The 55,361-nt window shown below is 65.1% G+C and carries 58 protein-coding genes (1 of these 58 running past the window's edge); 17 read left to right on the forward strand and 41 right to left on the reverse strand.

Translation table 11 applies throughout. From position 1 onward, the window contains the following. Positions 1–18 precede the first annotated feature (18 nt). From grpE to rnk, 3 genes are all read left to right on the forward strand, one after another. Positions 19–666 (forward strand): nucleotide exchange factor GrpE, encoded by a 648-nt coding sequence (grpE, locus tag N511_RS0118425; RefSeq protein WP_027680625.1) that lies wholly within the window; start codon positions 19–21, stop codon positions 664–666. Positions 667–679: 13 nt separating this feature from the next. Beyond that, positions 680–1,105: a thioredoxin family protein gene (locus N511_RS0118430; RefSeq protein WP_027680626.1), complete on the forward strand. Its 426-nt coding sequence runs from the start codon at positions 680–682 to the stop codon at positions 1,103–1,105. 329 nt (positions 1,106–1,434) lie between these two features. Then, positions 1,435–1,842: a nucleoside diphosphate kinase regulator gene (gene rnk / locus N511_RS0118440; protein ID WP_027680627.1), complete on the forward strand. Its 408-nt coding sequence runs from the start codon at positions 1,435–1,437 to the stop codon at positions 1,840–1,842. A 12-nt stretch (positions 1,843–1,854) separates the two neighbouring features. On the opposite strand, the gene N511_RS0118445 is transcribed toward rnk, so the two are convergent. Next, positions 1,855–3,150 carry a phospholipase A gene (locus N511_RS0118445; RefSeq protein WP_027680628.1) on the reverse strand — a complete coding sequence of 432 codons (1,296 nt, stop codon included), beginning with the start codon at positions 3,148–3,150 and terminating at the stop codon, positions 1,855–1,857. A 264-nt stretch (positions 3,151–3,414) separates the two neighbouring features. On the opposite strand from N511_RS0118445, the gene dnaK reads away from it, so the two are divergent. The 3 genes from dnaK to N511_RS0118460 all read left to right on the forward strand — a co-directional run bounded on the left by dnaK (position 3,415) and on the right by N511_RS0118460 (position 8,700). After that, positions 3,415–5,367 carry a molecular chaperone DnaK gene (gene dnaK, locus N511_RS0118450; protein ID WP_027680629.1) on the forward strand — a complete coding sequence of 651 codons (1,953 nt, stop codon included), beginning with the start codon at positions 3,415–3,417 and terminating at the stop codon, positions 5,365–5,367. A gap of 135 nt (positions 5,368–5,502) precedes the next feature. Continuing rightward, complete coding sequence (dnaJ, locus tag N511_RS0118455; RefSeq protein ID WP_009241427.1) at positions 5,503–6,651, forward strand: molecular chaperone DnaJ; 1,149 nt, start codon at positions 5,503–5,505, stop codon at positions 6,649–6,651. A 150-nt stretch (positions 6,652–6,801) separates the two neighbouring features. Next, positions 6,802–8,700 carry a bifunctional chorismate-binding protein/class IV aminotransferase gene (locus N511_RS0118460; protein WP_027680630.1) on the forward strand — a complete coding sequence of 633 codons (1,899 nt, stop codon included), beginning with the start codon at positions 6,802–6,804 and terminating at the stop codon, positions 8,698–8,700. Here N511_RS0118460 and N511_RS0118465 read toward each other — a convergent pair. From N511_RS0118465 to N511_RS0118505, 9 genes are read right to left on the reverse strand one after another with little or no spacing between them, the layout of a single operon-like run. Then, positions 8,644–9,342, reverse strand: coding sequence for an ABC transporter ATP-binding protein (locus N511_RS0118465; RefSeq protein ID WP_027680631.1), 699 nt, complete (start codon positions 9,340–9,342; stop codon positions 8,644–8,646). The genes N511_RS0118460 and N511_RS0118465 overlap by 57 nt on opposite strands. Continuing rightward, a complete protein-coding gene (locus N511_RS0118470; RefSeq protein ID WP_027680632.1) occupies positions 9,339–10,046 on the reverse strand; it encodes an ABC transporter permease in 708 nt (235 codons plus the stop codon). The genes N511_RS0118465 and N511_RS0118470 overlap by 4 nt, the downstream gene beginning before the upstream one ends. Positions 10,047–10,057: 11 nt before the next feature. Continuing rightward, positions 10,058–10,876 carry a 3-methyl-2-oxobutanoate hydroxymethyltransferase gene (panB, locus tag N511_RS0118475; RefSeq protein WP_027680633.1) on the reverse strand — a complete coding sequence of 273 codons (819 nt, stop codon included), beginning with the start codon at positions 10,874–10,876 and terminating at the stop codon, positions 10,058–10,060. Between the two features lie 60 nt (positions 10,877–10,936). Next, positions 10,937–11,581, reverse strand: a complete 645-nt coding sequence (locus N511_RS0118480; protein ID WP_027680634.1) for a deoxynucleoside kinase — start codon at positions 11,579–11,581, stop codon at positions 10,937–10,939. Between the two features lie 29 nt (positions 11,582–11,610). Next, complete coding sequence (gene folK, locus N511_RS0118485; RefSeq protein WP_004631694.1) at positions 11,611–12,126, reverse strand: 2-amino-4-hydroxy-6-hydroxymethyldihydropteridine diphosphokinase; 516 nt, start codon at positions 12,124–12,126, stop codon at positions 11,611–11,613. Continuing rightward, complete coding sequence (gene pcnB, locus N511_RS0118490) at positions 12,123–13,685, reverse strand: polynucleotide adenylyltransferase PcnB (RefSeq protein WP_027680635.1); 1,563 nt, start codon at positions 13,683–13,685, stop codon at positions 12,123–12,125. The genes folK and pcnB overlap by 4 nt, the downstream gene beginning before the upstream one ends. 11 nt (positions 13,686–13,696) lie before the next feature. Continuing rightward, positions 13,697–14,371: an HAD family hydrolase gene (locus N511_RS0118495; protein WP_027680636.1), complete on the reverse strand. Its 675-nt coding sequence runs from the start codon at positions 14,369–14,371 to the stop codon at positions 13,697–13,699. A 51-nt stretch (positions 14,372–14,422) separates the two neighbouring features. Then, positions 14,423–15,124 carry a DnaA regulatory inactivator Hda gene (hda, locus tag N511_RS0118500; RefSeq protein ID WP_004631704.1) on the reverse strand — a complete coding sequence of 234 codons (702 nt, stop codon included), beginning with the start codon at positions 15,122–15,124 and terminating at the stop codon, positions 14,423–14,425. 58 nt (positions 15,125–15,182) lie between these two features. Further along, the gene (locus tag N511_RS0118505; RefSeq protein WP_027680637.1) at positions 15,183–16,253 is read right to left on the reverse strand and encodes an AI-2E family transporter; all 1,071 of its coding nucleotides are present in this window, start codon (positions 16,251–16,253) and stop codon (positions 15,183–15,185) included. 164 nt (positions 16,254–16,417) lie between these two features. Here N511_RS0118505 and purM point away from each other — a divergent pair, with 164 nt between their 5' ends. Further along, entirely contained in the window at positions 16,418–17,473 is a 1,056-nt protein-coding gene (gene purM, locus N511_RS0118510; protein WP_027680638.1) for a phosphoribosylformylglycinamidine cyclo-ligase, read from the forward strand. Between the two features lie 72 nt (positions 17,474–17,545). Here the strand turns inward: purM and N511_RS0118515 are convergent, their stop codons facing one another. The 9 genes from N511_RS0118515 to mutL all read right to left on the reverse strand — a co-directional run bounded on the left by N511_RS0118515 (position 17,546) and on the right by mutL (position 25,079). Beyond that, the gene (locus tag N511_RS0118515; protein ID WP_027680639.1) at positions 17,546–17,995 is read right to left on the reverse strand and encodes a hypothetical protein; all 450 of its coding nucleotides are present in this window, start codon (positions 17,993–17,995) and stop codon (positions 17,546–17,548) included. Positions 17,996–18,033: 38 nt separating this feature from the next. Then, entirely contained in the window at positions 18,034–18,315 is a 282-nt protein-coding gene (locus tag N511_RS0118520; protein ID WP_037027142.1) for an Ada metal-binding domain-containing protein, read from the reverse strand. Next, complete coding sequence (gene ada / locus N511_RS0118525) at positions 18,312–19,397, reverse strand: bifunctional DNA-binding transcriptional regulator/O6-methylguanine-DNA methyltransferase Ada (RefSeq protein ID WP_027680641.1); 1,086 nt, start codon at positions 19,395–19,397, stop codon at positions 18,312–18,314. The genes N511_RS0118520 and ada overlap by 4 nt, the downstream gene beginning before the upstream one ends. A gap of 113 nt (positions 19,398–19,510) precedes the next feature. Then, positions 19,511–20,161 carry a DNA-3-methyladenine glycosylase family protein gene (locus N511_RS0118530; protein ID WP_027680642.1) on the reverse strand — a complete coding sequence of 217 codons (651 nt, stop codon included), beginning with the start codon at positions 20,159–20,161 and terminating at the stop codon, positions 19,511–19,513. Between the two features lie 15 nt (positions 20,162–20,176). Next, positions 20,177–20,833, reverse strand: coding sequence for a DNA oxidative demethylase AlkB (gene alkB, locus N511_RS0118535; RefSeq protein WP_027680643.1), 657 nt, complete (start codon positions 20,831–20,833; stop codon positions 20,177–20,179). Between the two features lie 10 nt (positions 20,834–20,843). Then, positions 20,844–21,584 carry a 2OG-Fe(II) oxygenase gene (locus N511_RS0118540; protein WP_027680644.1) on the reverse strand — a complete coding sequence of 247 codons (741 nt, stop codon included), beginning with the start codon at positions 21,582–21,584 and terminating at the stop codon, positions 20,844–20,846. Between the two features lie 79 nt (positions 21,585–21,663). Further along, positions 21,664–22,191 carry a GNAT family N-acetyltransferase gene (locus N511_RS0118545; RefSeq protein ID WP_027680645.1) on the reverse strand — a complete coding sequence of 176 codons (528 nt, stop codon included), beginning with the start codon at positions 22,189–22,191 and terminating at the stop codon, positions 21,664–21,666. Continuing rightward, on the reverse strand, positions 22,188–23,165 hold the full coding sequence (gene miaA / locus N511_RS0118550) for a tRNA (adenosine(37)-N6)-dimethylallyltransferase MiaA (RefSeq protein ID WP_027680646.1): 978 nt from the start codon (positions 23,163–23,165) through the stop codon (positions 22,188–22,190). The genes N511_RS0118545 and miaA overlap by 4 nt, the downstream gene beginning before the upstream one ends. A 6-nt stretch (positions 23,166–23,171) precedes the next feature. Beyond that, positions 23,172–25,079 (reverse strand): DNA mismatch repair endonuclease MutL, encoded by a 1,908-nt coding sequence (mutL, locus tag N511_RS0118555; protein WP_027680647.1) that lies wholly within the window; start codon positions 25,077–25,079, stop codon positions 23,172–23,174. Positions 25,080–25,204: 125 nt separating this feature from the next. On the opposite strand from mutL, the gene N511_RS0118560 reads away from it, so the two are divergent. Further along, entirely contained in the window at positions 25,205–25,849 is a 645-nt protein-coding gene (locus N511_RS0118560) for a VTT domain-containing protein (RefSeq protein WP_037027145.1), read from the forward strand. Positions 25,850–25,852: 3 nt separating this feature from the next. On the opposite strand, the gene N511_RS0118565 is transcribed toward N511_RS0118560, so the two are convergent. Together N511_RS0118565 and murJ are read right to left on the reverse strand one after the other, a co-directional pair. Next, positions 25,853–26,698, reverse strand: a complete 846-nt coding sequence (locus N511_RS0118565; RefSeq protein WP_027680649.1) for a SirB1 family protein — start codon at positions 26,696–26,698, stop codon at positions 25,853–25,855. Continuing rightward, positions 26,698–28,251, reverse strand: a complete 1,554-nt coding sequence (murJ, locus tag N511_RS0118570) for a murein biosynthesis integral membrane protein MurJ (protein ID WP_027680650.1) — start codon at positions 28,249–28,251, stop codon at positions 26,698–26,700. The genes N511_RS0118565 and murJ overlap by 1 nt, the downstream gene beginning before the upstream one ends. A gap of 315 nt (positions 28,252–28,566) precedes the next feature. Between murJ and rpsT the strand changes: the two genes are divergently transcribed. Beyond that, on the forward strand, positions 28,567–28,833 hold the full coding sequence (gene rpsT, locus N511_RS0118575) for a 30S ribosomal protein S20 (protein ID WP_004631753.1): 267 nt from the start codon (positions 28,567–28,569) through the stop codon (positions 28,831–28,833). A gap of 142 nt (positions 28,834–28,975) precedes the next feature. Here the strand turns inward: rpsT and N511_RS0118580 are convergent, their stop codons facing one another. Next, positions 28,976–29,299, reverse strand: coding sequence for a DUF3579 domain-containing protein (locus N511_RS0118580; protein WP_027680651.1), 324 nt, complete (start codon positions 29,297–29,299; stop codon positions 28,976–28,978). Positions 29,300–29,668: 369 nt separating this feature from the next. Between N511_RS0118580 and argF the strand changes: the two genes are divergently transcribed. Continuing rightward, positions 29,669–30,595, forward strand: coding sequence for an ornithine carbamoyltransferase (gene argF, locus N511_RS0118585; RefSeq protein WP_027680652.1), 927 nt, complete (start codon positions 29,669–29,671; stop codon positions 30,593–30,595). A gap of 86 nt (positions 30,596–30,681) precedes the next feature. Here the strand turns inward: argF and argG are convergent, their stop codons facing one another. The 3 genes from argG to murB form a co-directional block, all read right to left on the reverse strand. Next, positions 30,682–32,019 carry an argininosuccinate synthase gene (argG, locus tag N511_RS0118590; protein WP_012762767.1) on the reverse strand — a complete coding sequence of 446 codons (1,338 nt, stop codon included), beginning with the start codon at positions 32,017–32,019 and terminating at the stop codon, positions 30,682–30,684. Positions 32,020–32,167: 148 nt separating this feature from the next. Beyond that, entirely contained in the window at positions 32,168–32,485 is a 318-nt protein-coding gene (ppnP, locus tag N511_RS0118595) for a pyrimidine/purine nucleoside phosphorylase (protein WP_027680653.1), read from the reverse strand. Positions 32,486–32,633: 148 nt separating this feature from the next. Then, a complete protein-coding gene (murB, locus tag N511_RS0118600) occupies positions 32,634–33,662 on the reverse strand; it encodes a UDP-N-acetylmuramate dehydrogenase (protein ID WP_027680654.1) in 1,029 nt (342 codons plus the stop codon). A 105-nt stretch (positions 33,663–33,767) separates the two neighbouring features. Between murB and N511_RS0118605 the strand changes: the two genes are divergently transcribed. Next, the gene (locus N511_RS0118605; RefSeq protein WP_009241389.1) at positions 33,768–34,253 is read left to right on the forward strand and encodes a YajQ family cyclic di-GMP-binding protein; all 486 of its coding nucleotides are present in this window, start codon (positions 33,768–33,770) and stop codon (positions 34,251–34,253) included. A gap of 67 nt (positions 34,254–34,320) precedes the next feature. Here the strand turns inward: N511_RS0118605 and N511_RS0118610 are convergent, their stop codons facing one another. Beyond that, a complete protein-coding gene (locus N511_RS0118610; RefSeq protein WP_027680655.1) occupies positions 34,321–36,705 on the reverse strand; it encodes an acylase in 2,385 nt (794 codons plus the stop codon). A gap of 160 nt (positions 36,706–36,865) precedes the next feature. On the opposite strand from N511_RS0118610, the gene N511_RS0118615 reads away from it, so the two are divergent. Next, positions 36,866–37,882: a GlxA family transcriptional regulator gene (locus N511_RS0118615; protein WP_027680656.1), complete on the forward strand. Its 1,017-nt coding sequence runs from the start codon at positions 36,866–36,868 to the stop codon at positions 37,880–37,882. Here N511_RS0118615 and plsY read toward each other — a convergent pair. From plsY to queG, 7 genes are all read right to left on the reverse strand, one after another. Further along, positions 37,879–38,502 carry a glycerol-3-phosphate 1-O-acyltransferase PlsY gene (gene plsY / locus N511_RS0118620; RefSeq protein WP_027680657.1) on the reverse strand — a complete coding sequence of 208 codons (624 nt, stop codon included), beginning with the start codon at positions 38,500–38,502 and terminating at the stop codon, positions 37,879–37,881. The two genes, N511_RS0118615 and plsY, sit on opposite strands and share 4 nt — an antisense overlap. 70 nt (positions 38,503–38,572) lie before the next feature. After that, a complete protein-coding gene (ybaK, locus tag N511_RS0118625) occupies positions 38,573–39,064 on the reverse strand; it encodes a Cys-tRNA(Pro) deacylase (RefSeq protein WP_027680658.1) in 492 nt (163 codons plus the stop codon). Between the two features lie 20 nt (positions 39,065–39,084). Further along, positions 39,085–40,020, reverse strand: a complete 936-nt coding sequence (xerD, locus tag N511_RS0118630) for a site-specific tyrosine recombinase XerD (protein ID WP_027680659.1) — start codon at positions 40,018–40,020, stop codon at positions 39,085–39,087. Continuing rightward, positions 40,017–40,493, reverse strand: a complete 477-nt coding sequence (locus N511_RS0118635; protein WP_027680660.1) for a methylated-DNA--[protein]-cysteine S-methyltransferase — start codon at positions 40,491–40,493, stop codon at positions 40,017–40,019. The genes xerD and N511_RS0118635 overlap by 4 nt, the downstream gene beginning before the upstream one ends. 62 nt (positions 40,494–40,555) lie before the next feature. Continuing rightward, positions 40,556–41,533 carry a tripartite tricarboxylate transporter substrate binding protein BugE gene (locus N511_RS0118640; protein WP_027680661.1) on the reverse strand — a complete coding sequence of 326 codons (978 nt, stop codon included), beginning with the start codon at positions 41,531–41,533 and terminating at the stop codon, positions 40,556–40,558. Positions 41,534–41,655: 122 nt separating this feature from the next. Then, positions 41,656–42,306: a chalcone isomerase family protein gene (locus N511_RS0118645; RefSeq protein WP_027680662.1), complete on the reverse strand. Its 651-nt coding sequence runs from the start codon at positions 42,304–42,306 to the stop codon at positions 41,656–41,658. Between the two features lie 261 nt (positions 42,307–42,567). Further along, entirely contained in the window at positions 42,568–43,719 is a 1,152-nt protein-coding gene (gene queG, locus N511_RS0118650; RefSeq protein ID WP_027680663.1) for a tRNA epoxyqueuosine(34) reductase QueG, read from the reverse strand. A 16-nt stretch (positions 43,720–43,735) separates the two neighbouring features. Here queG and tsaE point away from each other — a divergent pair, with 16 nt between their 5' ends. Genes tsaE through N511_RS0118665 form a run of 3 tightly spaced genes read left to right on the forward strand, consistent with a single transcriptional unit; the run spans position 43,736 to position 46,380 of the window. Then, a complete protein-coding gene (gene tsaE / locus N511_RS0118655) occupies positions 43,736–44,314 on the forward strand; it encodes a tRNA (adenosine(37)-N6)-threonylcarbamoyltransferase complex ATPase subunit type 1 TsaE (protein ID WP_027680664.1) in 579 nt (192 codons plus the stop codon). Next, a complete protein-coding gene (locus tag N511_RS0118660) occupies positions 44,308–45,831 on the forward strand; it encodes an N-acetylmuramoyl-L-alanine amidase (protein WP_027680665.1) in 1,524 nt (507 codons plus the stop codon). Before tsaE ends, N511_RS0118660 begins: the two co-directional genes overlap by 7 nt. Before the next feature lie 3 nt (positions 45,832–45,834). Then, a complete protein-coding gene (locus N511_RS0118665; RefSeq protein ID WP_027680666.1) occupies positions 45,835–46,380 on the forward strand; it encodes a GNAT family N-acetyltransferase in 546 nt (181 codons plus the stop codon). Here the strand turns inward: N511_RS0118665 and N511_RS0118670 are convergent, their stop codons facing one another. Then, the gene (locus tag N511_RS0118670; RefSeq protein WP_027680667.1) at positions 46,381–47,412 is read right to left on the reverse strand and encodes a bile acid:sodium symporter family protein; all 1,032 of its coding nucleotides are present in this window, start codon (positions 47,410–47,412) and stop codon (positions 46,381–46,383) included. 119 nt (positions 47,413–47,531) lie between these two features. On the opposite strand from N511_RS0118670, the gene N511_RS0118675 reads away from it, so the two are divergent. Beyond that, positions 47,532–48,425: a LysR family transcriptional regulator gene (locus tag N511_RS0118675; RefSeq protein ID WP_027680668.1), complete on the forward strand. Its 894-nt coding sequence runs from the start codon at positions 47,532–47,534 to the stop codon at positions 48,423–48,425. 14 nt (positions 48,426–48,439) lie between these two features. Here N511_RS0118675 and N511_RS0118680 read toward each other — a convergent pair whose 3' ends face one another. The 7 genes from N511_RS0118680 to N511_RS0118710 form a co-directional block, all read right to left on the reverse strand. Then, positions 48,440–49,198 (reverse strand): 3-hydroxyacyl-CoA dehydrogenase, encoded by a 759-nt coding sequence (locus tag N511_RS0118680; RefSeq protein ID WP_027680669.1) that lies wholly within the window; start codon positions 49,196–49,198, stop codon positions 48,440–48,442. 156 nt (positions 49,199–49,354) lie between these two features. Next, entirely contained in the window at positions 49,355–50,023 is a 669-nt protein-coding gene (gene adk / locus N511_RS0118685; RefSeq protein WP_027680670.1) for an adenylate kinase, read from the reverse strand. A gap of 345 nt (positions 50,024–50,368) precedes the next feature. Continuing rightward, a complete protein-coding gene (gene kdsB / locus N511_RS0118690; protein ID WP_027680671.1) occupies positions 50,369–51,175 on the reverse strand; it encodes a 3-deoxy-manno-octulosonate cytidylyltransferase in 807 nt (268 codons plus the stop codon). Positions 51,176–51,191: 16 nt separating this feature from the next. Next, on the reverse strand, positions 51,192–51,380 hold the full coding sequence (locus N511_RS0118695; RefSeq protein WP_004631803.1) for a Trm112 family protein: 189 nt from the start codon (positions 51,378–51,380) through the stop codon (positions 51,192–51,194). Between the two features lie 70 nt (positions 51,381–51,450). Beyond that, positions 51,451–52,500: a tetraacyldisaccharide 4'-kinase gene (gene lpxK, locus N511_RS0118700; protein ID WP_027680672.1), complete on the reverse strand. Its 1,050-nt coding sequence runs from the start codon at positions 52,498–52,500 to the stop codon at positions 51,451–51,453. Between the two features lie 27 nt (positions 52,501–52,527). Then, the gene (locus N511_RS0118705) at positions 52,528–52,956 is read right to left on the reverse strand and encodes an ExbD/TolR family protein (RefSeq protein ID WP_004631807.1); all 429 of its coding nucleotides are present in this window, start codon (positions 52,954–52,956) and stop codon (positions 52,528–52,530) included. Between the two features lie 28 nt (positions 52,957–52,984). Continuing rightward, a complete protein-coding gene (locus N511_RS0118710) occupies positions 52,985–53,605 on the reverse strand; it encodes a MotA/TolQ/ExbB proton channel family protein (RefSeq protein ID WP_027680673.1) in 621 nt (206 codons plus the stop codon). A gap of 1,070 nt (positions 53,606–54,675) precedes the next feature. Here N511_RS0118710 and xseA point away from each other — a divergent pair. Then, positions 54,676–55,361 carry the beginning of an exodeoxyribonuclease VII large subunit gene (gene xseA, locus N511_RS0118715; RefSeq protein ID WP_027680674.1) on the forward strand. The gene runs 724 nt beyond the window's last position, so the window shows 686 of its 1,410 coding nt (coding positions 1–686); the start codon lies at positions 54,676–54,678; its stop codon lies beyond the right edge, outside the window.

Here is a 55,361-nt window from a genome sequence, read left to right on the forward strand (position 1 = left end):
TCCCGTTTATCCAGCGCTATGAAACACACTTCGGACACCCAATCGAACTCGGACATGTCAGCGGACAGCCAAGCCACCCAGCCGAACGCATCGGCGACGGGCCAAGCGGCCCATGCCTATTCGAGCCAGGCGCAGCGCGCAAGTGCAGACGCCCAGGCTGTTGCCGGTGACGAAGCCGCCGTGGCGGAAGCCGTGGCTGACGTGGACGTCGCTGAACTGCGCCGTCAACTCGAAGCCGCAGAAGAAAAGGCACGCCAGAACTACGAAAACTGGGCCCGCGCCACGGCCGAAGGCGAGAACATCCGCCGCCGTGGTCAGGACGACGTGGCCAAGGCCCACAAATTCGCCATCGAAGGCTTTGCGGAATATCTGCTGCCCGTCATGGACAGCCTGCAGGCCGCCTTGGCCGACACGTCGGGCGACGCCACCAAGCTGCGTGAGGGCGTTGAACTGACGCTCAAGCAGCTGTACGCCGCATTCGAAAAGGGCCGCGTCACCGAGCTGAACCCGGTGGGGGAAAAGTTTGACCCGCATCGCCATCAAGCCATCTCGATGGTGCCGGCCGATCAAGAGGCCAACACCGTGGTCGCCGTCCTGCAGCGCGGCTACACGCTGGCCGATCGCGTGCTGCGGCCGGCCCTGGTGACGGTGGCAGCGCCCAAGTAAGCTGACGCGCCCCATGATCCAAAGCACAGTCACTTCGCACGACGCCCACGGCGCGATCCCGGTCGACAAGACCGCGTTCGCGGCGTTCGGTATGCGCGAGGTGAACACCGAGACGTTCGACGCGGCCATTGCGGCCGCGGGCGATGCGCTCGTGTGCGTGTTCTTCTGGGGCGTCGATTGCTTCAACTGCGAGATGGCCAAGAAGGCCATGCTCGCGCAACCGGCCGCCGTGCGTGAACTGGGGCTGACCTGGCTGCATGCCGACGTCTATGCCCACCCGGAGCTGGGCCAGTGCTTTGGCCTGCACGGTATTCCGGTGTTCATGTTCTTCCATCGTGGCAAGAAGCTTGGCCGGGCGACCGGCTGGCACGGCCATGCGCAGTTTGCCGCCGCGGTTGCCAATGCGCGCAACAAGCTGGCCGGCAAGCCGCTCCTCTGAGGCTGCGACCATGATGACGTCGACGCCCATGGCTGCGGCCTTCTTTCTTGCTTCGCCTTCCCGTGCTGTGCGCCCCAAGCGCATGGCGCGCACCTTGCCGCGCGCCGCTCAGGCGATGACCGCGGCCCTTGCCGCCGCCCGGCGGTCGTTCTAGTGCCCCTGCGGCACGTTGCCGCCGGGCTCGCTCTCTTTCACCAGCAGTTTTAGTGCGTATTACCGCCGGCCGGCCTGTGTGCCCGCCGGTTTCCTTGTCGCTGCTTTGCGTTGGCCTGCGGGGCCATCGGCAGCGGCTTTGCTTCGTGTTGAACACAGACTTGTAGGAGATCGTCATGTCCAAAGCAGCCGCCATCTACTTGACCGAGCTGGACCTCACCCGCCTGGAAAACGCTGCCACGCGCGCGGGCAGCAATTCGCCGCTGGCCGATCTCGTCGATGACCTGATCGCCCGCGCCAACGTGGTCCCCGGCAACAAGATTCCGGCCGATGTGGTCACCATGAACTCCGTCGTCTGCGTGGTGGACGACGCCGGCGCGGAGCAGGAGTGGACGCTCGTCTACCCCGAGGAGGCCAACGTTGCGTCGGCCAAGCTGTCGGTGCTTTCGCCGATGGGCGCGGCGCTGCTCGGCGCGCGGGCAGGTAAGTCGGTCAAATACTCCGCGCCCAATGGTGCACAGCGTTCGTTGCGCATCGATCGCGTGGCGTTCCAGCCCGAGGCCGCCGGCCAGCATACGCTGTAAGCCGGCTGCGTCCTATCGCGAGAGGCTGTAACCGACGCGCAACTGCGAGCCCAGCTTGTGGTTGTAGTCGAGCAGGCTCTCGCCGTAACCGGTGAAATACTGGATGAACAGATAGCCCGCCGTGCCAGTGAAGATCCGGCTCATCGGATACGTCAATTGCGCGTCGACGCTGCCATAGGCCTTGCGGGTGCCCTTGCGCAGCGTGGCGGCCAATTCCCAGCCATTGGGCGCGCCGTACGACACGCGGAAATCCCCAAAGCCGCGGTAGTGCGCGATATCGGTGTTGCCCGTGCGCGTGAGGTAGGCGTAGAGCTTCGGCTCGAACTTCCAGTGGTAATCGTTCAGGTCACCAAAGTGGAACGTCGGCCGGACGAAGACGGTGTTGATGGCGCGTGAGGCATCGCCGTCGCGGCCGTTCGATTCGTGCTCGATGCCGCCAGCGAACGACAGCCGGGTGAGCGCGCCGCCATGGATGCCCGTGTCGGGGCGGTAATAGAAGATGCTTGGCCGGTAATTCGTATCGCGGAACGGCGCGGATTCCTTGCCCAGATCCCACAGCGAGAACTGCGTGTAACCGAAATACAGGTTATCGAGCAGCGCTGCAGATGCCGGATTCTCTGGCTGAAAAATCCGGAACTTGAAGCTCAACTGGAACTTGGCGTTCAGGCCTTCGTGCGCCCCGATGGCGGCGAACATGGGTTCGTGGAATGTCAGGCGCGCGGTCTCTTCGGGCGGGCGGGCGGCTTCGCCGTTGCCGGCCACGGCGATGGGAACGGCAGGCGTAGCCGTTGCATTGGCAGCGGGAGCGCTCGGGTTGGCGCCCAGCGCGCCGCCGGGCCTCGTCGCCTCGGCGGCGGCGTTGCGGACGGCGCCATTGGGCGCACCTTCCGCAGCGATCTGCGGGGCGTCGGGGCCGCGCACGAGCGTGACCAGAACGGGCGCCGCATCCAGATCCGGAACATCGATCCGGACGGTACCGCGCAGCACCTCGGGCAGCGTGCCCGTATAGGCGACGGTGCGGACCTGCCCCGGGCGCAGATGCAGGGTCTCCGCCCCGGCGTTATGTCGATTGAGAATCACTTCCACCGCGCCTTGCAGATCGGCGGTGGCCGTTGCACGCAGCTTGGCCGGCACGGCATAGCTGCGCTGGGCGGCATCGCCAGAAATGACGAGGGTCAGGGTGAAAGGCTGGTTGGCATCGATGCGGCGGGAAGGCTGCAGCAGGGCCACAGCGGCATCGGCGGAGGGCACGGCGCATGCGGCAAGGAGCGCAGCGCCAAGAATGGATCGAAGCGGATGCAAAGGCATGGGCGCAAAAGCCGGGTTGGCGTCCGGCGAGTGGCAATGCGCGCAAGGGTAACACCCAGACCTTTTGTGCCCGGTTTGCGGCGGTGAACGTTCGAAACGGACGTTTTTGCCTGGTAGCGCACGTTTTCGGGTGCTTTCCCAAGAAAAACCGGCCAAAATGCTCAACTTTTCAAAATTCGGCCTTGAAAAGCCGGACGGCACTCCCACATCCGATCCAAGTTTGTATTCAGTGCAGTCCTGACACCAGATTCGAGGAGCAAGAACATGGGCAAAATCATTGGTATCGACCTTGGTACCACCAACAGCTGCGTCTCCATCATGGAGGGCAACACCCCCAAGGTGATCGAGAACGCCGAAGGCGCTCGCACCACCCCGTCGATCATCGCCTACATGGAAGACGGCGAGATCCTGGTCGGTGCCCCGGCCAAGCGCCAGGCGGTGACCAACCCGAAGAACACGCTGTACGCCGTCAAGCGCCTGATCGGCCGCAAGTTTGAAGAGAAGGAAGTCCAGAAGGACATCGGCCTGATGCCGTACACCATCACCAAGGCCGACAATGGCGACGCCTGGGTGGAAGTGCGCGACAAGAAGATGGCGCCGCCGCAGATTTCGGCTGAAGTCCTGCGCAAGATGAAGAAGACCGCCGAGGACTACCTGGGCGAGGAAGTGACCGAAGCCGTGATCACGGTGCCGGCCTACTTCAACGATTCGCAGCGCCAAGCCACCAAGGATGCCGGCCGCATCGCCGGTCTGGACGTCAAGCGCATCATCAACGAGCCGACTGCCGCTGCGCTGGCATTCGGCCTGGACAAGAACGAGAAGGGCGACCGCAAGATCGCCGTGTATGACCTCGGCGGCGGTACGTTCGACATCTCGATCATCGAGATTGCCGACGTGGACGGCGAGAAGCAGTTCGAAGTGCTGTCGACCAATGGCGATACGTTCCTGGGCGGCGAAGATTTCGACCAGCGCATCATCGATTACATCATCGGCGAGTTCAAGAAGGAGCAGGGCGTCGACCTGTCGAAGGACGTGCTCGCGCTGCAACGCCTGAAGGAAGCCGCTGAAAAGGCCAAGATCGAGCTGTCGAGCACGCAGCAGACCGAAATCAACCTGCCGTACATCACGGCGGATGCCTCGGGTCCGAAGCACTTGAACCTGAAGATCACGCGTGCCAAGTTGGAAGCGCTGGTCGAAGACCTGATCGCCCGTACGATCGATCCGTGCCGCACCGCCATCAAGGATGCTGGCGTGAAGGTGTCGGACATCCACGACGTGATCCTGGTCGGCGGCATGACGCGTATGCCGAAGGTGCAGGAAAAGGTGAAGGAGTTCTTCGGCAAGGAAGCCCGCAAGGACGTGAACCCGGACGAGGCCGTTGCCGTGGGCGCTGCCATCCAGGGTCAGGTGCTGGGCGGTGACCGTACCGACGTGCTGCTGCTGGACGTGACGCCGCTGTCGCTGGGCATCGAAACGCTGGGTGGCGTGATGACCAAGATGATCGGCAAGAACACGACCATCCCGACCAAGTTCTCGCAGACGTTCTCGACCGCGGACGACAACCAACCGGCCGTGACGATCAAGGTCTACCAGGGCGAGCGTGAGATGGCCTCCGGCAACAAGCTGCTGGGCGAATTCAACCTCGAAGGCATTCCGCCGGCACCGCGCGGCACGCCGCAGATTGAAGTGTCGTTCGACATCGACGCCAACGGCATCCTCCACGTGGGCGCCAAGGATAAGGCGACCGGCAAGGAAAACAAGATCACGATCAAGGCAAGCTCCGGCCTGTCGGAAGCCGAGATCGAGCGCATGGTGAAGGACGCCGAGGCCAACGCCGAAGAAGACAAGAAGCTGCGCGAACTGGTCGACTCCCGTAACCAGGGTGAAGCGCTGGTGCACTCGACCAAGAAGGCACTGGGCGAGTACGGCGACAAGCTGGAAGGCGGCGAGAAGGACAAGATCGAAGCCGCGATCAAGGAACTTGAAGAGACCCTGAAGGGGACCGACAAGGCCGCGATCGACGCCAAGACCGAAGCGCTGGCGACCGCCTCGCAGAAGCTCGGCGAGAAGGTCTATGCCGACATGCAGGCCAAGGGCGAGGCGGGTGGCGCTGAACACGCTGCCGGTGCCCAGGCAGGCGCGCAAGCCGGACAAGGCGCTCCGCACGACGATAACGTCGTCGACGCCGAGTTCAAGGAAGTGAACGACAAGAAGTAAGCCAACTCGTCCGCCAGGCGGACGTTACGGTACGCCGGGCAGTGGTCATCGGGTTGTGCGGGACGCACCTGATGTCACGCTCGGCTTTTTTGCTATTCGACACGCAGTAAAAAACAGGCGACGACTGAAGCCACCATGGCAAAACGTGATTACTACGAAGTGCTCGGGGTGGGCAAAAACGCGAGCGACGACGAGATCAAGAAGGCGTATCGCAAGCTCGCGATGAAGTACCACCCGGACCGCAATCCGGACAGCAAGGAAGCGGAAGAGAAATTCAAGGAGGCCAAAGAGGCCTACGAGATGCTCTCCGATGCAGAAAAGAAAGCGGCCTACGACCAGTACGGCCACGCGGGCGTCGACCCGAACATGGCCGGCGGCTTTGGCGCGGGCGGTGCAGGCTTTGGCGGGGGCTTTGCCGAAGCCTTCGGCGACATCTTTGGCGATATCTTTGGCCAAGCCCAAGGCCAGGGCGGGCGCCGCGGTGGCGGCCCGCAGATGTATCGCGGCGCTGACCTGCGCTACAGCATGGAAATCACGCTGGAGCAGGCCGCGCATGGCTACGATACGCAGATCCGTGTGCCGCACTGGGACGAGTGCGACCACTGTCACGGCAAAGGCGCCGAGCCCGGCTCCAGCGTGGAGACGTGCCCGACCTGCCACGGCGCTGGTCAGGTGCGTGTGTCGCAGGGCTTCTTCACGATGCAGCAGACGTGCCCGAAGTGCCACGGCAGCGGCAAGTACATCCCCAAGCCGTGCACCAAGTGCCACGGCCAGGGCAAGCTGAAGAGCCAGAAGACGCTGGAAGTGAAGATTCCGGCCGGCATCGATGAAGGCATGCGCATCCGTTCGTCGGGTAATGGCGAGCCGGGCATCAACGGCGGGCCGCCGGGCGACCTGTATGTGGAAATCCACATCAAGCCGCACCCGGTGTTCGAGCGCGACGGCGACGACTTGCATTGCCAGATGCCGATTTCGTTTGCGACGGCAGCCATCGGCGGCGACATCGAAGTGCCGACGCTGGGCGGCCGCGCCTCGTTCACGGTGCCGGAAGGCACGCAGGCCGGCAAGACGTTCCGCCTGCGTGGCAAGGGCATCAAGGGCGTGCGTTCCGGCTATGCGGGCGATCTCTATGTGCACATCAACATCGAGACGCCGGTCAAGCTGACGGAGCACCAGAAGGAGCTGCTCAAGCAGTTCGACAAGTCCGTGCACGAAGGCGGCTCGCGGCACAGCCCGCAAGAGCAGTCGTGGATGGACAAGGTAAAGAACTTCTTCTCCTCGTAAGAAGCCGCGTAAAGCTACTGCGCGGCCAGAGGTTGGTCCTGCGATACTCGCCGTACTCATGTACGGCTGCGTTTCTCGGACCAACCTCTGGCCGCTCGCTACGCTTTTCGAGGCTTCTTAAACACCACCTTTTCAATCAAGGACATCGTCATGCAGCCGCTCCAAGCGCCAGAAGCCGGCGCGCCGTTCGCGCTGCTGGACGATGCCACCTCGGGCGGCGCGCCGTGCTCGCGCTGGTACACCGATTATGTCGGCGAGTTCTTCCGGCCGGTGGGCATCCTGGATGGGCTGGACGATGACCTTCGTGCCGCCTGGCGCCAGGGCTTGCATGCCCTGATCGTTGCGCCGTACGAGTTTGGCGAGCCGCTGGTTGGTCTGCCGGCTTCCACTGAAATCTCTTCGTCCTTGCCCGGCCACGATGGCCGCCTGCGCGTGCTGCTGTTCCGCACGATGCAGGTGCTGTCGCCCGCAGAGGTCGACACGCTGTTCGGAGCTTGGCCTGAAGCGGCCGGGGCGGCCGGTCTGTTCGACTGTGCTGCCAGCGTTGATTACGCCACCTATACCAACGCCATCGCACGCATCCACGACTGGATTGCGGCGGGCGACACCTACGAAGTCAACTACACGTACCGCCTGCGCATGACGGCGTTCGGCGCGCCGGCGGCGTTGTATCGGCGCCTGCGCGCGCGCCAGCCGGTGCCGTACGGCGCCTTCATCGGGCTGCCCGAGGGCGGCGCGATTCTGTCGTGCTCGCCGGAGCTGTTCTTCTCGCATCACGCCGGCAAGCTTGTTGCGCGGCCGATGAAGGGCACCGCGCCAGCCTCCGGCGACGTCGAAGTCGACGAAACCCGCGCCATCGCGCTCGCAGCTGACGAGAAGAACCGCGCCGAAAACCTGATGATCGTCGATCTCTTGCGCAACGATCTGGGCCGACTCGCGCGTGCGGGGTCGGTGCGTGTGCCGGCGTTGTTCGAGGTGACGCCGTTCGGCAGCGTGCTGCAGATGACGTCAACCGTGGAGGCCGAGATTCCGCCTTCCACTGGCTTGGCCGATTGCCTGCGAGCGCTGTTCCCGTGCGGCTCCATCACGGGCGCGCCCAAGCGGCGGACGATGGAAATCATCAAGGCGCTGGAGCCTGAGCCGCGCGGCCTGTACACCGGCGCGATCGGCTGGATCGATGCGCCTGCCGATGATCGCGCGATGGGCGACGCATGTTTCTCCGTGGCGATCCGCACGCTGGTGCTGAGCGCGCCCGGCACCGATGGCCTGCGCCGCGGTGAACTCGGTATCGGCTCCGGCATCGTGCACGACAGCGTCGCCGATGAGGAATACGCGGAGTGCCAACTGAAAGCGCGCTTCGTGACGGCGCTTGACCCGGGGTTGTCGTTGTTCGAGACGATGCGCGCGACGCGCGACGGCGTGCCACTGCTGGATTGGCATCTGGCGCGGCTGGAGCGTTCTGCTGCTGCCTTTGGTTTCCCATTCGATCGGACTGCGCTGACGAACGAGGTGGCACGTGCCTGCGCAACGCTGGACGGTGATGGCGCCTATCGCATGCGCCTATTGCTCACACCGGACGGTGGAGCCAACGTATCGGCCGTGCCGTTATCGCCACTGCATGCGAGCTGGGATGCGCCGGTCCGCCTGCTCGTCGCACCGCAATCGCGCGAGATCACGCACAGTCTGCCGACGCACAAGACCACGTTGCGCGAAGGCTACGATGCTGCGTGGCAGGCCGCCGAGCGCGAAGGTGCGTTCGATGCCGTGTTCTTCAACGCTGATGGCACCTTGGCCGAGGGCGGGCGCAGCACGTTGCTGGTCAAGCTCGATGGTGCGTGGTGGACGCCGCCGCTGTCAGCGGGGGTCTTGCCGGGGGTGATGCGCGCCGTGCTGCTGAAAGATGCTTCGCCGTGGCTGGGTGGGCCGCTGCAAGAGCGTTTGCTCACCCGCGCCGATGTTGCCCGCGCCGAGGCCGTCGCCGTATGCAATGCCCTACGCGGCGTGGTGCCCGCGCATTTCGAGCCGGCCCTGACCGTCGACGTGCTCTAGTTTCCAGCGCGCCACGCCGGGCAGGTTGATGAGTTCGCGGTCGTGGCAGACCATCAGCAGTGTGCGGCCCTCCGCTGCCAGCTCGCCGACCAGCGCAATGACTTGCTCGCGCGCAGCGCCGTCCAGATTCGACGTCGGTTCGTCGAGCAGCAGCACATCCGTGTGCAGGGCGCGCGCCCGCGCCAAGGCAAGACGTTGCGTTTCGCCGCCGGACAGTCGCTCGGGCGGCACATCCACCACGTGCTGCAGCCCCGCCCAGCGCAGCGCATCGTCGACGCGCGCAGCCAACGCTGCATGCGCCACGCGGTGTGGGCCCGTCGTCAGCCCATAAGCGAGATTCCCGCGTACCGACGTGCGAAACAGATACGGATGCTGGTGCACGTAGGTCAGCCGCGCGCGCAGCTCGGCCGGATAGGGCGACAGCGCCTGCCGCCCCCGACCCATGTCAACGGTCGCACCATGGGCGGGCGCAAGCCCGGCCAGCATGCGCAGCAGCGTTGTCTTGCCGACTCCGTTTGCGCCGGTGATGACGATCGCGTGCCCCGCGGACAGCGCCAGGCGCGGAATCTCGAACAGAACGCGCGCGCCGTGCTGGCAGCGCAGGCCTTCAAACACCATCGTGGGCTGCGACGACGCGCTCATGCCGGCTCCCTGCGATAGTTGCCAGCCCCTTGCAACCACGCCAGCACAAGGTTGACGAGCAGTGCCAGCCCGATCAGCACGATGCCCAGCGCGATGCCCTGTGCGAACTCGCCCTTGCTGGTTTCCAGCGCAATCGCCGTGGTCATGGTGCGTGTGACGCCTTCGATGTTGCCGCCGACCATCAGCGCCGAGCCCACTTCGGCGATGACGCGCCCGAAGCCGGCCACCACCGCCGCCATGAGGCCGAAGCGCAATTCACGAAACACCGTCAGCAGCAGCCGGACGCGCCCGGCGCCCAGCACGCGTGCGGTTTCGGCGAGACGCGGATCCGCGCGCTCCAGTGTCGTCAGTGCAAATGCGACGATCACCGGCAGGCCAAGCACCGCTTGCCCGAGGATCATCCCGCCTTGCGTGAACAGCAGCCCGAAGCCGCCCAGCGGCCCCTGGCGCGACAGCAGCAGATACAGCAGCAGCCCGATCAGCACGGTCGGAAACGACAGCGACGCCTGCGCCAGCACCACGAGGGCACGGCGCCCCGCAAACCGGTGCATGGCGATGAGATAGGCGATGAGCAGGCCGGGAGGCGCCGCCAGCAGCAGCCCCGCGATCGCCACCTTCAACGACACCCAGACGATCCGCCACAACGCCGCATCGCCGCCGGCAAGCAGGGCGAAGGCGTCGACGGTGGCCGACCAGATTTCCATGCGGAGGCCGCTCAGGCGAAGGTGTGTTCCGGGCCGGGGAACGTGCCGTCCTTGACGGCCGCCACATAGGCCGCGACGGCGCCGTCGATAGTGGCTTGCCCGTCCATGAAGTTGCGCACGAACTTCGGGCGGTGGCCGGGGAACACGCCCAGCATGTCGTGCATGACGAGCACCTGGCCCGAGCATTCCAACCCCGCGCCGATGCCGATGGTCGGAATGGCCAGCAGACGCGTCACCTCGCCGGCCAGCGCCGCAGGAATCGCTTCCATCACGACGAGTTGCGCGCCGGCGTCCTGCACGGCCAGCGCGTCAGCTTTCAGTTGCGCAGCCGCTTCATCGCCGCGGCCCTGCACCTTGAAGCCGCCGAACGCATGCACCGATTGCGGCGTCAGGCCGATGTGCGCACACACCGGAATGCTGCGTTCAACGAGAAACTTGATCGTCGGCGCGAGCCACACGCCGCCTTCGAGCTTGACCATCTGCGCGCCGGCCTGCATCACGCGCACGGCGCTGTGGAAAGCCTGTTCGGGCGTGCCATAGGTGCCGAACGGCAGGTCGGATACGAGCAGCGCTTTCTCGATGCCGCGCGATACGCATTCGGTGTGATAGACGATGTGATCGAGCGTGACCGGCAGCGTGGTCTTCTGGCCCTGCATCACGTTGCCGAGCGAATCGCCGACGAGCAGCACGTCGGTGCCGTTGCGGTCCATCAGGGCGGCGAAACTGGAGTCGTAGGCGGTCAGCATGGCGATGCGCTCGCCGGCGGCACGCATGGCCTGCAGCGAAGTCACCGTGACGGCCTTGCGGTTCGATTCCTGGAGATAGCTCATGGACTGAGACTCATTGGGGCATCGCGAGCGCCCACGCAGACCATGCGGTGCGTCGACTGACTAGCGCGTTGCCAGCTTGATGAATTCCTTGGGTCCGCGCATCGCGTCGATGCGGGCGAGCAAGGTGCGGAAATCGTCGTCGTTGCCTGCGGGGTCGAAGGCAGCGGTGTCGACGATCATCGTCGGTGCGGCATCGTAATACAGAAACAGCTCGCCGTACGCGGCGCAGATGCGTTCGAGATACTCCGCATCGATGCCTGTTTCGTAAGGAACGGCGCGACGGGTGATGCGCGGCAGCAGGTCCTCGGCGCGCGCCTGCAGACAGATGACGAGGTCGATGCGCTGTTGCGGCAGGGCCAGCGCATTGGCCATCGCGTCGTACAACGCGAGTTCATCGGCGGGCAGCGTGAGCTGGGCGAACAGCCGGTCGCGCGGCAGGAAGCTGTCGGCGACGATGCGCTCGCCGGCGAGCGTCGCCTTGTGCCACGCCTTCAGACGCTCGGCACGTTGCAGCAGGAAGCGCAGCTGCACCGGCAGCGCATAGCGCGCGGGGTCTTCGTAGAAGCGGGCGATGAAGGTGTTTTCGGCGGGCGTCTCGAATGACGTCGACGCGCGCAGGTGATCGGCCAGACGCTGGGCCAGCGCGGTCTTGCCCACGCCAATGGGCCCCTCGACAACGATACGGCGCAGGTGGTCCAGGGCCATCGGCAGGTGTTTGTGCGTGGTGCGGATGATCAGGCGGCGGGCTGCTTGGCGCGCATGCACTGACACATCGTGGTCTTTTCGATGCGCTGGTCGGCCACGCCGGGCAGCAGTGCAGCCACGGCGCCAATGCCCGGAATCACGAGGTCGGGCGCCAGTTCGTGCAGGGGCAGCAGGGTGAAGGCGCGCTGGCCCACGCGGGGGTGCGGCACCGTCAGCTCGGGTGAGGTGAGGACGTGGTCCCCGTAGAGCAGCAAGTCCAGATCGAGCGTGCGCGGCGCGTTGTGGAACGGGCGCTCGCGGCCGAACTGGTCTTCGATGTGGTGACAGATGCGGAGCAGCTGGTCGGCGGTGAAATGCGTATCGATGCGCACCACGGCGTTGATGTAATCGTCGCCGCTGGATTCGACGGGCGCGCTGCGATACAGGCTCGATTTGCCGGTGACGGTGATGCCGACCTGCTGTGCGAGGCAGACCACGGCGTCTTTCACTGCCTGGCGCGCGTCGCCCAGGTTGGCGCCGATGCCGATGTACGCCACTGTCTTCACGTTTCCTCCGAACTTCCCGGATTGACGTCACCGACTGTATCCGATTTTGCCGGACCACGTCGGCGGCGACGGCGCTTGCCCGGGCTGGCCGGACCGGCATTTGCCGAGGGGCTCGGAGCGTGCTTCGCTTGTGCCATGAGGGCTTCGCGGGCTTCGCCGTCACCGTTCTGGAAGTCGGTCCACCAGTCGGCGAGTTCCTGCGGCAATTCGCCCGAGGCGCAGCGCAGGACAAGGAAATCATATCCGGCGCGGAAGCGCGGCGATTCCAGCAAGCGATACGGCATGCGGCCCGAGCGCTTCTCAAAGCGCGGCTGCATGCTCCAGATTTCCTTCATGTCGGAGGTGAAGCGGCGCTGGATGGCGAGCTGCTCGGTCTGGCGGTCGAGCACTTCGTCCATGGCGGTATGCAGCGCCGGGATCAGCGGCTCGCCGGCGGCGCGGCGGCGGTTCCAGTGCTCGACCACGTGATGCCACAGCAGCGAGGCAAACAGGAAGCCCGGCGAGACCGGCTTGCCGGCCTTCACGCGATCGTCGGTGTTGTCGAGCGCGAGCTGCACGAAGCGCTGGCCCATCGGCTGCTCCAGCGCGACGTCCAGCAGCGGCAGCAGGCCGCGGTGCAGGCCCGCCTTGCGCAGCTCCTGCAGCGATGCCCAGGCATGGCCCGACATCAGCAGCTTCAACATCTCGTCGAACAGGCGGGCGGCCGGCACGTTGTGGATCAGCGGGCCCAGCTCGGCGATCGGCGCGCGCGTGTCAGGGTCGATGTCGAAGCCGGTCTTGGCCGCGAAGCGCACCACGCGCAGCATGCGCACCGGGTCTTCGCGGTAGCGGGTGTGGGGATCGCCGATCATGCGCAGCGTGCGGGCGCGCATGTCTTCCATGCCGTGATGGTAGTCATGCACGGTTTCGTCGGCGGGGTTGTAGTACATCGCGTTGACGGTGAAGTCGCGGCGGGTGGCGTCTTCGGCCTGGGTGCCCCAGACGTTGTCGCGCAGCACGCGGCCGCTGGCGTCGACGGCGTGCGTGTGGTGGTCCAGCTCGGTGCGCTTCACGCGCTTGCCGGCCGGCACCTGCTCGGCGTCCACCGCGTCGACGAGCGCACGGAAGGTCGAGACTTCGATGATTTCCTGATCGCGTCCGCCGTAGAACGTGACGTGCACGATCTGGAAGCGGCGTCCGATGATGCGCGAGCGGCGGAACAGGGCCTGGACCTGATCGGGCGTGGCGTTGGTCGCCACATCAAAGTCCTTCGGCTTGATGCCGAGCAGCAAGTCGCGCACGGCGCCGCCCACGATGAAGGCGGCATAGCCGGCGTCCTGCAGCGTGGACGTGACCTTGACCGCGTTGCGCGAGAGCAGCTTCGGGTCGATACCGTGCTCGTCCACGCTCCACACGCGCGCCTGGCGCGGCACGCCACCGGCGGACTTGGTGCGCGCCTTGGCGGTTTTGGCTGCCTTGGGCGTGCGGGCCTTCCGGGCGGCGGGCGCACCCGGTTCAGCGGGAACGGTGGGCTCTGCGGAGGTTTTGCCCAGCAGGCGATTGATGAGTTTCTTGATCACGCCGCGCCTGCTTAGAAGAGATCCATGATGCGCCAGTTGCGCGCGGCTGCGAGGTTGCGCAGCGTGTCGTCCGGATTGGTGGCGACGGGGTCGGTCACTTCCTCCAGCAGCGGCACGTCGTTGGCCGAATCGCTGTAGAAGGTGCTGCGCTCGAAATCGCTCCAGCCGCGGCCCATGTTGGCCAGCCACTCATGCACGCGGGCGACCTTGCCTTCGCGGAAGCTCGGTGTGCCCGCCACGTCGCCCGTGAAGGCGCTGTCCGGGTTGCCGTCAGCAGTGGCCGGTTCGGTGGCGATGAGGTGGTCGATGCCGAACGCTTCGGCAATCGGGCGCGTGACGAAGCTGTTGGTGGCGGTGACCACGCAGCACAGGTCGCCGGCGTCCAGGTGCTTGTAGACCAGCGCCTGCGCCTGCGGTGTGATCTTCGGACGGATCACGTCGTGCATGAACTCGGCGTGCCACTGGGCGAGCGTGTCGCGCGGGTGGGCCGCGAGCGGTGCCAAGGCAAAGCGCAGAAAGGCATGGATATCCAGCGTGCCGGCTTTGTAGTCGGCATAGAACTGATCGTTCTTGCGCTGGTATTCGGCTTCATCTACCACGCCGCGGCGGATGAGGAAGCGTCCCCACTCGTGGTCGCTGTCGGTGGGGATGAGGGTGTGATCGAGGTCGAAGAGGGCCAGATTCATGGGGCGCGATTTTACCCGAACGTTACATAACCGGCCGCGCCAGCCCTGGTTTCACTTCATCAGCGCGAGCATGTCGCGCACGAGCGGCAGGGTGACGGCGCGCTTGCGGGCGAGCGAATAGGTGTCGAGGGCGTCCAGCAAAGCCATCAGGCTCGGCATGTCGCGGTAGGAGTGCGTCACAAGCCACTGCGGCACGTCCGCCGAGAGCTGCATGCCGCGTTCGCGAGCGGCTTGGCGCAGGGCTTCCACCTTGTCGGCGTCGGACAGCGGGCGCAGCCAGTAGACCAGGCCCCAGCCCAGGCGGGTGCGCAGGTCTTCACGCAGCGGCATCGCCATCGGCGCGGCCGCCCCGGAGATGGCGATGGCGGCATGCGGATGCGCGCGCACTTCATTGACGAGGTTGAACACGGCGATCTGCGCCCATTCGTCCAGGCGCTCGGCGTCGTCGATGGTCCAGACGGTGATGGTCGGGTCGAATTCGAAGGCTTCGGGCGGGGCGTCCGGCTCCAGCGTGCGGACTTCGTAGCCGCCGGCTTCGGTCTGGGCGCAGATGGCCTGCAGCAGGTGGCTGCGGCCGCTGCCTTCCTCGCCCCAGAGGTAGACCAGGCGGTCGGTGGCGGTGCCGTCCACCACTTGCGGAATCAGGGCGCGCAGGCGCAGCACCGCCTCTTCGTTGCCGGTGGCGACGAAGTTGTCGAAGGTCGGGGCGGGTGTCGCACCGAGTTCGAGCGGGAGCTGTTCGGGTGTGGCCATGAAACGTGGAGTGGAGTCGCCGTACTTTTCAGTTGCCTTCAGTCGCCTTCAGTGGCTTTCAATCCTGGTAGAGCCGGCTGCCCAGGTAAAGCTTCCGGATCTGCCGCAAACCGACCAGCAGCACAGCACTCATCGGTAGGGCGAGGAGGATACCGAAAAAACCGAACAATTGGCCAAAAGCCAGCAAGGCGAGGATGACCGCCAGCGGATGCAGGCCGATGCGTTCGCCCACCAGGCGGGGCGTCAGGTAGAAGCCTTCCAGGAATTGGCCGATGCCGTACACCACGGCCACCGCCAGCAGGCCGTAGAGGTTGCCGAACTGCAACAGTGCGGCCAGGATGGCCAGCGTCAGCCCCACGCCAAAGCCGATATACGGGATGAACACGGCCAGCCCCGTAAAAATGCCCACCGGCAGCGCCACGTCAAAACCCGCCAGCGCCAGCCCCGCGGAGTAATACACCGCCAGCACCAGCATCACGATGATCTGCCCGCGCAGGTATTGGGAGAGCAGGCCATCGGTTTCGGCGGCCAGTTCACGTGTTTTTGCCAGCCAACGGCGCGGGACGGCGGTTTCGATCCGGCGCATGAGCATGTTCCAGTCCATCAGCAGGTAGAACATCACAATGGGCACGAGAAAGAAGATGCCCAGCACCTGGATGGCTGCCGAGCCTGACACGCGCAGATAAGTCAGTACCCGAGCCACCACGTCGTCCGGGCTGGCGGCGAGCTGTTCCGTGAGCAGGGCGCGCAGGCCGGGAAAATCGAAGCTGACATGCAGGCCCAATTCGTCCAGCTTGGGCGACAGAAACGCATTGAGCTTGGCAAGCATCCCAGGCAATTGATCGCGGATCGCCGGAATCTCCCGCTGCAGCACCGCCAGGATCAGCAGCATCAGCGCCACGCCCACCACCGTCAGCACCAGGATCATCAGAAACACGCCCAGCACGCGCGGTACGCGATGGCGCTGCAGCCATTCCACGCCCGGGTGCAGGATGTACGACAGGATGAACGCGAAGACGAAGGGCGTGAGCGTCGGCGCCAGCGCCTTGAGCAGGGCCAGGAAGACAAGCGCCACGGCGATCCAGGCGAGCGTGCGCTTGGTTTCCTGCGACAGCACGGGGGCGTTCATGGGGGGCGACGGTTCCGATGGCGGGGTGGAGGAGTCGGAAAAGCGGCCATCGGGACGGCCGCATCCGGTAAAATCGCGATTTTACTGGACCGGCGGGTCCGATTTTTGTGACTTCCCGCCGCCGTCTCGCTTTCTTTCCCGGTTTTTTCAATTCAGACGACTGTATGAGCGCTTCCGAAACCCCATCCGCATCGACCGGCCTGTCTTACCGCGACGCGGGCGTCGACATCGAGGCGGGTGACGCCCTTGTCGACCGCATCAAGCCGTTTGCCAAGCGCACCATGCGCGAAGGCGTGCTGGGCGGCATCGGCGGCTTCGGCGCGCTGTTCGAGCTGTCCAAGAAGTATCAGGAACCGGTGCTGGTGTCCGGCACCGACGGCGTGGGCACCAAGCTCAAGCTGGCCTTTGCGCTGAACCGCCACGACACGGTGGGCCAGGATCTGGTCGCCATGAGCGTGAACGACATCCTTGTGCAGGGCGCCGAGCCGCTGTTCTTCCTGGATTACTTCGCCTGCGGCAAGCTCGACGTCGACACCGCTGCCACCGTGGTCAAGGGCATCGCCCAGGGTTGCGAACTGGCTGGCTGCGCGCTGATCGGCGGCGAAACCGCTGAAATGCCGAGCATGTACCCGGACGGCGAATACGACCTGGCCGGCTTTGCTGTCGGCGCGGTCGAAAAGCGCAAGATCATCGACGGCACCACCATTGCCGAGGGCGACGTGGTGCTGGGTCTGGCTTCGTCGGGCGCGCATTCGAACGGCTACTCGCTGGTGCGCAAGATTATCGAGGTGTCGCGCCCGGACCTGAACGCCGACTTCCACGGCCAGCGCCTGCAGGACGCCATCATGGCGCCGACGCGCATCTACGTGAAGCCGCTGCTGGCGCTGATGGAGAAGCTGACCGTCAAGGGCATGGCGCACATCACCGGTGGCGGTTTGACCGAAAACGTGCCGCGCGTGCTGCAAGAGAACCTGACCGCCGTGCTGCACAAGGACGCCTGGACGCTGCCGCCGCTGTTCCAGTGGCTGCAAAAGGCCGGCAACGTGGCCGATGACGAAATGCACCGCGTCTTCAACTGCGGCATCGGCATGGTGGTGATCGTGTCGGCAGCCGATGCACCGGCCGCCATCGCTCACCTGAAGGACGCGGGCGAGACGGTCTACCAGATCGGCGAAATCCGCGCCCGCCAGGCAGGCGAAGCGCAGACGATCGTGGTCTGACGCGAGCTTCGCCCCCAAAAAAAACCGCCGATGCGTTCGGCGGTTTTTTTATGCGCGTCGTCTTGCGGGCGCTTATTTGAGCGGGACGTATTCGCCGCTGGCGGGGTCGTCCTTCTGCAGCGCGCCGGTGTTCTTGTCGATGAGCAGCGTGACGACGCGCGGTGCGGTGTTCGGGTCGCCGCCGCAGGCCGGGGTGTGGTTTTCCAGCACTTCAACGCTGTTGTGCGTGTCGTCGGCGCGGTCCACCACGAACGACAGGCATTCCTGCGACAGGGTGGTCAGCTTGTATTTCTCGATGGCGGCGCGGGCCAGGTCGACGGCCTTGGCCTGTTCGGCTTCGCTGACGGCGGGGGCGCTGGCGGTCGGCGCATTGGCCGAATTGGCCGCGTTGGACGCGCCAGGGGCGGGGGCCGCAGGTGCGGAAGCCGGAGCAGGCGCGGCAGGCTTGTGCGCGTCGTCGGAGCGGCCGCAGCCGGCGAGCGCAAGCACCGTCAGCGCGGCAAGCAGCAAAGGTTTGGTCATGATGGGCGAAGCGTGTCTGCGATGATCAGCCCACGACTTTACCCGCAACCGGCCGATCTTTTCCATGCTGCATACGCCTGTGGCATGCACACGGCGCAGGGCCGGTAGCCGGCGGCGCGCGCATCGGCTTCGTTCAGGAAAAATACGCGGTGGCGCACATAACCGCCGCGCGCGATGGCCCGGCGTGCGGCGGCGCAATCGAGGCGGCCATAGATGCGAGCACGTCGATGCCCGCCCAGCGTGCCGGGCACGGCGCTCTCATAAGGCTGGCCGCTGGCGCCGATGAGCGTCCACGTTCTCACGCGCTTTCGCGCTTTCATGCGGCGGATTGCGACTCGCGCTCCAGCAGCGCCAGCTTGCGCTCCACGCCCCAGCGATAACCGGAGGTGTTGCCGTCCCGGCGGATCACCCGATGGCACGGAATCGCCACCGCGATGTGATTGGCCGCGCAGGCCTGCGCGACGGCACGGACGGCCTGGGGCGCGCCGATGCGTGCGGCAATCTCGGTGTAGCTGGTGGTGCTACCGGGCGGCACTTCGCGCAGCGCCTGCCACACGCGCTCCTGAAACGCGGTGCCGCGCACGTCCAGCGGTAGGTCCAGGCCGATGGACGGCGCTTCGACAAAGCCCACCACCTTCGCCACCAGATCTTCAAAGCCCGCGTCACCACCGATGAGTTCGGCCTTCGGGAAGGTGTCCTGCAGATCGCGCGCGAGAGCGTCGGGGTCGTCGCCCATCAGGATCGCGCAGATGCCGCGATCGCTCTGCGCCACCAGGATCGAACCGAGCGAGCATTCGCCCACCGCAAAGCGGATCGTCGTCTGCACGCCGCCGGCGCGGTAGCGGCTGGCCGTCATGCCCAGCACGTTGTCCGACGCCTCGTAGAAGCGGCTGCTGGCGTTGAATCCGGCGTCGTAGATGGCCTCGGTGACGGAGCTGCCGCGCCCCAGTTGCGCGCGCAGCTTGCGGGCGCGATGCGCATCGGCGTAGGCCTTGGGCGTGAGGCCCGTGACGCTTTTGAACAGGCGATGAAAGTGATACGGGCTCAGGCCGGCGTCTTGCGCCAGCGCCTCGAGCGTGGGCGGTGTGTCGGCTGCCTCGATGCGGCGGCAGGCTTGCGCGACCAGCGCGGCTTGCTGCGCCCGGACGGTGGTCTGATCCGGGCCGGCGCGGCGGCTCGGGCGGTAACCGGCGGCTTCTGCGTCGGCGGGCGTGTCGAAGAACTCGACGTTTTCGGGGCGCGGCAGGCGCGACGGGCTGCTCGGCTGGCAATACACGCCGGTGGTCTTTACCGCATAGACAAATTGCCCGTCGGCAGAGGCATCGCGCGCCAGCACGCGAGCCCAGCGCGGGTCATGTTCGACGGAGGTGGTGTCCGGTACGGTACGGGCGGAGGTTTGCATGGCGTCATCCAGTGGACTGCGATGACTGTACTGTAGGTGTGGCCCCCCGGCGGGACACTCCGGGTCTTGCGGTCAAATTCGAAACGCCGCAGGCGTCACCCGCCTCTGCGCGTTCACGGGCGCGCGGCATTCGCGGGCACCCGCCATAAATACCAGGCCGCGATGGTTCGATATGGGCTCCACGCCAGACCAATGGTCTCCATCTGTTTGCGTGTGGGTGTGGCATCGAGCCGCTTCAGGCGGCGGTAGCCATCGCGTACGCCGAAGTCGTCTGCGGGCAGGATGTCGGAGCGCTCCAGCGTGTAGATCAGGAGCATTTCGACCGTCCACCGGCCAACCCCGCGCAGTGTCACCAGCCGCTCGATGAGCGCTTCGTCGGGCATGGCCAGCGCCTGCTCGCGCGTGGGCACGACGCCGTCGAGCGCGGCTTGGGCGATGCCGCGAATGGTCGCCAGTTTGGTCGCAGAGAAGCCGCACGCGCGCAGCGCTGTCTCGTCCGTGTCGAGCACCTGTTGCGGCGCGGGAAACGCAGCAGCCGGATAGAGCGCGAGGAAACGGCCGAGGATGGCGTCACCCGCCTTCGCGTGCAGCTGCTGATAGGCGATGGCGCGGACCAGCGCTTCATAAGGCTCGCGCGCAGGCTTGGCGGCGTGGCCGCAGGGCCCGACGGCGGCGACATGGCGCGCCCAGTCTTCGTCCAGCGTCGCCAGAAAAGTTTCGGCTTGCCGGTAGGCGCTTTCGGACAGGTCTGCGGCGATGGTCATGCGCGGGATTGCCGGTCAGCCGGCCTTGCGGAACGTGAGGTTGATGCGCTGGCTGCCCAGCGATGCGTGCGGATGGTCTTTGAGCGGCGCGACGCCGTGATAGCGCAGGCGATCCGGCCCGCCCCAGACGACAACATCACCGTGAAACAGGGGAATGCGCTGCGCCTTGTCGGCACGGCGATGGCCGCCAAACAGGAAGACGGCCGGCATGCCGAGCGACACGGAGACGATCGGCGCGCTGTAATCCTGCTCGTCTTTGTCCTGATGCAGCGACATGCGCGCGCCCGGCACATAGCGGTTGATGAGGCACGCGTCCGGCGTAAAGGCGGGAAAGCCTGCTTCTGCGGCGGCGTTGCGCGCCAGCCGCACGAATGCGTCGGGCAGCGGCGGCCACGGGTTTCCCGTGAGCGGGTCGAGCGTGGCATAGCGGTAGCCGCGGCGGTCCGAGGTCCAGCCGAGTTCGCCGCTGTTGGTCAGCGCGACTGACATCTCGAAGCCGCCCGGCGTGACCATGTGCCGAAACGCGGCCTGCTGCGCGATGGCGTCCACCGCCGCGATCAGGCCCGGCGCCTCCGACAGTGCAAAGCCGCGCAAGACAAACGCCGCCTCGCCGAGCGCAATGCGCGCGTCGTCAGCGGGTGAGTGATCGGCAAACAGATCGCCGGTGGTCATGGTCGAGCCTCTACAGCGCGTCGTGGAAGATGATGCCCACAGTATGCCGCTGGCCCGAGCGCAGGCGGCTCACGCCGTGGCGCAGGTTCACGCGGTATGTGCCGCGCGTGCCTTGCACGGGGCGATGGTGTACCGCGAAGACCACCACATCGCCTTTGCGCAATGGCACCACCTCGGGCCGCGACTGCATCCGCGGGCGCTGCTCTGTCATGACGAACTCGCCGCCGGTGAAATCGACGCCCGGTTCCGACAAGAGGATGGCGACCTGCAGCGGGAAGACGTGCTCGCCATAGAGGTCCTGATGCAGGCAGTTGTAGTCGCCGGGGCCGTATTGCAGGATCAGCGGCGTGGGGCGCAGCTGGCCGGCTTCGTGGCAGCGACGCAGGAAATCGGCGTGCTTGGCCGGATAGCGCACGTCGATATCCATGGCCTGGTTCCAGCGGTTGGCGATGGTCGCCAGCGGCGGATAAAGCGACGTGCGCAGTTGCGCGATGAGGTCCGGCAGCGGATACGCGAAATACTGGTATTCGCCGCGCCCGAAGCCATGGCGCTCCATCACCACGCGCGAGCGGTATAGGCGGTCCTGCGGGTACAGCGCGGTCAGGGCGTCACAGGCATCGTTGTCCAGCAGGCTCGGCAAGACGGCGCTGCCGACATCGTTGAGCGCGTCTTCAACGGCGTGCCAGTCGACGCCTGCTAGATCGGGACGGTGCCCCGCGCCGACATGTGCGGCGGCCGTGGAAGGCGGCATATGCGCTCCTTCGGAGATGCGATATGCCAAGCCTACGCTCACCGGCGTGCGCGTGACACTCCGGAGCTTGCGGTCAAATTCAGGCCTGTGCGGCCAGGCTGGCGGGCATGGTGGTAGCGGCAAGCTTTGTGAGTGCATCGCCGGTGGCGCGGCAGATGCGCCACTCCGGCAGCACATCGGCACCCATGGCTTCGTAGAAAGCGATGGACGGCGCATTCCAGTCCAGCACGCTCCATTCGAAGCGGCCGCAGTCCCGCTCCTGCGCCAGGCGCGCCAGGTGGATCAGAAGTGCCTTGCCGATGCCCAGGCCGCGGTATTCGGGCTCCACGAACAGGTCTTCCAGATACAGGCCCGGCTTGCACAGGAAGGTCGAGAAGTTGTGGAAGAACAGCGCAAAGCCCACGGCCCGGCCGTCGACTTCCGCCAGCACCGCCTCGCAATACGGGCGCGGCCCGAACAACATCGTCGCCAGCGCTTCGGGCGTGGTCCGCACCAGGTGCGTGAGCTTTTCGTACTCAGCCAGTGCAGAGATCAGGCGAACGAGTGAGGCGCAGTCGTCCGGCGTGGCAGGGCGCAGCGTGAAGCGGGTCGCTGTGGTGGCGGTCATTGTGATTGGGATTCCAGTGAGGTTTGGACCAGGCGCGCAACCTGCTCGACGTAATCGGATGCGAGGCAGTCGACAACGTGCCGCTCGGGCGTGCTGCGCAGCCACGTGATCTGGCGCTTGCAGAGCTGGCGCGTGGCGGCGATGCCTTGTTCGCGCAGGCCGGTCATGTCGATTTCGCCGTCGAGGTAAGCCCACGCCTGGCGATAACCGACGCAGCGGATGGACGGCAGCGTGGGCGAAAGATCGCCGCGGCGGCGCAAGGCCTCCACCTCGTCGAGCAGGCCGCCGGCGAGCATCGCGTCAAAGCGCTGTGCGATGCGCGCATGCAGCACGAGGCGGTCGGACGGTTCCAGCGCGATCGTCAGATACGGCGCAGCCGCATCGTGCTGCTGGAATGCATTTGCGCCAACCTCGCGTGCGAGCAGGGCGGACATCGGCTGGCCCGTCAGCCGATACAGCTCCAACGCGCGCTGGATACGCTGCGCGTCGGTCGCGTGTAGTCGCGCGGCCGTCACCGGATCGACCTGCGCCAGTTTGGCGTGCAACGCCGGCCAGCCATCGCGGGCGGCTTCGGCATCGATCTCCGCGCGGATGGCGGGATCGGCGCCGGGCAAATCGGAGAGACCTTGCGTGAGCGCCTTGTAATACAGCATCGTGCCGCCGACGATCAGCGGCAGCCGGCCGCGCGCGCGGATGGCATCGATCAGCGCATTCGCATCGTTGGCAAACTGCGCGGCGGAATACGCATCGAGCGGATCGATGATGTCGATCAGGTGATGCGGAGCGATGGCTTGTTCTTCGGCGCTGGGCTTGGCGGTGCCGATGTCCATGCCGCGATACACCAGCGCGGAATCCATGCTGATGATCTCGACCGGCCAGCGCTCGGCCAGCTTCAATGCGGCGGCGGTCTTGCCGGAGGCGGTCGGCCCGAGCAGGCAAATCGCGCGCGGGGCGCTTGCAGCAGACGCAGTCATCGGAATTTACTGGCCACGCAGGAAGAGCCGATCCAGGTCAGCCACGGTGAGCTGGATCCACGTCGGGCGACCGTGGTTGCATTGGTCGGCGCGTTCGGTGGCTTCCATCTGGCGCAGCAGCGCGTTCATCTCATCGAGATTCAACCTGCGGTTGGCGCGCACGGCGGAGTGGCACGCCAGCGTGGCCAGCAGTTCGTTCTGACGTTCCGCCAGCACGCGCGAGCCGCCGTAGGCCTGCAGATCGCGCAGCACGTCGCGGGCCAACGCCTGCGCATCGGCCTTCTGCAGCAGCGTCGGCACCGATCGCACGGCCAGCGTGGTCGGTGACACGGCGGAGATGTCGAAGCCCAGCAGCGTGAGCGTGTCGCGGAACTCCTCTGCGGTGCCGATCTCCACCGGGCTTGCGGCAAACGTGACCGGAATCAGCAGCGGCTGCACTTCCACGCGCCTGGCTTCCAGCGCGGTCTTGAGCTGTTCGTAGAGGATGCGTTCGTGCGCGGCATGCATGTCGACGAGCACCATGCCGCGCGTGTTCTGCGCCAGCACGTAGATGCCGTGCAGCTGAGCGACGGCAAAGCCGAGCGGGTGCACATCGTCGTCATCGGCGTGCTGCACAGCGGCCGGCTCCGCAACGGCGACAGGCGCTTGCGCAGTCGCGGTGCCGCCGTCGAACAACGTCGCGGCGCTCGGCACATCGGTCATCCAGGCGGGGCGGCCCGACGGCATGGGCGCGCTATCGCCGCGCATCATCGACAGGTATTCCGCACGCGGCTGCGCAATGCCGAGCGACGTCTGCCGCGCGGCCATCTGGTTGATCCAGCGCGTGGTGTTGTCTGCGGGCGAGGGCGCCGTCGTGACTCCCGCAACTTCGGGCGCATCGGCAATGTCGGTGCGCAGGCTGTCGCCCTGTTCGCCGGCGTGGCGGGACAGGGCGCGTTGCACCGCGTGATAGACGAACTGGTGCACCGCGCGGCTGTCGCGGAAGCGCACCTCGATCTTGGACGGATGCACGTTGACGTCCACCGCTTCGGGCGGCAACTCCAGGCACAGCACGTAGGCGGGAAAGCGGTCGCCGTGGAGCACATCTTCGTAAGCGCTGCGCACGGCGTGCGTGAGCAGGCGATCCCGCACGAAGCGGCCGTTGACGTAGAAGAACTGGTGGTCGGCCCGGCCGCGCGACGCGGTCGGCAGGCCGGCAAAGCCGAACAGACGCAGCTCGCCGGCGGATTCTTCGAACGGCAGGCGCGCGCGGGCGAATTCGGTGCCGAGCACGGCCGCTGAGCGCGAATCCGCCTGTGTGGCGTTCCAATGTTCCAGCGGCTTGCCGTTGTGATGCACGGAGATGGCCACGTCGGGCCGCGCCAGCGCGGTGCGGCGGATCACCTCCATGCAGTGGCCCAGCTCGGTCTGCTCGGTCTTCAGGAATTTGCGGCGCGCCGGCGTGTTGAAGTACAGATGCTGGACATCGACCGTGGTGCCGACGCCGCCCGAGGCGGGCTGCGCTCGCCCCGTTTGCGCGATGATCTGCGTGGCGTGGGCATCATTGGCGGTGCGCGACGTGAGCGTCAATTCCGCCACCGAGGCAATCGAGGCCAGCGCCTCGCCCCGGAAGCCGAGCGTCGCCACCGATTCCAACTCTTCCAGCGAGCCGATCTTGCTCGTCGCATGCCGCATCAGCGCGACGGGCAGTTCATCGGCCGGAATGCCGCCGCCGTTGTCGGTGATGGCAATGCGCCGCACGCCGCCTTCCTCCAGCTTGATCTGCAGATGCGTGGCACCGGCGTCCAGTGCGTTTTCCAGCAGCTCCTTGACCACGGACGCAGGCCGTTCGACCACCTCGCCGGCCGCGATCTGGCTGATCAGCTGGTCGGGAAGCGGGCGAATGGGGCGGCGGGAAGTCGAGGCGGAAGTCATCGCGGCATTATAAATGTCGCGCCCTGTGCGGCGCACCGACGCAAGCCCCGCCAAGGGCTAGGGGAAATCTAAGTCACATCCGGTATCATTTCCCGCTCGTTCAGGGGGATGGTTTGGATATCGTGATGCAATTGGTCGACATCGTGCTGCATGTCGACAAGTCGTTGGGTTTGCTGATTCAGCAATACGGCGCGTGGGTCTACGTGCTGCTGTTCGCCATCGTGTTTGCCGAAACCGGCCTCGTGGTGCTGCCTTTTCTGCCGGGCGACACGCTGCTGTTCATTGCCGGCGCCATGTGCGCCACGGGCCAGATGGACGCCTGGCTGCTCATCGTGCTGCTGGTGATTGCCGCCACGACGGGCAACACCGTCAACTATTTCGTCGGCTCCTGGATCGGCCCCAAGGTATTCGACGGTCACATCCGCTTCCTCGATCACGAGGCGTTGATGAAAACGCACGGCTTCTATGAACGTCACGGCGGCAAGACGCTGGTGATGGCACGCTTCATCCCGGTGGTGCGCACGTTCGCGCCGTTTGTGGCGGGCGTGTCGAAGATGACGTTCGCGAAGTTCCAGCTCTTCAACATGATCGGCGCCGTGCTGTGGGTGGCGATCCTGGTGCTGTCGGGCGAGGCCTTCGGTAATGTGCCCGTGATTCGCGATCACCTGAACACGATCGTGCTGATCGGCTTGGGCGCGGCGATCGTGCCGCTGGCGCTGGGCGGGCTGTGGAAGCTGCTCAAGCGCCGTCGCGGCGTGGCGCCGAAGTAGGCGTCAATTCAAGTGCTTGCTCATGGCGCGCAGCGTCGGCATGCGCTCCTTGAGCTTGGCCGTGTCGGCTGCGTCAGGCCGGGCATCGACGTACGCTTCCAGGTCTTCCAGCGCGGGCCGGAAGCACTCCAGATTGGCGTAGGCCAACCCCCGATCGCGCACCTCCTCGATTGAATCGGGCAGCAAAATCACCAGCCGCTGCTGCACCGCCAGCAGGCGCTGCCAGCGCGATTCCTGCAGGTAGATCGCCTTCAGATTGCGCAGCATGCGCGCGATGATCTCGCGGTGCGTGGCCACTTGCAGGAACACCCCGAGCGGCACCGTGTTCGGATCTTCGATGCCTTCCTTTTCCAGGTACGGGTCGAGCATGTCCTGCAACTCTTCCTTCGACAGCGTCTGCCCCGTCAGCGGATCGAGCACAACCTCGCCCGCAGGAATGCTCATGCGCACCAGGAAGTGGTTGGGGAAAGACACGCCCTTGAGCGGCAGGCCGATCTGCTGGCCGATCTCCATCAGCAGTACGGCCAACGAGATCGGAATGCCGCGCCGGCTTTGCAGCACGGCATTCAGATAGGAGTTCTCGGGATCGTAGTAATCGTTTGCATTGGGCCCGAAGCCCAGCTCGCGATAGAAGAACTGATTGAGCAGGCGCAGGCGCTGGATGGCCGGCGTGCCGTCGGCGATGCGGTTTTTGATCCGCGCGACGAGCACGTCAATGGCGGCCAGCTCGGCTTGCAGGTCCAGATCCGGGTACGCGTCCTGCGCAATCGACAGGGCGGTTTCTGTGAGAGGGATGCTGTCGTCGTCCGCGACCAGGGCCGAAAAATAATCGAGGACTTTAGTGGTCATCAGATGGCCTTTTTTCGGAACGTGGAGAACTTCAATCCGGTGAGCCACAGTGTACCGAAATAGACCACCGCGCACAGGACCAGGCTTGCCCCGAGCAGCGCGATGCGCACAAGCGGCTTGGCACCCAGTCCCACCCAATCGAAATTGTGCGCGAGCCACAGCAGCGCCCCGGCCAGCAGCAATACCGCCGACATCACCTGCGCGATGAACAGCCCCCAGCCCGGCAGCGGATGGTAATAACCGCGCCGACGCAGGCCGAAGAACAGCAGCGCCGCATTGATGGTCGCGCCAAAGCTGATCGACAGCGCCAGCCCCGCGTGCCCGAAGATCGGCACGAACACATAGTTGGACAACTGCGTTGCCACCAGCACCACCAGTGCAATCTTCACCGGCGTGCGAATGTCCTGCCGCGCATAGAAGCCGGGCGCCAGGATCTTGATGACGATCAGCCCGATCAGCCCGACCCCGTACGACGTCAGCGCCTGGCGCGTCATCTCGACGTCCATGCCGGTGAATTTGCCGTAGTGGAACAGCGTGGCCGTGAGCGGTGCGCCAAACACGAACAGCCCCACCGCAGAGGGCACCGCCAGCAGCACGGTCAGCCGCAGGCCCCAGTCGAGCAGCGATGAGTATTCTTCACGGTTGTTCTCGGCGCTGGCCTTCGACAGGCTGGGCAGCAGGATCGTCCCGAGCGCCACGCCCAGCAGCGCGGTCGGGAATTCCATCAGCCGGTCTGCGTAGTTCAGCCACGACACGCTGCCCGTGGGCAGGCGCGACGCAATGTTGGTGTTGATGATCAGGCTGATCTGCGCGACGGACACCGATAGCGTTGCCGGCAACATCTGCTTAAGCACGCGCCGCACGCCCGGGTGATGCCACGCCGCCCGCACGTTGAACGACACGCGCGGCAGCATCCCGACCTTGCGCAGCGACGGAATCTGAATGGCGAGCTGCAGGATGCCGCCCACCATCACCGCGTAGGCCTGGGCGTAGATCGGCGTCTCAAGGTGCGGCGCCACAAACACCGCTGCCACGATGAACGACAGGTTCAGCAGCACCGGCGTGAACGCCGGCACCGCGAACTGCCGCCACGTATTCAGAATGCCCGACGCCAGCGCGACCAACGACACCAGCCCGATGTACGGAAACATCACGCGCGTCATGAAGATCGCCGAAATGTACGCCTGGCTCTCGTGCTCCTTGAAGCCGGTGGCGACCGCGGTGACGATCAACGGCGCGCCAATCACGCCCAGCGCCGAGATGATCACCAGGAACCACGTCATCACCGTGGCCACGGAGTCGACCAGCGCACGTGTTTCGGCTTCGCCCTGGCGGTTCTTGAATTCGCCCAGGATCGGCACGAACGCTTGCGAGAACGCGCCCTCGGCGGACAGCCGACGCAGCAGGTTGGGAATGCGGAAGGCGACGTTGAAGGCGTCGGTGTAGACCGAGGCACCGAAGGCGCGGGCGATCAGCGTCTCGCGAATGAGCCCCGTGATGCGCGACAGCATCGTCAGGCCGCTGATCGTGGCGAGGGTTTTGAGGAGATTCAAGATGAATGCGTGGTTGGGCGCCGCCTGAGAGGCAAACACGGCGATGGCGGTCTGACCGACGGCGCCATGCAGGGTTCGCGCCCGGCGTGACGAATGTGACCGGAAGGCACAATTGCGGCCGTATTATAGGGACCGGCTCGCCACGCGCCCAAAAGTGCCGCAAAAGTCGCAAACTGCGGCTATCCGGGCGATTTCACAACAGGGTTTGCGTTGAAGGCGGAAGTCTGCGTATAATTGCCGTCTTTCACCAATTTGCGCGCTTCGGCCTTCCGTGTCTCCCGGGGCGCTTGCTACCGTTTCTTCAGGGATTTTTCCATGGCAAACACCGCACAAGCACGCAAGCGCGCACGCCAAGCCGTCGTTCAAAACGCTCACAACTCGGCTCTGCGCTCGCGTCTGCGTACCGCAATCAAGGGCGTCCGCAAGGCTGTGGCTGCTGGCGACAAGACTGCCGCTGCTGCTGCATTCAAGACCGCCCAAAGCACGATCGACAGCATCGCTGACAAGAAGATCGTTCACAAGAACAAGGCTGCACGCGCCAAGTCGCGTCTGTCCGCTGCCATCAAGGCAATGGCTGCCTAAGTTCGGGTGATGCCGGCCTAGCCGGCCTGGCGCGACACGCAACGTCGCGCTCCGACGATAAAAAAGCCCGTCTTCGGACGGGCTTTTTGCATTCTGTGCGCCTGCACCGTGCACGGCGTTGCGTGGAGGCGTTCTTGGGGTATCAGGCTTTCGCTGCAGCGCCGCCTTCCGGCAGGATGCAGGCTTCTACGAGCTGGAGATTGTTGTCGTGCGCGAAGTTCAGCACGAAATCCAGCGCCTTGGGTTCGATGTCGCGCAGGCGCTCGTCGACGAACACGCTGCGGATGCCGCCCGACATGACGGGGCGCACATACGGGGAATAGGTGAAGCGAGGATCTCCGGAATCGCCGGCAGGGCGGAACTGCGCCATCACACCGCACAGCCGGTCGGCCCAGTCGCTCGGGCGGAACGTTTTTCCGTCGCGGGTGACGCCCTGGATAAAGAATTGGCGAGGGTTGGCTGCCATGGACTGCGTGGGGCTGTGGAGATTTGCAAACGACTTCGACCGTGCGGGTGCCGCAACGTTCGAACGGGGTGCACTTGTGGTGCGGATGATGCGCCTGCCTGGTTGCCGATTCGTGAACCGGACAGACCGGTTTGTCGTACCGGTGTGCGGACGGTTGGAGCATCCGAGGCAGCCAGTATTATATCTTATATAAGACTTTCATCGGCCTTTCAGCCGGGCCTTTATGGTAGCGGGCGCGCGCGGGCGCGAAACTCGCCAAACCGGTGGCGATCCCGTATGATGGGCTGAATCTTCAACAGGCAAGGCGGCTAGGGCGACGTGCTACGGGATGTTCCCGGTGCGTCATCTGCAGGCCGCCTTCGTTGTTTTATGAACCCACCAAGCTCGATCAAGCACTACCTGCAGTTCAAGGACTTTTCGCTGGAAGAGTACGAATACCTGCTGGACCGTTCCGCGATCCTCAAGGCCAAGTTCAAGAACTACGAGACGTGGCACCCGCTGCACGACCGCACGCTGGCCATGATCTTCGAGAAGAATTCCACGCGTACGCGCCTGTCGTTCGAAGCCGGTATTCACCAGCTCGGCGGCCACGCCGTCTTCCTGAACACGCGCGACTCCCAACTCGGGCGCGGTGAGCCGATCGAAGACGCGGCGCAGGTCATCTCCCGCATGACCGACATCATCATGATCCGCACGTTCGGGCAGGAGATCATCGAGCGCTTTGCCGCACATTCGCGCGTGCCGGTCATTAACGGGCTGACCAACGAATACCACCCGTGCCAGGTGCTGGCCGACATCTTCACCTTCATCGAGCACCGCGGCCCGATCAAGGGCAAGACGGTCACCTGGGTGGGTGATGCCAACAACATGGCCTACACGTGGATCCAGGCAGCTGAGATCCTCGGTTTCCGCTTCCATTTTTCTGCGCCGAAGGGCTATCAGCTGGATCCGGCCATGGTGGCCGATTCCGCTTTGCCGTTCGTCCATGTGTTCGAAAGCCCGCTCGAGGCCTGCGACGGCGCGCATCTGGTGACCACCGATGTGTGGACCAGCATGGGCTACGAAGCCGAGAACGAAGCGCGCAAGAAGGCCTTTGGCGACTGGATGGTCACCGAGGCGATGATGCAGCGCGCACAACCCGATGCGCTGTTCATGCACTGCCTGCCCGCGCACCGCGGCGAGGAAGTCGAAGCGGCCGTCATCGACGGCAAGCAGAGCGTCGTGTGGGACGAGGCGGAAAACCGCCTGCACGTGCAGAAGGCGCTGATGGAATACCTGCTCTGCGGTCGTTATTGAGCGCGCAGCCACCCCAATCTGCAGGCATAAAAAAGGCCGCTCCGATTGACGTCGGAGCGGCCTTTTTGCCTTGAAGCGGCAGGCAGTTACTTCTTGCCGCCGTCGAGTTGGGGCAGCGCGTTGGCGGTGCCCAGCGACAGCAAGCCGGCCTTCGAATAGATGGCCAGCTTGTCGCGCGTGTCCATCAGGTCGAGGTTGCGCATGGTCAGTTGGCCGATGCGGTCAGCCGGGCTGAACGGTGCGTCTTCCACCTTCTCCATCGACAGACGCTCCGGCGCGTAGGTCAGGTTGGGCGACTCGGTGTTCAGGATCGAGTAGTCGTTGCCGCGGCGCAGTTCCAGCGTGACGGTGCCGGTCACGGCGCGGGCCACCCAGCGCTGAGCGGTTTCGCGCAGCATGATCGCTTGCGGGTCGAACCAGCGGCCCTGGTACAGCAGACGGCCCAGGCGCAGGCCGTTGATGCGGTACTGCTCGATGGTGTCTTCGTTATGGATGCCGGTCACCAGGCGCTCGTAGGCGATGTGCAGCAGCGCCATCCCCGGGGCTTCGTAGATGCCGCGGCTCTTGGCTTCGATGATGCGGTTTTCGATCTGGTCGCTCATGCCCAGGCCGTGACGGCCGCCGATGCGGTTCAGCTCCAGGAACATCTCCACCGGGTCGGCAATCTCGCGGCCGTTGACGGCGACCGGACGGCCTTCGTCGAACGTGACCGACACTTCTTCCGCCTTGACCTCGACTTCCGGCTTCCAGAACGCCACGCCCATGATCGGGTTGACGATGCGGATGCCGCTGTTCAGGTGCTCCAGATCCTTGGCCTCGTGCGTGGCGCCCAGCATGTTGCTGTCCGTCGAGTAGGCCTTCTCGGCGCTCATCTTGTAGCCGAAACCTTCCTTCGTCATGAAGGCCGACATTTCGGCACGGCCGCCCAGCTCATCGATGAAAGCCTGGTCGAGCCACGGCTTGTAGATCTTCAGTGCCGGATTGGTCAGGAGGCCGTAGCGGTAGAAGCGCTCGATGTCGTTGCCCTTGAAGGTCGAGCCGTCGCCCCAGATGTTGACGTCGTCTTCCTTCATGGCGGCGACCAGCATGGTGCCGGTCACGGCGCGGCCCAGCGGCGTGGTGTTGAAGTACGTAATGCCGCCAGTGCTGATGTGGAACGCGCCGGATTGGATAGCGGCAATCCCTTCATTGGCCAGTTGCGGGCGGCAGTCGATCAGGCGGGCCTTCTCTGCACCGTACTCCATGGCCTTGCGCGGGATGGCATCGTAGTCTTCCTCGTCGGGCTGGCCGAGATTGGCGGTGTAGGCATAGGGCAGCGCGCCCTTGTTCTTCATCCAGCGCAGCGCAGCGCTGGTGTCGAGACCGCCCGAGAAGGCAATGCCGACCTTCTGGCCGACGGGAACGTGTTGCAGGATGGTTTCCATGGTGTGTCTCTTCAGTCTTTCAGTTCTGTGAACCTGTTCAGAATCCGTAGCGAGCGCTCCGAGGTTGGTTCGAGAAGCGCAGCCGTACACGGGTACGGCGAGCATCACAAGGTCAAGATCGAGCCGCGCAGTAGGATCCTGGGCAGGTTCAGGCGTAGTGGCAGATGTAGTGGTAGGCCTCGGTCACCCGAATGTCGAACTTCGAGTTGGCCGGAACCTGGAAGCTTTCGCCTGCGCCGGACGTCTTCCATTCATCGGTGCCGTCGAGCTTGTATTCGCACGAACCGCCCACGCATTCCATGATCTCCGCGGCGGCCGTGCCGAAGGTCAGCGTGGCCGGCAGCACCACGCCCACGGACTTCTTGGTGCCGTCGGGCAGGGTAAAGCTGTGGCTGACGCACTTTCCGTCAAAGTACACATTGGCCTTGGTGGTCAGGCGGACGCCGTCAAAGGTTTCGGTGGTCATGAAATGGAACGCGAAAAGGGAGGTCGTGGGGTCAAACCAGCCATTTTAGGCCATTGGATCGACCGCGGGTACGTCTGGCGGGGGCTGCCTGAATCCAGACACGCTGCATGTGGCGCAAGATGCCCAGTGCGCCCATCCGGTCGCCTGTTTACACCACGACCGGCTCAGGTTCGATGCGCACGCCAAAGCGTGCATGAACCGCGTCCTGGATCTCGCGCGCCAGCGTCATCAACTGGACCGCGCTGCCGCCGCCTCGGTGCACCAGCACCAGCGCCTGTTTTTCGTACACGCCCACCGCGCCGCTTTGCCGGCCCTTGAAGCCGCACTGATCGATCAACCAGCCGGCGGCGAGCTTGTACGTGCCGTCGGGCTGCACATATCCGACCAGATTTGGGAAACGCTCGGCGAGGGCATCGCGCGTGGCGGCATCGACGATGGGGTTCTTGAAGAAGCTGCCGGCGTTGCCGATCTCGGCCGGGTCGGGCAGCTTGCGGCGGCGGATGGTGACCACCGCATCGAAGATGTCCTGCGCCGTTGGGCTTGCGATGTTTTGCGCGGACAGCTCCCGCGTGAGTTCGGCGTAATGCGTGTCGGGCTGCCAATCGACCGGCAGGGCGAAGGTGACCTCGGTAATGACGTAGCGATCGGCGCCGCTGCGCTTGAAGAGGCTGTCGCGATAGCCGAAGGCGCAATCGGTGGCGGTGAGGGTGACGAATTCGCCGGCGTGGCGGTCGTAGGCGCGCAGCGAATGGAACCGGTCCTTGATCTCGACGCCGTACGCGCCAATGTTCTGGATGGGCGCGGCGCCCACCGTGCCGGGAATCAGCGCGAGGTTTTCCAGCCCAGGCAAACCATGCGCCACCGTGTGGGCGACCAGGCCATGCCACGATTCGCCCGCGCCTGCGGTGACGGTGTGGACTGCGCGGCCATCGACCATGCTTCGGCCGGTGGCGATGCCCGGAATCTCCATCAGCAGCACCAAGCCTTCGAAATCGCGTGTGAGCACGACGTTGCTGCCACCGCCCAGCACCAGCACCGGCAAGCCCTGCACGCGCGGGTCGGCCAGCGCGGCGGGAATGTCGTCCGGCGTGCGAATGTGGGCGGCATAGCGCGCAGTGGCCTCGAAACGGAACGTGTTGTGCTGGCCTAGGGGATAATGCGTGTCGAGCAACGCCATGACGCCAAATCTGCTGGGAAAGCCGAGATTATAGAAGCCATGGCGCACGCGGCCCCCGCACACAGGCGCCGCAGCAACCCGATTCAAGTCTGCAAGGAGAACACGATGCCGTCGTTTGACGTGGTATGCGAAGCCAACATGGTGGAAGTGAAGAACGCCGTGGAACAGGCCAACAAAGAAATTTCGACACGATTCGACTTCAAGGGCTCCGACTCCCGCGTCGAGCACAAGGAGCAGGAACTCACGCTGTTTGCCGACGACGATTTCAAGATCGGTCAGGTCAACGACGTGCTGATGAACAAGCTTGCCAAGCGCAACGTCGACGTGCGCTTCCTGGACTACCAGGACAAGCAAAAGATCGGCGGCGACAAGATGAAGCAGGTCGTCAAGATCAAGAAGGGCGTCTCGGGCGACCTGGCCAAGAAGATCGTCAAGACGATCAAGGACAGCAAGATCAAGGTGCAGGCGAGCATCCAGGGCGACGCGGTGCGCGTGACCGGCGCCAAGCGCGACGACCTGCAAAGCGTGATCGCCATGCTGCGCAAGGACGTGAGCGACACCCCGCTGGATTTCAACAACTTCCGCGACTGAAGCCGCCAGGCTTCCAGGCAAAACGCCCCGCACGAGCGGGGCGTTTGCGTTTGCAGCGGCAAAAAGCTTACTGCGACAGCTTGGTCACCTTCAGTGCCGGATCGGCGGCGATGGCGGCTTCCGAGAACGGCAACCGATTCCAGCGCTTGGCCGAAAACTCGCGCATCTGGTCGAACGCATGCGGCGAGGCCGGGTCGGTCGATTCGCCGTAGGTCAGCAGCGCATCCGCCACCGGGCCCTGATCGTCGAACGTAACCGTCTGGATGTAGCTCGTGCCGAAATACACCTGCAAGCCCTTCGGCCCGATCGGCGTGCTTTGCAGCTTGTTGAGCACGCCTTCGTACTCCTCGCCGCCGTGCAGGGCGATGTCGCCGCCCGGCGCGTGTGCCGCCTGCACAGCGCCCAACGGTGCATCGAGCGCAAAGCCGGCCGTGCGGACCGCGCCCACGGCGTCCTTCAAGGCTTTGAACACCGCTGCGCGCACGGTGGGATCGCTCATGCGCAGACTGTGCGGCGTGTAGACGGGATCCGCCGGGTTGAAGTCGACCGCGTAGACATTCGGGATGTCCTTGGCGCGCATCCAGAACTCGCGGAACACATGCGCGGCGCGCGCGTCGACGTTGTCCGTGAGGTTCCATTGCGCCAGGGCAGCGCAGCCGTCGCGCACGTCGGCGTCAAGGTTTGCGGTGGCTTTGCAGGCGGTCAGCAGATCGTCGCGCACGAGGTGGCCGGCGAGGTTGGCATTGCGGAAGATCATCGACTGCAGGTTCGGCAGGTTCACCTTGTTGCCCGGCAGCCCATCAGTCCCGGCGAGGCGACGCTCGATTTCGATGATGCCGATGCGGGTGCGCAGGCGTTGCGGCACGTCGGTCGAGCCCATCACCGGTGAGAAGCCCATGAGCTTCTGCGCCGGGTTGGTCAGCCACGAGCTGTCGTTGCTGTTGGCGACGTAGTCATCGCGCTCCAGCACGGGCATGCGCGCAGGCGCCACCAAGCCTGGCACCGGCGACGCCGGATCGATCTGCCAGTTACACGCGCTGCGTGAACCGTCGAGCAGCACGAGGCCCACGCCCTTGAAGAGTTTGTCTGCGAGCGGCGACGGCGCGCAGCGCTTGAGCGCTTCGGTCGACACGTCCGGCGTGGTCGACACATCGGCAAACAGCGCACGGCCGTTGCGGTCGGTGGCGATCGTGTTCACCCACGGGATGCCGAGGTTGCCGATCGCCTGCCGGATCCCCGCCACATCCTTGGCCTGCGCGATATGCAGCCACGTATCGATGGAGCGCGTGTTGTTGCGATTGACATCGCGCAGCGTGTAGGCCTTCTGCGAGGTCCACGGCATGCCACCGGCGGGCATCGACAGCACCGGCCCGTACACCGTGTTGTAGAAGGTGTGCGTGCGGCGCTCGATGCGACCGTCCGGCAGCTTCACGTCAAACGCCACGGTGCGCGTGGTCATCTTGTGCGGCTTGCCGTCGATCAGGTAGGTGGTCGGGTCGCCTTCGGCCAGCTTCAGTTCAAACAGCGTAAAGCGGCGGCCGGTGGAAACGGTATGCGTCCACGCCACGTCCTTGTTGAAGCCGATGCTGACAACGGGGAAGGCGGCAATCGATGCGCCCATCACGTCCAGCTTGCCCGGCACGGTCAGGTGGACCTGGTAGAAGCGGTTGGTGGTCGTCCACGGGAAGTGTGGATTGCCGAGCAGCACGCCGCGGCCCGTATCCGTGGCGGTCTTGCCGAAGGCCCAGCCGTTGGAGCCGATCGGCATGTCGCGCAGCTGCAGGTCGCGATCGAGCGCGGCGGTGTCGACGGCATGCGGTGGAATGACCGCCGATGCCGGTGCGCCCCCCGGCGGCTGCGCTGCGACGATGCTTTGCAGCATGGCGCCCGCGCTCGCCTGAATGGCTTTCTCTTCGCCCATCAACATCATGTCGGCCACCGTGAGCGGGCGCACCCAATCGGCATTGCGGCAGGCGGCCGGGCGGCTGGCGGGCGGCGTGTCTTTCAGATAGCGGTTGTAGCCGACGATGTAGCCGCGCAGCAGCTCGCGCGCCTCGGGCGACATCTGTGCATAGCCGGCGCGCAGGCCAGCCTCGTCGAATGCGCCCTTGAAGAAGGCGTCGGCTTGCGTGTTCGGCACGGGCTTGAACGACACCACGACCGTGCCGTCCGGCCCGAACGTCTTCGAACGTTCGCCGTTGACAGTGACGACCTGGTCGGCCAGCAGGCAGACGTTGTCCTGCGCATAGGCGTAGGCCATGCCGAAGCCGAGGCTCGCGTAGTCGTTGGCGCGGACGTGCGGAATGCCGAAGCGGGTGCGGCTGATGTCAGCCGAGAGGCCGGTGTCCGAAGGCGTGGCCCAGCCGCTGTCTGTGCTTGCGCAGCCGGCCAGCGCCGCAAGCGCGGCCGTGGCAAGCGCGCCGCGCGCGAATCCCTGCATGAATCGCTGCATTGTGCGTTGTCTCCTGATGTCGATGTTGTTATGGGCGGTTGCGTCTGTGCGCAGCCACCGCGGCATCGTCAATCGGGCGGGTCTGATTCGAAAGAGGTATTCCCGCCAGAATTCGGGGCGATATCGCCATGCCTATTGCCGCCCAGACCTATACTGCGGCATGCCGAAAATCGACTTGCTGACCTTTCCTGACGCCGGTTCCTCTATGCTGGCCACGGCTTCCGACACGCTTGGCGTGGCCAATGCGCTGGCTTCCATGCAGGCCGGCAAGCGGGCCAATGCCGCCAAGGCGCCGGTGTTCGGCTGGCGGCTCATCGCGCGGGACCCGGCGCGTTGGCAGGTGGCTGCAGAAACGCTCGCTTGCCGTTGCGATGCACTGCCGCAAGACGACACGCAGCTGGGCGACGCGTTGATCGTTCCGCCGCTGCATTTCGATCACATCGGCACGCTGGAGCAGCGTCTGGCCCTGCTGGACGCTGAGCGCGCCACCATCCGGCGTTATCTGCAGGCCGGCCGGCTCGTGGCATCGCCGTTCACGGGGGTGGCGATGCTGGCTGATGTGCTGCCGCCCGGGCAGCGCCTGACCGTCACGTGGCTGATTGCCGGGTGGGTGCAGGGCAATTTCCCCAGCCTGAAGGTGGTGCCGGCACAGCCGATTGTCACCAGTGGCAACGTCATCACCGCACGGGCGATGGAGCATGGCGTGGCGCTCACGCATCGCGTGGTCGCGCGATTGGCGGATGCGCGGCTTGCACGCACGCTGGGCAATACGGTGCTCGATCACCCCTCGCGCGGCGAGGCGATCGGCATCTGGCTGCGCAGCAAACCGGCCATCCGCGACAGCGTCGTGCTGCGCGCGCGGCGCTACCTGCAGCAGCATCTGCACGAACCGTTTGATCTGGAAAAACTCGCGGCCGCGGCCTCAACCAGCGAGCGGACGCTGCTGCGGCATTTCGCGAAAACAGTGGGGATGTCGCCGCTGCAATTGCTGCACCGGTTGCGCGTGGAGCGCGCGTGTCACCTGCTCGAAGTCAGCACGCTGAGCCTGACGGCGATTGCCGAGCAGTGCGGCTACCAGGACATGTCCGCCTTCCGGCGATTGATCCGGCGGCACACGGGGCGGCCGCCGGGAGAACATCGGCGCGCGCACTCGGTGCGCGCCGAGCTGCGGAATTAGGCCGTTTTTTTCTTCTCGCCGATGCGGCTTTCCTTGCCGGCGAGCAGCTTGGCGATATTGGCGCGGTGGCGCGCGATGAGCAGCACCGCCATCAACGCAACCGCCCCGGCAATCCAGTCGAAGCCGTTCATCAGCACGTAGAAGAACGGCGCGAACACCGCCGACACCAGCGCCGCCAACGACGAATAACGGAAGAACACGGCGATGATGAGCCACGTGGCCAGCGTGGCCAGCCCGAGCCACACGTTCAGCGCCAGCAGAATGCCTGCCGCCGTGGCCACGCCCTTGCCGCCCTCAAAGCGATGGAACACCGGAAACAGGTGGCCCAGGAACACGGCAATCACCACCAGGGCGATGCCGGTTTCGTCCACGCCAAAGCGCGCGGCCAGCCATTGCGCCAGCCACACCGCCAGCCAGCCCTTGGCCGCATCGCCCAGCAGCGTGAGGATGGCCGCCTTCTTGTTGCCCGAGCGCAGCACGTTGGTGGCGCCGGGGTTGCCCGAGCCGTAGGTGCGCGGGTCTGCCAGACCCATCGCGCGGCTCACCACCACGGCAAACGAGATCGAGCCGATCAGGTAGGCGGCCACGGCAAAAATGACGGTTGCGACGACTGGGGACATAGGAAATCGGTGAAATCAGGCTGCGGGATTGTAGCGCGCCGCGTAGGGTGCCCCAGCCGCCGCGTTCGTTTCAATCGGGGTTTGCACAGTTGACGGGCTGCGCGTTCAGCACGGTGGTCAGCACGCTGGGCGCGATGCTCACGAGAAAGCCGCGCCTGCCGCCGTTGATGTAGATGCGCTCCAGCTCCAGCACGCTCGCTTCCACATACACCGGCATCGCCTTGCGCACGCCAAACGGCGACGTGCCGCCCACCAGGTAGCCGCTGTGCCGTTGCGCCACCTCGGGCTTGCAGGGCTGCACGTTCTTGCGCCCGGTCTGGCGTGCAAGGTTCTTGGTGGAGACCGAGCAATCCCCGTGCATCAGCACGATCAGCGGTTTGGCATGCTCGTCTTCCATCACCAGCGTCTTGACGACGTGGTGTTCATCGACGCCAAGCTGGCGCGAAGACTCGGTCGTACCGCCCTTGTCGACATAGTCGTAGGTGTGTTCGGTAAAAGCGACGCCATGTGCCTTGAGAAACTGCGTGGCGGGCGTCTCGGAAACGTGCTTGGACTTGCTCATACGGGGCAGGGATACGATCGCTATCCGCGCGGATGGTGCTGCGCATGCAGTGTGCGCAGACGCTCGCGCGCGACGTGGGTGTAGATCTGCGTGGTGGAAATGTCTGCGTGGCCGAGCAGCATCTGCACGACGCGCAAGTCTGCGCCGTGATTGAGCAGGTGCGTGGCAAACGCGTGCCGCAATGTGTGCGGCGACAGCGGCGCGTGAATGTCGGCCAGCAGCGCATAGCGTTTGATGAGATACCAGAACGCCTGGCGCGTCATGCCTTCGCCGCGCGCGGTGACGAACAGCGCGTCAGCGGTGCGTTCGCCGAGCAGCGCCGTGCGGCCATCGCGCAGATAACGCCGCAGCCAGTCGCCCGCTTCCGCGCCGAACGGCACCAGGCGGTCCTTCCCCCCCTTGCCGCCAACCACGCGCACCACGCCTTCATTCAGGCCGACTTCCACCGTTTTCAGCGCGACGATTTCCGACACGCGCAGCCCGCTCGCATACATCAGTTCGATCATCGCGCGGTCGCGCAGGCCGAGCGGTGTGTCGACATCGGGCGCGTTGATGAGCGCCTCGACTTGCGTTTCGGACAACGTCTTCGGAAAGCGCGGCGGCTGCTTGGCGGTGGGCAGCAGGCGCGACGGATCGGTGCTCACCACATGCTCGCGCAACGCCCATTGAAAGAAACGCTTGAACACCGTACGGCGCCGGTTGGCGGACGATGCGCGGCTCTCGGCGTGGCGTGCGGCGAAGTAATCGGCCAGGTCACCGTCTTCGGTTTCGGCGATGGATTTGCTGCGCTCGGCGAGCCACTGCGCGTAGAGGGTGAGGTCGCGCCGGTACGCATCGAGCGTATTGCGGGCGAGGCCGTCCTCCAGCCACAGGGCGTCGCAAAAACGCTGGATCGCGTCTGCGCTTTGCGACGGCAGGGACGGTGCTTCGGCGTCTTTCCGTGCGGCCTTTCTCATATCAGCATCACGCCTTCATGGCGCAGGAGCCAGTGCTTGATGTTCAACAGGTAGCCATCCGTGTGATGCGAAAACCCGCCGATGCCGGACGCACTCACCACGCGGTGGCACGGGATGAGGATCGGGAACCAGTTGTCACCGCAGGCCTGGCCCACCGCGCGTGGCACGCTGCCGATCTGTTGCGCGATGGTGCCGTAGGTGATGACGCTGCCGCATGGAATGGCGCTGATGGCGTGCCATACGCGGTGCTGGAAATCGGTGCCGGCGCGCGCGAGCGGGATGTCGAATGTCGCGCGAGGGTCGCTGTAGTACGCGTCGAGCTGACGGGCCAGCCTTGCGATCAACGCGTCGGATGAATCGACGCGGGGTGTGCCTTCCGGCAGATAAACGAGTTCACGAAGCGCGCCGTCGGCCACGCGCACGCCCAGCTTGCCGAAGGGCGCTTCGAGAACGGCGTCGAAAGGGGATGGCATGACAGGGGCCGGCGCTGGAAAACAATCCTGCGAATCTAGCACAGGCCCCACGTGAGGCTGGGTTACTGATCCAGCTTGATGTTCTGCTGCTTGACCAGGGTGCGCATCTTGTCGAATTCGCGTTTGATCTCGGCCGCGTATTGCTGCGGCGTATTGCCCACAGGCTCAGCGCCGGCACCGCGGAATCGATCGACCAAGCCCGGGTCTTTCAGCGCCTTCACGGCGGCTTCGTTGAGCTTGCGGATGATGTCGTCGGACGTGCCCGCCGGTGCGACGAGGCCATACCACGCCGGGTCATTCGCATCCTTCAGGCCGACTTCGGCAAAGGTCGGCACATCGGGCAGGCTATCGATGCGTTTGTTCCACGCCACCACGATCGGCCGCAGCTTGCCGCCCTTGATGAACTGAATGGACGACGGCAGGTTGTCGACCATGATCGGCACCTGGTTGGCCAGCACGTCGTTCAACGCAGGCCCCGCGCCGCGATACGGCACATGGACCATCTGCGTCTTGGTCAGCACCTTGAACTCTTCGCCGAGCATGTGGCCGATGCCGCAGGTGCCGGATGTCGCAAACGAATATTTGCCAGGATTGGCTGTCAGCACCGCGACAAATTCCTTGTAGTTCTTGGCCGGAAAGGTCGGGTTGACTGCAATCACGTTGGCCACCGTGGCCAGGTTGGTGATCGGCTTGAAATCCTTGAGCGGGTCGTACGAAAGCTTCGGGTTGCACGCCGGGTTGACGGCATGCGTGGAGACGGTGGCGATGCCGATCGTGTAGCCGTCCGGCGCCGCCTTGGCGATGGCGTCTGCGCCGATCGAACCGCCGCCGCCGCCCTTGTTTTCCACCACCACGGCCTGGCCCAGCACCTTGGAAAGCTGGTCGGCCACGCCGCGGCCCACGATGTCTGTCGTGCCGCCGGGCGGAAACGGAATGATCAGTTTGAGCGGCTTGGTAGGGTAGTTGTCGGCCAGCGCGGGTCCGCACAGCGCCATTCCTGTGGCGCCGATCAGGCTGGCCATCAGTCGTCCCTTGGTCATCGTCTCCTCCTTGTAGCTTGGTGTGCGTTCTGCGTTCTTGTGGGGAAACTGCTGAATAGCACAACGGCAAACGCCAGCCACACGGCAACCGGGGAAACCCTGAAAAGCCAATCGTCAGCTTGTCAGCTTCCGAGCAGCCCGTTTTTCAGATCGCGGTCGACCGGGCTGTTGCCGATGAAGATGCTGAGCACGGCCTGGTAGAAGTCTTCGCCGGGGATGGCCTTTGTGCGTGCCACCCCGTTGATGCTGATGGTGGTGCCGGTATGGGGGGCGTAGTCGAAGTTGATGGTGTCGCCGCGCTTGGTGGAGCCGATCTGGCGCATCGCGTCTTCCAGCTGCGTCAGGCGGTCGGCCAGCTTCTGCACTTGAATTTCGGTCTGGTTGCGGTGGATGCCGTCGTTCAGCGCGTGGATGAACGTGTCGGCACCGACGTCGCGCAGCGGATGGATCTGCAGCCGCTTCGGCCCCTTCATGCCGAGGACGACTGCCGCGTTCTTGGCGCGCTCCGGCAGGTACAGGCCCGCCACATAGCCCTTGATGACGAACACCGAACGCAGGCCCGTGCCGTTGAGCAGCAGTTCGCGGCCGGCCACACGAGCGGCGTCGTCGAAGGGCACACCCTCGACGTTCACCGCTGCCCATGCCGTGCTCACACACGCAGCGCAGAACATCGCGCCCAGGACGCCACCGCGCCACGCGCGTGCCATCCGGGATGAGCGGGCACGGATACCAGCCTGCAATGCGCGACGGAGATCAACAAGAGCGGAAAACATCGAAGTGGACGGTTTAGGATTAAGCCGCCATTTTCCCGATATTTTATTTACAAACAATTAGTGTCTGCCCTGATGCGCAAGCGTTTGCGTACTAGGCGGTATAAGGCCCTGCTGGCGTCAGCATTAAGCGGCATTCATGGGTCTGTGCTAGACACGCATTGTTTTGTTTTTAAAACAAGCTGCAGGCTGCGTGAAAAAACAGATTAAGCGCGCGTCACAGTGTTGATGCGCTGGTGTGTTGCGCCACAGGGAGCGCTCACGTCATTGGGCGAGCGCCCATGCGACGTGTTCACGCACGAGTTCCGACGCGTCATCAGCGCGTGCACGCAGGGCGGCGGTCAGTTGCGTGCGCGCGGCATCTGGCAGCGGCCCGCGCAGCGCGTTGCCGATCGCCACGGCAATGTTGCGCAGCCAACGCTCGTGCCCGATGCGGCGGATCGGGCTGCCTTCGAGGCGCTGGTTGAACTCGGTGTCGGTCCAGTTGAACAGGCCAGCCAACGTGGCCGCGTCCAAGCCGTTGCGCACGTCGAAGTCGGGCAGGTTGGCCGGCACGGCAAATTTGTTCCATGGGCAGACGAGCTGGCAGTCGTCGCAGCCGTAGACGCGGTTGCCCATCGCCGGGCGCAATTCAACCGGGATGCTGCCCTTGTGCTCGATGGTCAGGTAAGAGATGCAGCGTCGCGCGTCCACCGTGTATGGCGCGACGATGGCCTGCGTGGGGCACACGTCGATGCAGCGCGTGCAGTTGCCGCAGTGGGGCTCCACGGGCGGGTCGACGGGAAAGGGCAGGTCGACGAGGATCTCTCCGAGAAAGAACATCGAGCCCGCATCGCGGTCGAGCAGCAGCGTGTGTTTGCCGCGCCAGCCGAGGCCGCCGTTGGTAGCCAGTGCGACTTCCAGGACCGGCGCTGAATCGGTGAATACGCGAAAGCCGTACGGCCCGACAGCGCCGGCAATCTTCTCTGCCAGCTTCTGCAGGCGCTGGCGCAGTACCTTGTGATAGTCGCGGCCGCGCGCGTAGAGCGAGATGGTGGCGTCTTCAGGGCGGCGCAGGCGGTCCCACTCGATGGTGCGCCAGTCGCTGCCGGGTGTTTGCGGATCGGTCAGATGTGGCAGATACGGCATCCGCGCGACGATGGCGCGTACCGTTCCGGCAACAAGTTCGGCCGGGCGTGCGCGGAGCATGCCATGGTTCGCCATATAATCCATGTCACCGTGAAACCCCTGCGCAAGCCATGTCTGGAGCCCTTCTTCAGCATGCGACAGGTCGACATCGGCGATGCGGACCGCATCGAAACCGAGTTCGGCACCCCAGGAGCGAATCTGCGCGACAAGCGCTTGCATGCCGGCCGCATCGGCTGGCAGGCGTGCATCGAGGTTCGTTTCGGGTGATGACGTGGGGGTGGCGGACATGCCCAAATTGTACGCAATGCCCACCGTGCTCCCTGCTGACGCGCCTTCTGGTCTGACCCCTCCGCTCGCTGAGCGCACGCTTTCGCTCACCGATGAAGCGGCCACGTCGGCCTTTGGCGCGGCACTCGCGCAGGCCGTGCTGGCATTGGGTCCGCGGCCCGTGCAGGTGCAGCTTTCCGGCGATCTGGGCGCGGGCAAGACGACGCTGTCGCGGGCCATCCTGCGCGGCCTCGGGCACACCGGACGCGTGCGCAGCCCCACCTATACGCTGGTCGAGCCGTACGACGTGGCCGGAACCACTGGCACGCAGAAGGTCTATCACTTCGACCTGTACCGCTTTGCCGATCCCGAAGAGTGGACCGATGCCGGGTTCCGTGACTGTTTTGCCGAACCCGCGTTGTGCCTGGTCGAATGGCCCGAGAAGGCGCAGGCGCTGCTCGGTACGCCCGACCTGCACATCGCTTTATCGGTCGACGTTGTGCACGAAACCTACGATGACGGCGTTGAGCATGCACCGCGCGCAGCCCGTCTGAGCGCACGCACGCAGACCGGCCTTCAACTTCTACAGTCGTTGCAACACCTGTTCCCATGCTGATCAAGCATCTGCCGACCGACCAACCGGATGATCCCAACCTGCCGAGCCAGGCCCGCCGCCAATGGCTCACGCGCATGGCGAAGGCCGGCGCGGGCACGGTCATCCTGAGCCTGGTGGGCCCGCAGATTGCACGCGGCGCCAACATCGTCGCGGTGCGCGTGTGGCCCGCCGAGGACTACACGCGCGTGACGATCGAATCCGACGTCGCGCTCAAGGCCACGCATCAGCTCATCAAGGATCCGGATCGTCTGATGGTCGACATCGACGGGCTCGACCTGAACCCGACCTTGCGCGAGTTGGTGGCCAAGATTGCGCCGAACGATCCGTACATCCGCCAGGTGCGCGTGGGCCAGAACCGGCCGAGCGTCGTGCGCCTGGTGTTCGACCTGAAGGAAAGCGTCAACCCGCAGGTGTTCACGTTGCTGCCGATTGCTGGCTATCGCAACCGGCTTGTGTTCGACCTGTACCCGACCAACCCGCCCGACCCGCTGATGCAGCTCGTGCAGGCCACCGAGGGCAAGCAGGAGCGCTTTGCCGCGTCAGGCGGTACGCCGATGCCGACGCCGTCGGATGACGATGACCCGATCGCCGCGCTGGCACGCCGCGACAGCGGCGCAAGCTCCACCAAGCCAGCGATCGAAGAGCCGCAAGCTCCGGCACTTGCCAGCCGCACACCGCCTCGCAAGACGCCGCCTTCGACGTCAATGAATCCTCCGTCGACGCTCGCCAACGCGCCGAACACGCCGCCGCTGGAGATCGTTCCCGAACAACCTGTGCCGCGCACGCCCTCAAACGGCCCGCGCATGCGCCGCCTGCTTACCGTCGCCATCGACCCCGGCCATGGCGGAGAAGATCCAGGCGCCACGGGCGGTGCCGGCACGCACGAGAAAGACGTGGTGCTATCGATCGCCCGCATGCTCAAGGCCAAGATCGACGCTCAGCCCAACATGCGCGCCATGATGACGCGCGATTCCGACTACTTCGTCCCGCTGGGCGTGCGCGTGCAGAAGGCGCGCCGCGTGCAGGCGGACCTGTTCGTCTCCATCCACGCCGATGCCTTTCTCTCACCGGAGGCGCGCGGGGCCTCGGTGTTCGTGTTGTCCGATCGCGGCGCTTCGAGCGCGCAGGCCAAGTGGCTTGCCAACAAGGAAAACGCGGCCGACATGATCGGCGGGGCGAATCTCGGCTCGAAAGACGCGCAGGTCACGCGCGTGCTGCTGGATCTGTCGACCACCGCGCAGATCACCGACAGCATGAAGGTCGGCAAGGCGGTGCTGGACCAGATTGGCGGCATCAATCGGCTGCACAAGGGGCAGGTCGAGCAGGCGGGCTTTGCGGTGCTCAAGGCGCCGGACATTCCGTCGATCCTGGTCGAGACGGCCTTCATCTCCAACCCGGAGGAAGAGGCCAAGCTCAACGACCTGGGTCACCAGAACCAGCTTGCCGACGCCATCCTGCGCGGCATTCGGGCGTACTTCGCCAAGAACCCGCCGCTGTCGCGCAACCCGGGCGTCTGAGGCATGACGACGCTCGTGTTGCGCGAAGGCAGTGCATCCGACGCCGGCACCATCGCCGACATTCATACGCGCAGCTGGCAAAGCGCGTACCGCGGGCTGGGCGTTTTGTCGGACGCGTATCTCGATAGCCGCGCAGCGACCGACATCCAGGCGAAATGGCGTGAACGCATGGCCGCAGCCGTGGCCGGACAGCAGGTGTGGTGTGCCGATCTGGACGGCCAGACCATCGGTTTTCTGTGCGCCCTGCGTGAAAACGGCACGCCCTTGGGTGCGTTCGTCGATAACCTGCATCTGCTGCCAGCCTCACGCGGCCATGGTGTCGGCAAGCGTCTGATGGGCGAAGCGGCGCGTTGGACCGCCGCTCAGGGCATCACGCAGTTGCATCTGCTGGTGTACGAGGCGAACACCGCTGCGATCGGCTTCTACAAAGCCCTGGGCGGTGTGTCGGTCAGCCGGGACTGGCTGGAGACGGCCGATGGCGGCCACGCTTGGGTGCGCACCTACCACTGGCCGGAAGCGGAATTCGCGGGCCTGACGCGCTTGCCTTGATCAAGCCGCGCGGCTTGCCGGGACGCCTGCGCTGGCCTCGGCGTGGGCAACGCGATCCGCATACCTGCGCGCCAGCGTCGAGCACACGATCAGCTGCAGCTGGTGATAAATCATCAGCGGCAGAACGATCAGGCCCAGCGCCGGGTTGCCGGCAAACAGGATCTTCGCCATCGGCACGCCGTTCGCCAAGCTCTTCTTCGAGCCGCAGAACACAGCGGTGATTTCGTCGGCCAGGCTGAAACCGGCGCGCCGCGACAGCCATGTCGTCGCACCGAGCACGACGAACAGCAGCGCGCCGCTCATGACAGCCACGGCCACGATGGTCTCCCACGGATACTTCGACCACACACCCGCGTGGGTCGAGTCGGCAAACGAGTTGAACACGATCAGCAGGATCACCGCGCGGTCGACCTTGTTGATGATCGCCTTGTGCTTGTTGATGAACCCGCCGATGACCGGGCGCAGCAACTGCCCCAGCACGAAGGGCAGCAGCAGTTGCTCGGCCACGCCCAGCAGCGCCTTGCCGACCGACAAGTCCGCGCCCGACGCCTGGATCACGAAGCTCATCAGCAGCGGCGTGGCGATCATGCCGATCAGCCCCGAGATGGTCGCGTTGAAGATGGCGGCCGGCACGTTGCCCTTGGCCATGGCCGTCATCGCCACTGACGACGACACCGTGGACGGCAGCGCGCACAGATAGAACACGCCCAGCAGCAGCTCAGCCGGAATGAACGGCTTGCAGACAAACAGGATGACCGCGCCGATCAGCGGAAACAGGATGAAGGTGCAGCTCTGCACGAACAGATGCAGACGCCAGTTGCGCGCGCCTTCGACGATCTTCTCGCGCGAGAGCGCCGCGCCGTGCAGGAAGAACACCAGCGACACGCCGACGATGGTGACGATGTCGAGCCGCAGCGGGCCGTCGCTCGCGCCAAGCGCCGGGAAGAAAAGGGCCAGGGCGACCATCACCAGCATGGCGCGAATGAACCCATCGATCTGGGACAACAGCGGAGATAACAGCGGGATCTTCATGTGCGTGCGCGGTCACCATTACGTAACGGCGCGGATTGGATGGCGGGATAGCCGCTATTGCACAACATCCCTATCTAGAATACAAATGCATTGATCGAATCAATTCATACGCCGTCAGCATGAATGTGACCTTGCGCCAGTTGCGCGTCTTTCTCGCGGTGGCACGCGCGCACAGCTTCAGCCGGGCGGGCGACACCATCGGCCTGACGCAGCCGGCCGTGAGCCGTTCGATCTCGGAGCTGGAAGGCGAACTGGGCCTGAAGTTGCTCGATCGCACCACCCGTGAAGTCGTGCTGACGGAAGTGGGGCGCTCGCTGGCGACGGCGCTCGATCGCCTCGTGGCCGATCTGGACGACACGTTGCAGCAGGCGCGCCAGGTCGGCGAGCAACGGCGCGGGCGCGTGGTGGTGGCGTCCAGCCCGACCGTGTCGACACGGCTGATGCCGGTGTATGTGGCCGAGTGCGCGGTGCGCTATCCAGACATCCGCATGATCGTGCGTGACTCCGTGCAGGTCGACACGCTGCAGTTGATCCGCACGGGCGGCGCCGATTTCGGTGTGGTGGTGGAGCCGCTCGATACCGAAGGCCTGTGGACCGAGCCGCTGCTGATTGATCCGTTCTGCCTGGTCTGTCGCAGGGATCACCCATTCGCGCAGCGCAGCAGCGTGCGGTGGAAAGACCTGCATCGCACAGCGGTCGTCCTGCTCGATCACGCCTCGGGCAGTCGCCCGCTGATCGACCGCATCTTCCTGCGCCACGGCGTTCACCCTGATGTTACGCAGGAGATGGGCCACAGCAGCGCGGTCTTCGGGATGGTGGAAGCGGGCATCGGTGCGGGTGTGGTGCCGTCGCTGTCGTTGCCGCTGCCATCCTCGTCGCCATTGGTGGCGGTGCCGCTGTCGCCCAAGGAGACGCGCGCCATTGTGCTGGCGCGGCGACACGACCGATCGCTTTCGCCGGCGGCCGAGGCAGCGTGGCAGATGATCCGCCGGATGGCGCTGCCAGCCGCCTGACGACCTGACCGCGCTTATTTCGGCTGCATGCGGATGGCGCCATCCAGGCGGATGGTCTCGCCATTGAGCATCGGGTTCTCGACGATCGCGCGCGCGAGCTGCGCATATTCCGCCGGCTTACCGAGGCGCGGCGGAAACGGCACCATCTTGCCCAGCGCGTCCTGCACTTCCGCCGGCATGCCAAGCAGCATCGGCGTCTCGAAAATGCCCGGTGCAATCGTCATCACCCGGATGCCGTCGCGCGACAGGTCACGCGCAATCGCCAGTGTCATCGCCACCACGCCGCCCTTGGACGCCGCGTAGGCCGCCTGGCCAATCTGCCCGTCAAATGCCGCCACCGATGCCGTGTTGATGATCACGCCACGCTCGCCGCCGGCATTGGGTGTGTTGCCCGCCATGGCCGTCGCTGCCAGGCGGATCATGTTGAACGTGCCGATCAGGTTGATGTTGATCACGCGTGCAAATTGGTCCAGCGGGTGCGGCCCCGTCTTGCCCACCGTGCGCGACGCCGTAGCGATACCCGCGCAGTTCACCAGCCCGCGCAGCGTGCCCAGCGACGTGGCGGCGTCCACCACCGCCTGCCCCTCGGCTTCCGACGTGACGTCGCAGCGCACGAAGCGGCCGCCCAGTTCTTGCGCCAGCGCGGTGCCGGCGGCCTCGTTCAGGTCTGCAATCACCACCTTGCCGCCCGCTTCGGCCAGCGTCCGTGCCGTACCTGCGCCCAGTCCCGACGCGCCGCCGGTCACGATGAATACCTGATCGCGAATCTCCATGCCGTGTCTCCTTGTGTGTTGTTTGCGAGTTACTTGACGTTTACGTTCGCGTCAAGTTCAGCGTCATATGTTAGCGCGAAGCGGCCGGCGAACGAGCAAAAAAAAGCGCCTCATGATCGAGGCGCCTTTTTTCGTGGCGGGTATTGCGGGGTGCGCTCAGTCCTGCAGCGCGCCGAATACGCGAGCCGTGATTTCATCGACGTTGCCCACGCCGCTGATCTTGCGGTACTTCGGCGGCGCAACCTTGGCGGCGCTGTTGCCGTTGGCGGCCCATTGCGAGTAATAGTCGACCAGCGGACGCGTCTGGTTCTCATACACGTCCAGGCGCTTGCGCACGGTCTCTTCCTTGTCGTCGTCGCGCTGGATCAGCGGTTCGCCGGTTTCGTCATCCACGCCTTCGGTCTTGGGCGGGTTGTACTTGACGTGGTACGTGCGGCCCGACGCCACGTGCACGCGGCGGCCGCTCATGCGCTCGATGATGGCGTCGAACGGCACGTCGATTTCCAGCACGTAGTCGATCGCCACAGCGGCGTCTTTCATGGCTTCCGCTTGCGGAATGGTGCGCGGAAAGCCGTCGAACAGGTAGCCGTTCTTGCAGTCGGGTTGTTGCAGGCGGTCTTTCACGAGGCCGATGATGATGTCATCCGACACCAGGCCGCCGGCATCCATCACCTTCTTTGCTTCGATACCCAGCGGGGTACCTGCCTTGACGGCCGCGCGCAGCATGTCGCCGGTGGAGATCTGCGGAATGCCGAACTTTTCGCAGATGAATTTGGCTTGCGTACCTTTGCCGGCGCCGGGCGCGCCCAACAGAATCAACCGCATGGTGACGAGTTCCTCAAGTTTTCAAATCCTGTCGCGCTGTCAGGCTCAGTGAAGCGCGTTGGGAATCGGTCCAAGAGGGCGGATTCCCAATACGCCTGGTGATCAAGCCATGGCGACGCAATCGACGCGAACAGGCAGCCTAGCGGGCGAAGTTGACGCCAGCCTTACCGGACTCTGGGGAATCAGGCGTCCGCCGGACGGCGGCACCCATGGCTCGATTTGTCTCCCTGTCGCCGCTGTAGCGCCTGCGTGGGCGCCGTCATGCGGCTTGTCGTCCTCGCGATTATGCCATGGCGAGGACGGGGTTTTGGCAGCCCCGCACGCAAAGTTCAGAGAAATGCGGGCTCAGGGGCCATCCTGAGCAAGAAGCTCGCCCCAGGCCGCGCGCACCCGTGCGAGGTCTTCGGGGGTGTCGACCCCGGCGGCGGGAGCGTCATCGGTGGTCAGCACGGCAATGCGTTCACCGTGCCACATGGCGCGCAGCTGTTCCAACTGCTCCGTCTGTTCGATGGGGGCGGCGGCCAATTGCGGGAAGCGGCGCAGGAATCCGGCGCGGTACGCGTAGATGCCGATATGGCGCAGCACGGGCATGGCCGGCAACGGGCGCTCCACAACGGACCGCGCCATGACGGCGGGCGTCCAGGCATCGCGCGCCCAGGGCAGCGGTGCGCGCGAGAACAACAGTGCGCGTTCGGCAGCGTCGAGCACGACCTTGACAACATTCGGGTTGAACACGTCGGCCGGGTCGTGGATCGGATGCGCCGCGGTGGCGATGGCGCAGTCGGGATGGTCGCGCAGATGCGCGGCCACGTTGTCGATCAGCGTCGGTGCGATCAGCGGCTCGTCGCCTTGCACGTTGACGACGATGGCGTCATCGGGCAAACCCAGCACGGAGGCCACTTCGGCCAGGCGGTCGGTGCCCGAGGCGTGGTCGGCGCGCGTGAGCACGGCTTCCACGTGATGCTGCATGCAGGCATCGGCGACCGACGCTGCATCGGTGGCGACCACCACGCGTGCGGCGGACGACTGATGCGCGCGTTCAGCCACGCGCACCACCATCGGCTTGCCGTCGATGTCGGCCAGCGGTTTGTTGGGCAGACGCGTGGACGCCAGCCGCGCGGGAATGACAGCGATGAACGGCGCGTGCGACATGGCGGCGACCTTCGTATCAGGCCGGATCGACCGGCGTGCCTTCCACGGTCTGGCGCGCTTCGTCAGCCAGCATGACGGGGATGCCATCGCGGATCGGGTAGGCCAGCTTGTCGACGTGGCAAATGAGTTCGTTGTTGGCGCGGTCGTGTTGCAGCGTGCCCTTGCACAACGGGCAGACGAGGATTTCCAGCAGGCGATTGTCCATGGCGGTAGAGGCTCCGTGGCGGCCGCGCTCAAGGCGGAGGGCGGCGCGCCGGTACAGCGGAAGGGTGGCGTTATTGTGCGCTTGCCTTGAGCGTTGCGCGATCGGCCAGGGCGCGCACGCGCTGGCAGACCTGTTCGACCAGCGCGGCGTCGACCACCGGTGTGGTCGGCACCACCCAGATGCGCGGGTCGTCGAGATGGCCGCATTTTACGGCATCCTTTTCGGTGATCAGGATGACCTCGGCGTGGCTGTCGGTGAACGGGTTGTCAGCGAAATCGTAGTGATCGGGCAGCTGCAGGGTGCTCGGCTTGAGGCCGGCGGCGCGCAGCGAAGCGAAGAAGCGCTCCGGGTTGCCGATGCCGGCCGCGGCCAGCAATTGCGCGCCTTCAATGCGGGCGAACTGGGTCAGCGGGCGGCGCAGCGCGGGGTCGGCCAGGTTGTAGGCGTCCTGCAGCTCGAGGTGCATGCCGAACACGTCCGGGCGGTCCGGTGTGGCGCGGTAGTTCGGATCGTTGATGAGCGTGGCGTCACGGCGGCGCGTCATCGGTTCGCGCAGCGGGCCGGCGGGCAGCAGGAAGCCGTTGCCCCCCATGCGCGTGTCGAACACGATGATTTCGATATCGCGGCGCAGGCGGTAGTGCTGCAGGCCGTCGTCGCAGACGATCACGTTGCAGCCCGGGTGCGAGGCCAGCAGCGTCTGCGCGCACAGCACGCGGTCGGGGAAGACCCACACCGGCAGATCGGTGGCGCGGGCGATCAGCAGCGGTTCATCGCCGACGTCTTCTGCGCGGGAGTGTTCTCGCACAGGGCGGGGATGCTTCAGTTGCGCACCGTAGCCGCGCGAGACGATGCCCGGGCGCAGGCCGGCTTCAGCCAGCGCCGAGGCCAGCGCAATCACGGCGGGCGTCTTGCCGGCGCCGCCCACGGTGACATTGCCGATCACCACCACCGGCATCGGTAGCCGCACCGAGCGCAGCACGCCAAGGCGGAACAGCAGCCGGCGCAGCGCGCTTACCCCACCAAACAGCCACGACAGCGGCCACATCACCCACGCAAACCAGCCGCGTTGCTGCCATTGGCGGGTGACGAAGCTGGCGAGACGGTGCTGGGCGACGGGCATGCGTGATGGTGGTTGAGAAGCGATCTCTTAACGGGCGTTGCCGGTTTGCGTGGCGAAGGTCAGGTGCGAAAGACCGGCCACTCGCGCGGCTTCCATGACATTGACCACCGCTTGGTGCGCGGCTTGCGCATCGGCGTTGACGATGACGATGGGCTCGGGGCCGCCGGCCTTGCCTGCGGCATTGCGCAGTGCATCGGCCAGGCTGGTGACATCTCGGGTGTCGAGCACCTGCTTGTCGACAGAGTAGACGCCGTTGGCGGTGACGGACACGACGATCTGGCCCGGACGCTCGGTGGCTTTCTCAGCCTCGGCGGTGGGCAGGTTGACCTTCAGTTCGGTGTAGCGGGAATACGTGGTCGTGATCATCAGGAAGATGAGGATCACGAGCAGCACGTCGATCAGCGGGATCAGGTTGATCTCCGGCTCTTCGCGGGCACGGCGCGGGCGGAAGCGCATGGCTGTTTCCAGTAAGGCGTGGCCCGGATCAGCCGCGCCGCGGCGGCAGGATCGCGTCGAGGTACGTGGTGGACAGATGCTCCAGCTCGACCACGTAGTTGTCCACCACGCCACGGAAGTAGCGCCAGAAGATCAGCGTCGGGATGGCCACCACGAGGCCCAGCGCCGTGTTGTACAGCGCGACCGAGATACCGTGCGCCAGCGCCTGCGGGTTCGTGCCCGCGGCCGTCTGGCTGCCGAAGATCTCGATCATGCCGACGACCGTGCCGAACAGGCCCATCAGCGGCGCCACCGAGGCAATCGTGCCGAGCGCGTTCAGATAGCGCTCCAGGCGGTGGGCAACGTTCTGGCCGGCTTCTTCCACCACTTCCTTGGCGGCATCGCGCGAGGTGTTCGGATTCAGCACCACGTGGCGCAGCGCAGCAGCCAGCAGGCGGCCCAGCGGCGAGCCCTGTTCCAGCGTGTTCACCACTTCCGGTGTGGCGCGGCGCTGATGCGCGACGGCCAGCGCCTCGTCATAGACCTTGGGCGGAATGATCTTCTTGCGTTGCAGGGCGACGAAGCGTTCGATGATGAGCGCGAGTGCGAGCACCGAGGCGATCAACAGCGGCCAGATCGGCCAGCCGGCGGCTTGAATGATGGAAAACACTGGACAACCCGTTTTGTCGTTGTGGAAGGAGTGTGATTCTGATGGTGTGCTCGTGCCGTCCGCGTCCCCGAACGCTGTCCGTTGCGGCAAAAACAGGCAGCACTCTAGCGCGTCGGACCTGCCTCGGCAACACGATGGCGCAGCATCGCGACATGCGCGGGCGACGGTCAACGCGCTGTCACGAAAGAGACTGGCCGCGCAATCCACAGGCAGGCGGGACAGTCTTGTGGACGGGTTGTGGACATTGCCCGAACAAGCAAACTAAGTGCTTGATACGAAAGGGTGTTCGGGGTCTTGCTTAAAAAATATGCAACCGGCGTTTTCGCGGGCCATCCATGAAAAAGCGCGCGCTGGCCCGGCAAAACGGCGGGTAATCCACACCGCTGCGGGACAGTCTTGTGGATGGGTTGTGGACATTGCCTCAACAAGCACGCTAAGTGCTTGATCTGAAAGGAAGTCCGACGGCCTGCTTAAAAATGAAGCAACCGAGGGTTCTGGCCTCGATCTGGTGGAAAACGAGGGTGCGCCTCGAAAAACCGTGAGGAAATCCACACCGACACGGGACAGTCTTGTGGACGGGTTGTGGACATTGCCCGGACAAGCACCTTAAGTGACTGATTCAAAACGGTGTTCGGTGTTGCGCTTAAAAATTGAGCAGCGAAGTTTCCCGCGAAAAACTGTGGAGACACACCTCGGACGTGTGAGAATCGACGGCCGATTTATCCACTGCCCAGGCGTCACACCACGGTTTTCCAGCGATGCTGTGGATAACTTTGTGAACATCCTTGGGGCGCTCGCGCTAAATGCTTGACGCAGAACGAAATTACTTGCGTTGCTGAAATTTTGACATGGGCGGATTTTTCATAAAAATCAAGGGGTTGCGCCAAAATGCAGAGAGCGCGTCACCTGACCTCTGTCAAGCTTGACAAGCACGTTATGCTGTGGACAGGTAGCCCACTCCGCGTGAGTTGCCTCCCCTATTCAAGGTAGATGTCGCCCCGAAGCCTCATCGTTTTGCGCTCCTCGCACCACTTATGACCCCGCCGCCGTCTTCCCGCCGACCGTTTTGGATGGATGCCTCCGCGCCTGCGGCCCCATCCGCCCCCGACACATCGGCCGCCGCTGCCGCCCCGGCTGCACCGAATCGGGGCTCGCAGGATGTGCTGACCGTCAGCGACGTCAATCGCCGCATTGCGGGGCTGCTCGAACGCAACTTTCCGCTGGGCTGGGTGCGCGGCGAGATTTCCAACTTCACGCGCGCGGCCAGCGGCCATTGGTATTTTTCGCTCAAGGACACAGGCGCGCAGATCCGCTGCGTGATGTTTAAGGGCCGCAACCAGTACGCCGATTTCACCCCGCGCGAAGGCGAGGCCGTCGAAGTGCGGGCGCTGGTCACGTTGTACGAAGCGCGTGGCGAACTGCAATTGAGCGTCGAAGCGATTCGCCGGGCCGGCCTGGGCAATCTATACGAGGCCTTTCTGCGGCTGAAGGCCGCGCTGGAGGCGCAAGGCCTGTTCGATGCCGACCGCAAGCGGCCACTGCCACGGCATCCGCGCGCGATTGGCGTGGTGACGTCGCTGCAGGCGGCGGCCTTGCACGACGTGCTGACCACGCTGCGCCGGCGTGCGCCGCATGTGCCGGTGGTGGTGTATCCCGTGCCGGTGCAGGGTGCCGGGGCGTCGGAGCGCATCGCCGCCATGCTGGAACGGGTCAATGCCCGGGCAGAGGTCGACGTGGTCATCCTGTGCCGGGGCGG

The sequence above is a fragment of the Ralstonia sp. UNC404CL21Col genome (assembly GCF_000620465.1).
In the GTDB taxonomy this organism is placed as follows: domain Bacteria; phylum Pseudomonadota; class Gammaproteobacteria; order Burkholderiales; family Burkholderiaceae; genus Ralstonia; species Ralstonia flatus.

Coding starts and splice junctions, on each gene's coding strand:
- grpE (WP_027680625.1), top strand. CDS start 19: ATGAAACACACTTCGGACACCCAATCGAACTCGGACATGTCAGCGGAC.
- N511_RS0118430 (WP_027680626.1), top strand. CDS start 680: ATGATCCAAAGCACAGTCACTTCGCACGACGCCCACGGCGCGATCCCG.
- rnk (WP_027680627.1), top strand. CDS start 1,435: ATGTCCAAAGCAGCCGCCATCTACTTGACCGAGCTGGACCTCACCCGC.
- N511_RS0118445 (WP_027680628.1), bottom strand. CDS start 3,150: ATGCCTTTGCATCCGCTTCGATCCATTCTTGGCGCTGCGCTCCTTGCC.
- dnaK (WP_027680629.1), top strand. CDS start 3,415: ATGGGCAAAATCATTGGTATCGACCTTGGTACCACCAACAGCTGCGTC.
- dnaJ (WP_009241427.1), top strand. CDS start 5,503: ATGGCAAAACGTGATTACTACGAAGTGCTCGGGGTGGGCAAAAACGCG.
- N511_RS0118460 (WP_027680630.1), top strand. CDS start 6,802: ATGCAGCCGCTCCAAGCGCCAGAAGCCGGCGCGCCGTTCGCGCTGCTG.
- N511_RS0118465 (WP_027680631.1), bottom strand. CDS start 9,342: ATGAGCGCGTCGTCGCAGCCCACGATGGTGTTTGAAGGCCTGCGCTGC.
- N511_RS0118470 (WP_027680632.1), bottom strand. CDS start 10,046: ATGGAAATCTGGTCGGCCACCGTCGACGCCTTCGCCCTGCTTGCCGGC.
- panB (WP_027680633.1), bottom strand. CDS start 10,876: ATGAGCTATCTCCAGGAATCGAACCGCAAGGCCGTCACGGTGACTTCG.
- N511_RS0118480 (WP_027680634.1), bottom strand. CDS start 11,581: ATGGCCCTGGACCACCTGCGCCGTATCGTTGTCGAGGGGCCCATTGGC.
- N511_RS0118495 (WP_027680636.1), bottom strand. CDS start 14,371: ATGAATCTGGCCCTCTTCGACCTCGATCACACCCTCATCCCCACCGAC.
- hda (WP_004631704.1), bottom strand. CDS start 15,124: ATGGCCACACCCGAACAGCTCCCGCTCGAACTCGGTGCGACACCCGCC.
- N511_RS0118505 (WP_027680637.1), bottom strand. CDS start 16,253: ATGAACGCCCCCGTGCTGTCGCAGGAAACCAAGCGCACGCTCGCCTGG.
- purM (WP_027680638.1), top strand. CDS start 16,418: ATGAGCGCTTCCGAAACCCCATCCGCATCGACCGGCCTGTCTTACCGC.
- N511_RS0118515 (WP_027680639.1), bottom strand. CDS start 17,995: ATGACCAAACCTTTGCTGCTTGCCGCGCTGACGGTGCTTGCGCTCGCC.
- N511_RS0118520 (WP_037027142.1), bottom strand. CDS start 18,315: ATGAAAGCGCGAAAGCGCGTGAGAACGTGGACGCTCATCGGCGCCAGC.
- ada (WP_027680641.1), bottom strand. CDS start 19,397: ATGCAAACCTCCGCCCGTACCGTACCGGACACCACCTCCGTCGAACAT.
- N511_RS0118530 (WP_027680642.1), bottom strand. CDS start 20,161: ATGACCATCGCCGCAGACCTGTCCGAAAGCGCCTACCGGCAAGCCGAA.
- alkB (WP_027680643.1), bottom strand. CDS start 20,833: ATGACCACCGGCGATCTGTTTGCCGATCACTCACCCGCTGACGACGCG.
- N511_RS0118540 (WP_027680644.1), bottom strand. CDS start 21,584: ATGCCGCCTTCCACGGCCGCCGCACATGTCGGCGCGGGGCACCGTCCC.
- N511_RS0118545 (WP_027680645.1), bottom strand. CDS start 22,191: ATGACCGCCACCACAGCGACCCGCTTCACGCTGCGCCCTGCCACGCCG.
- miaA (WP_027680646.1), bottom strand. CDS start 23,165: ATGACTGCGTCTGCTGCAAGCGCCCCGCGCGCGATTTGCCTGCTCGGG.
- mutL (WP_027680647.1), bottom strand. CDS start 25,079: ATGACTTCCGCCTCGACTTCCCGCCGCCCCATTCGCCCGCTTCCCGAC.
- N511_RS0118560 (WP_037027145.1), top strand. CDS start 25,205: ATGCAATTGGTCGACATCGTGCTGCATGTCGACAAGTCGTTGGGTTTG.
- N511_RS0118565 (WP_027680649.1), bottom strand. CDS start 26,698: ATGACCACTAAAGTCCTCGATTATTTTTCGGCCCTGGTCGCGGACGAC.
- rpsT (WP_004631753.1), top strand. CDS start 28,567: ATGGCAAACACCGCACAAGCACGCAAGCGCGCACGCCAAGCCGTCGTT.
- N511_RS0118580 (WP_027680651.1), bottom strand. CDS start 29,299: ATGGCAGCCAACCCTCGCCAATTCTTTATCCAGGGCGTCACCCGCGAC.
- argF (WP_027680652.1), top strand. CDS start 29,669: ATGAACCCACCAAGCTCGATCAAGCACTACCTGCAGTTCAAGGACTTT.
- argG (WP_012762767.1), bottom strand. CDS start 32,019: ATGGAAACCATCCTGCAACACGTTCCCGTCGGCCAGAAGGTCGGCATT.
- ppnP (WP_027680653.1), bottom strand. CDS start 32,485: ATGACCACCGAAACCTTTGACGGCGTCCGCCTGACCACCAAGGCCAAT.
- murB (WP_027680654.1), bottom strand. CDS start 33,662: ATGGCGTTGCTCGACACGCATTATCCCCTAGGCCAGCACAACACGTTC.
- N511_RS0118605 (WP_009241389.1), top strand. CDS start 33,768: ATGCCGTCGTTTGACGTGGTATGCGAAGCCAACATGGTGGAAGTGAAG.
- N511_RS0118610 (WP_027680655.1), bottom strand. CDS start 36,705: ATGCAGCGATTCATGCAGGGATTCGCGCGCGGCGCGCTTGCCACGGCC.
- N511_RS0118615 (WP_027680656.1), top strand. CDS start 36,866: ATGCCGAAAATCGACTTGCTGACCTTTCCTGACGCCGGTTCCTCTATG.
- plsY (WP_027680657.1), bottom strand. CDS start 38,502: ATGTCCCCAGTCGTCGCAACCGTCATTTTTGCCGTGGCCGCCTACCTG.
- ybaK (WP_027680658.1), bottom strand. CDS start 39,064: ATGAGCAAGTCCAAGCACGTTTCCGAGACGCCCGCCACGCAGTTTCTC.
- xerD (WP_027680659.1), bottom strand. CDS start 40,020: ATGAGAAAGGCCGCACGGAAAGACGCCGAAGCACCGTCCCTGCCGTCG.
- N511_RS0118635 (WP_027680660.1), bottom strand. CDS start 40,493: ATGCCATCCCCTTTCGACGCCGTTCTCGAAGCGCCCTTCGGCAAGCTG.
- N511_RS0118640 (WP_027680661.1), bottom strand. CDS start 41,533: ATGACCAAGGGACGACTGATGGCCAGCCTGATCGGCGCCACAGGAATG.
- N511_RS0118645 (WP_027680662.1), bottom strand. CDS start 42,306: ATGTTTTCCGCTCTTGTTGATCTCCGTCGCGCATTGCAGGCTGGTATC.
- queG (WP_027680663.1), bottom strand. CDS start 43,719: ATGTCCGCCACCCCCACGTCATCACCCGAAACGAACCTCGATGCACGC.
- tsaE (WP_027680664.1), top strand. CDS start 43,736: ATGCCCACCGTGCTCCCTGCTGACGCGCCTTCTGGTCTGACCCCTCCG.
- N511_RS0118660 (WP_027680665.1), top strand. CDS start 44,308: ATGCTGATCAAGCATCTGCCGACCGACCAACCGGATGATCCCAACCTG.
- N511_RS0118665 (WP_027680666.1), top strand. CDS start 45,835: ATGACGACGCTCGTGTTGCGCGAAGGCAGTGCATCCGACGCCGGCACC.
- N511_RS0118670 (WP_027680667.1), bottom strand. CDS start 47,412: ATGAAGATCCCGCTGTTATCTCCGCTGTTGTCCCAGATCGATGGGTTC.
- N511_RS0118675 (WP_027680668.1), top strand. CDS start 47,532: ATGAATGTGACCTTGCGCCAGTTGCGCGTCTTTCTCGCGGTGGCACGC.
- N511_RS0118680 (WP_027680669.1), bottom strand. CDS start 49,198: ATGGAGATTCGCGATCAGGTATTCATCGTGACCGGCGGCGCGTCGGGA.
- adk (WP_027680670.1), bottom strand. CDS start 50,023: ATGCGGTTGATTCTGTTGGGCGCGCCCGGCGCCGGCAAAGGTACGCAA.
- kdsB (WP_027680671.1), bottom strand. CDS start 51,175: ATGTCGCACGCGCCGTTCATCGCTGTCATTCCCGCGCGGCTGGCGTCC.
- N511_RS0118695 (WP_004631803.1), bottom strand. CDS start 51,380: ATGGACAATCGCCTGCTGGAAATCCTCGTCTGCCCGTTGTGCAAGGGC.
- lpxK (WP_027680672.1), bottom strand. CDS start 52,500: ATGCCCGTCGCCCAGCACCGTCTCGCCAGCTTCGTCACCCGCCAATGG.
- N511_RS0118705 (WP_004631807.1), bottom strand. CDS start 52,956: ATGCGCTTCCGCCCGCGCCGTGCCCGCGAAGAGCCGGAGATCAACCTG.